Here is a 56,373-nt window from a genome sequence, read left to right as displayed (position 1 = left end):
GGATCAGTAAGCCAATGTATATGCCGTACCGGGAATGTATTCCTGTGAAGGCATATATCCCAGCGACATTGCATCCAACCTGGATGCGGCAAGCAAGGAGACGGTATGGGCACACATCTGCCTTCCACCGAGTTCGACGGAACAGCTGTTGACGATCAGCGCGAAGCTGATGCGGAAGCCGTGCTGGGTGCACCCCCCGCGCACATGGTCCAGCTGCTGGGCCCCGACGGAACGCTCGGGTCGGACCCGGTGTTCAGCAAGTACGCGGCAAAACTGACGCCGGACGTGCTCCGCGGCCTGTACGCCGACATGGCGGCCATCCGGCGCTTTGATGTCGAGGCCACCGCCCTGCAGCGGCAGGGCCAGCTGGCCCTGTGGGTGCCGCTCACCGGCCAGGAAGCTGCGCAGATCGGCTCGGGCCGGGCCAGCCAGCCCCAGGATTACATCTTCCCCACCTACCGTGAACACGGTGTGGCACTGACCCGTAACGTTGATCTGGCTGAGCTCCTGCGCCAGTTCCGCGGCGTCTCCAATGGCGGCTGGAACCCCAAGGACACCAACTTCCACCTCTACACCCTGGTCCTGGCGGCGCAGACCCCGCACGCCGTGGGGTACGCCATGGGCATCCAGCGGGACCAGAAGCTTGCGGCAGCCGCCGGGAACGCGGCCGCGCTGCCCAAGGCGGCTGTGATGGCCTACTTCGGGGACGGCGCCAGCTCCGAGGGCGATGTGCACGAATCGATGGTCTTCGCCTCCTCGTACAACGCCCCCGTGGTGTTCTTCTGCCAGAACAACCACTGGGCCATCTCCGTGCCCAGCAACGTCCAGACCCGGGTGCCGCTCTCAAACCGCGCCAAGGGCTACGGATTCCCGGGCATCCGGGTGGACGGGAACGATGTCATCGCCGTGCACGCCGTGACGGAATGGGCGCTCGAACACGCCCGCCAGGGCCACGGACCCGTCCTGATCGAAGCGTTCACCTACCGTGTTGGCGCCCACACCACCGCCGATGACCCCACAAAGTACCGGCCGTCGTCGGAGGAAGACGCCTGGCGCGCCAAGGATCCCCTGGCCCGCCTGGAAATCCACCTGCGCGCCGAGGGCATGGCGGACGACGACTTCTTCGCCAAGGTCAAGGCCGACGGCGACGACCTCGCCGCCTACGTCCGGCGCACCACCCACGACCTGGAAACGCCGGACATCCGAACCGCCTTCGCCAACACCTATGTCGAGGCGCACCCGCTGGTGGCCGAGGAGCTGGCCTGGTTCGAGGAATACAGTGCAGGGTTCGCGGGCCCGGACGAATCCGGCAGCCCGGCAGCAGCAAAGGCAGGCCACTGATGACCACCATGACCATCGCCAAGGCCATCAACGAAGGCCTCCGCGCCACTTTGGGTGCGAACCCCAAATCTCTGCTGATGGGCGAGGACATCGGACCCCTGGGCGGTGTCTACCGGGTCACTGACGGCCTGATCGGCGAGTTCGGCCCGGACCGGGTGGTGGACACACCCCTGGCGGAATCCGGCATCATCGGCACCGCCATCGGGCTGGCCTTGAGCGGGTACCGGCCCGTCTGCGAAATCCAGTTTGACGGCTTTGTGTTCCCCGGCTTCAACCAGATCACCACGCAGCTGGCCAAGATGCACTCGCGCAGCAACGGGAACCTAACGGTCCCCGTGGTGATCCGCATCCCCTACGGCGGTGGCATCGGCTCCATCGAGCACCATTCAGAGTCGCCGGAAGCGTTGTTTGCCCACACGGCCGGCCTGCGGATCATCACCCCGTCCAACCCGCACGACGCCTACTGGATGATCCAGCAGGCAGTGGACTGCCAGGACCCGGTGATTGTCTTCGAACCGAAGCGCCGCTATTGGCTCAAGGGTGAGGTGGACACAACGTCTCCCGGCGCCTCCGCTGATCCGTTCAAGGCACATGTCCTCCGTGAGGGTACGGACGCCACGGTGGTGGTGTATGGCCCGCTGGTCCCGGTGGCACTCGCAGCTGCCAACGCGGCGGCAGAGGACGGCCACAGCGTCGAAGTGATCGACCTCCGCTCCATCTCCCCGATCGACTTCGACACTGTCACCGCATCGGTCAAAAAGACCGGCCGGCTCATTGTGGCCCACGAGGCACCTACCTTCGGCGGGATCGGCGGCGAAATCGCGGCCCGCATCAGTGAACGGGCCTTCCATTCGCTGGAAGCCCCGGTCATCAGGGTGGGCGGCTTCCACATGCCTTACCCGGTGGCCAAGGTGGAGGAAGACTACCTGCCGGACATCGACCGCATCCTGGAGGCGCTGGACCGCGCCCTCTCCTACTGAGGACACCATGACTTTAAACAAGTTCAACCTGCCCGACGTCGGCGAGGGGCTCACGGAGGCGGAAATCGTCGCCTGGAAGGTTAAGCCCGGCGACACCGTGGCCGTCAACGACGTCATCTGCGAGATCGAAACCGCCAAGTCGATCGTGGAGCTGCCGTCCCCGTTCGCCGGGACCGTCAGGGAACTGCTGGTGCCCGAAGGCGTCACCATCGATGTTGGCACCGCCATCATCAGTGTGAGCGATGACGTTGCAGGCGACCCCACCCCCGCCGATGTCCGTGCGCCCGAGGCTCCTGCCCAATTGATGTACGGCACCTTGCCCGCGGATGCCGGCGATGACGCGGCAGCAGCGGACGACGCCGGAACACCGGGAGCGCGGCCGGCCGGCGGTCCGCTGGTGGGTTCGGGCCCCAAGGCCGACGCCGTGAAGCGCCGCCCCCGCAAGACAGCGGCGGCGCCTGCGCAGGCCGCACGCCCCGCTGCCACGCCCGCGCCCGCCACTGCGCCGGCGCCGGCCAGCGTGCCCGCGGCCGGCCCGGTGGCGGTGCCTGCCGCCCCCGCCGGAGCCGAGGACACCAGGCCCACCCTTGGTGGCACCATCACCGGCCTGGTCAACCGTGTCCTCGCCAAGCCCCCGGTTCGCAAGATCGCCCGCGACCTCGGTATTGACCTCGCGGACGTTGTGGCCACCGGGCTGCGTGGTGAGGTCACCAGGGAGGACCTGGTGAGCTACCAGTCGCAGCGCGATGCCGAGCTGGACAAGGCAGACGGCTTCTGGGGCAAGGCCGGCAAGCCGCAGGACCAGCGTGTGGAAACCATCCCCGTCAAGGGTGTCCGCAAGGCCACGGCCCGGGCCATGGTGGAGTCGGCGTTCTCGGCCCCGCACGTGAGTATCTTCGTGGATGTGGACGCCAGCCGGACCATGGAGTTCGTCAAGCGGCTCAAGGCATCCAGGGACTTCGAGGGCGTCAGGGTTTCTCCGCTCCTGATCCTTGCCAAGGCTGTCATCTGGGCCGCCGCCAGGAACCCCAGCGTCAACGCCACCTGGGTGGACAACGGCGCGGCAGACACCGCCGAAATCCAGATCAAGCACTACATGAACCTGGGAATCGCCGCCGCCACCCCGCGCGGGCTGATGGTGCCCAACATCAAAAACGCCCAGGACCTTTCCCTGAAGGAACTGGCGCTGGCGTTGAACAACCTTGCCACCACCGCCCGGGCCGGCAAGACCCAACCCGCAGAAATGCAGGGCGGCACCCTGACTGTGACCAACATCGGCGCCCTCGGCATCGACACGGGGACTCCCATCATCAACCCGGGCGAAGTGGCGATCGTAGCCTTCGGCACCATCAAGCAGAAGCCCTGGGTCCTGGACGGCGAGGTCATCCCCCGGTGGATCACCACGCTGGGTGGTTCCTTCGACCACCGCGTTGTGGACGGCGACCTGTCCGCCCGGTTCATGGCGGACGTAGCCGCCATTCTGGAGGAGCCGGCGCTGCTCCTTGACTGAAGCTGCGGTGCCGGCCGCCGGAATCATCAGGGCAAAAAACAGGGCTGCCCGCTGGATCACCGAAATCCTCCAGCCGCCGGTGGTGGTCAGTGCACAGCTTCTGCTGAGCCCGCTGACCACCCCGGGCTTGCCTGGAACACTGGGCTACGGGGCGCTGGCGGCCGTGTTTGTCTGCCTGCTTCCGCTGGGCCTGCTGCTCATCCTGGTCCGGCTGGGACGTGTCAGCGACCACCACATCAGCAACCGCAAGCAACGCGCCCCCGTGCTGGTCCTGACCCTGGTCTCCATTGGGGTGGGGCTGTTGGTGCTGGCCGCAACCAGGGCTCCGCCCAGTGTCACCGCCATGGTCCTGGCCGTGGTGGGCGGCGTGGTGGTCCTGGCGGCAGTGAGCCCCTTCTGGAAAATCAGCGGCCACGCGGCGGCAATTTCCTCGTCCACGGTCATCGCCGTGCTGATGCTGGGACCGGCATGGCTGCCGCTCGTGCTGCTGGTCCCGGCCGTGGGGTGGTCCCGGGTGGTCCTGCGGGCACATACCCTGGCGCAGGTAGTGGCGGGCACCTTGTTCGGCGGTGTGGTGATGGCCGGGATCTGGTGGCTCCTGCAGGGCTGGTTGGTGGGCTAGCTAGCCCCGGCCGGGATCAGTACGCCGGGTAAGCGGCCAGCATCTCCAGCGTCGAAGGATCCAGCGTGGCGCCGATAGCCACCGCCGCCATTGTCATCACCGTTCCCAGGACCGCCGTTGCTGCGCCCCAGGCCGCCAGGAATTTCCAGTCGTCCCGCAGGGTGCTGCCCACCGTTTCGGGAAGCCGCAGGCCGGGGGCGATGGTGTTCGGGGCACTGTCAACGCTGCCGTCGTCGAGCAGCGCCACGACGGTGCCGTTGCTCCGGTCCACCCGCATCGAGCAGATGTGGTTGCCGTGCCGTGCCAGCAGGATGTCGTGGCCTACGAGCTGGCGGCGCTGGAGAGTGATCAAGGATGCCCCTTTGGGTGCTGGTGGTCTGGTCCGCACCATTGGGGCTGCTTCAATTTTATCGTTCGCCCCGGGCGGAAACCGCGATCCGGGCGTGAGAACGGACACCCCCCGCCGCGACAATGGCCACAGCGGGGAGCGTCCGCGGAACGCTGCTAGTCGGCGTCGTAGGTGTTCGCGATGTACACATCGCACGGGGCGTTGTGGGCCACGCTGTTGGCCACACTGCCCAGCACCCGGCCGATCCCCTGCATCCGCCGGTTTCCCACCACGATGATGCGTGCTTCCCGCCGCACAGCTTCCTTAATAAGGGCATCTGCCGGCCTGCCCCGGGCTGCGGAGTAGGTCACGGCGACACTGCTGCCCAGGGAGTCCGCAACGGTCCGCGCCACGTGTTCGGCGGCGTCCGCGTCGGAAACGATCCACTGGTCGCTGCCGCTGCCGAAAACCTCTGTCCGGTCGCTGTCGAAAGCCGACACCACGTGCAGCGAGGCTCCCAGGGCGGCTGCCAGGTCCCGTGCGGACTCTGCGGCCCGCTTGGCCGTGTCGCTGCCGTCGACCCCTACAACGATGATTCCGCTCATGCGCTTTGCTCCTTCGCTTGGTGTGTCAGGGTTTGTGCTGCCTACGCTACAGCGCCGCGATGGCTTCCTGAAGGACCGGCGCCAGCCGGCGTACTCCTTCGGCAATGGCATCGGGGGGAACGGCGCTGAATGCGAGGCGAAGTTTGTTGGACGGTTCATCCGAGGGCGTGAACGCGGCCCCCGGAATAAACACCACACCGGCCTCAATGGCTTTGTAAAGCAGCGGGTAGGTGTCTATGCCCGCCGGCAGGGTGACCCACACGAAGAAGCCCCCGTCGGGCGAGGTCCAGGTGGCACCTGCAGGCAAGTGCTCCTCGAGGGCTTCGATCATGGCGCGGCAGCGTTCGGCATAAAGCCCCCGGTAGGTCTCGATCTGGCCTTTCCAGTCGTAGTCGCGCAGGTAGGCGGACACGAGCATCTGGTTCAAGGCCGGCGGGCACAGGGTCACCGACTCCGCCGCGAGGTAGTACCGGCGCTGCAGGTGGGCGGGCACCAGGGCCCAGCCGATCCGGAGGCCGGGGGCGAAGATCTTCGAAAAGGAGCCCATGTAGATGACGTCGTCCGGGTTAGCGGCCCGCAACGGGGCCAGTGGCCGGCCGTCAAACCGCAGCAGCCCGTAGGGGTTGTCCTCCAGGACCAGAATATTCGCTTTACGGCATATATCGACGATCTGCTGGCGGCGTTCCGCCGCGAGGGTGATGCCCGACGGGTTGTTGAAGTTGGGGATGGTGTACAGGAACTTGATGGTCCTGCCTGCCAGCTGAAGGGCTGCGATGCGCGCCTCCAGGAGATCGGGCACCAGGCCATGCTCATCCATTGGCACGGTTTCCACCTGGACCTGGTAGGCCTCGAAGGTGTTCAGGGCGCCCACGTAGGTGGGGTCCTCAACCAGGACCACGTCCCCCGGGTCACAAAACACCTTGGTGGCCACGTCCTGCGCCGACTGGGAGCCGGCGGTGACCACCACGTTTTCGGGGCGGGCGTCGGTGATGCCTTCGGCGGCCATGACTTCGCAGATCTGGGCCCGGAGTTCGGCAGTGCCCTGGCCTGCACCATACTGCAGCGCGGTGAGGCCCTCTTCGGCGATGATCCGTGCCGCTGTGGCGGCCAGCCGGTCCAGCGGCAGTGACTGCAGGTAGGGGCTGCCCCCCGCCAGCGAGACCAGGCCCTCGCGGAGCGAGATATCAAAAACGTCCCGGACTGCTGACTGCCGGATGTGGGCGGCCCGCTCAGAGAACAGCTCCTGGTGGCGGTGGGCTGATGTTGCGGCCCGTTCGATGGCATCAATGGCTTCGGCCGGAAGCGCACCCGCGGCGGTATCAAGTGTTTCGTGGCTCACATCCTCAGGATACAACCGGGTGTTGCCTGAAAAGCAACAGCTGTTGAATCATGATTCACCCGGTGGCGGCGTTCCGGCGGTTCCGTCCCCTTGGTCCAGGCGGAGCGCCTGCCCCAAGGGCACGCCATTGATGTAGATCTCGGCCCGGACGGCACCCACGGCGGCCACGGCTGTCTGGGTCAGCTGCATTTCCAGCCTGGGCAGGTCGCAGACGCCACCGGGGTTGAGCCCGCCCGCCAGGTACACCGTGACGGTGGTTCCGTCGAAGCGGCCGGACAGGAGCGTCAGGGTGGCACCTGCCAGGGCGTTGTAGGTGCCCGCAGGCAACGCTGCCCCAACATCAGTGGATTCCGCTGGTCCGAGGAGGGGGCCCAGTGCAGCACGCAGCGGCGCCGCGGCAGTGGCGGCCGGCAGCTGCCGGGAAAGGCCCACCAGGCTGTCATTGCAGCCGAAGCGGACGCCGTTCCGGCCGCCGTCGTCCAGCAGCACGTAGTACGTGGTGACGGTACGCAGTCCGGAAGGCGCACTGGTGCCGGAGGCCGGTATGGGACCGGGGACGGGTGCAGCGACGGGGGCCGAAGGGGGCGCCGAGGAGGGGGTGGCGGCGGCACCAGGGGTGGCCGCCGGTGGGGGACTGGACCCGCCAGTGCCGGGCGCAGGAGCCGGGCTGACCGGAGGCGCGGCAGGAGGAGCGCCGGGCGTCGCCGAAGCTGCGGACGGAACAGCCGCCGCCGTGGATGTGGTTGGGGCCTGCGGCCAGGGCGGAGCCTGCGGCCCGGGCGCCGGCGGGCCGGCCGGAACATCAGGGTTGGTGGGGGCAGGCACAACCCCCGGCGCCGGGGCGCAAGCGCCCAGCCAGCAGCAGAGCGCCAGGGCCGCGACGGCCGACTGCCGCGTTCCCCTCCCCTGACCGGCACCCCCGGTTCCTGGCATCCTGCACCGCTTTTCCGTTCCGGCCCGTCCAGCGCGGCGGCTCCGGTTGATTAACGTTACGGCCGGCGGCAGGACCGGGGATCTCCGGGTGGTACCGGTTGGGACAAGAGTTGGTTACAGCAGGGCTGCCGCCTCGAGGTACTAGGCGGCAGGTGCTGCGACTGCGGCGTCAAGGGCATCGAAGACGCCCTTGATCTGCTCCACGACCTCTGCGTCGTCCTTGGGGTGCAGTTCGGCGAACCGGACCAGCGAGCCGGGAACAGCCAGCTTGGCGTCCGCCAGGACGTTTGCGCCCGCGATGCCGGCAGCCTTGCGGGCCTCATCCTGGGCCCAAACCCCGCCGAACTGGCCAAAAGCGGTTCCGACGACGGCGGTGGGTTTGCCGGTCAGGGCGCCGGCGCCGAACGGGCGGGACAGCCAGTCGATGGCGTTCTTGAGCGGGGCCGGGATGGTGCCGTTGTACTCGGGGGTCACCAGCAGCACGGCGCCGGCTTCTGCGGCAGCGGCACGCAGCGCGGCGGCGGCGGCTGGAACGGAACCTTCTACATCGATGTCCTCGTTGTAGAACGGGATGTTGCCCAGGCTGTCGTGGATAACAACAGCGACGTGCTCCGGGGCGTTGAGTTGGATTGCTTCGGCCAGCATCTGGTTGGTGGACTCGGCGCGGAGGCTGCCGACGAGCGTCAGGACGGTGTTCTTGGACATGGGGACTCCTTGGGTTCGGGCCGCGGGGGTTGCGGCGCAGCACAGCTGGGGCGTCGGAACGCCTTCATCCAGAGTAAACGGACCACAGTCCGTTTAATATTCCCGGGGACTAGACTGAACCTGTGAGTTCCATCCCAATGCGGCCGGGAGTGGCCCCGGTCACCGCTGCCGAGCGCAGTGACGCCGCCCGGAACCGGGAGCGCCTCCTAAGGGCTGCCCGCGAACTCATTGAGGAGGGCGGGGTGGCCGGCCTAACCATGGACCGGCTGGCGGAGCACGCCGGCGTGGGCAAGGGCACCGTGTTCCGGCGGTTCGGCAGCCGTGCCGGGCTGATGGTGACGCTGCTCAACGACTCAGAAACCGACTTTCAGTCGCGGTTTATGTTCGGGCCGCCGCCCCTGGGTCCGGGCGCGCCCGGCCTTGAGCGGCTGATCGCCTGCGGCATCGGGCGGATCCAGTATGTACTGGATTTCGGGGACCTGGTTCTCGCTGCGGAAATGGCGTCGCGGGGCCGTTTTGAAGTTCCCGCCGCAGCCCTGTGGAACCGGCATATTGAGATGCTGCTGCGGCAGGAAGGCTATGCCCCCGAGCCTGGCCTGATGGCCGGCTCCCTTGCTGCCACCCTGGATCCTGAGCGGCTCCTGAACCTGGTCCGGGTCCACGGCGTTGCGCCGGAACGGCTGATGGCTTCCTGGCAGGACCTTGTCACACGCGTCGTACGCGGGGCGTAGGCTACGTCAGCTCCGGACCCTCGGTCCAGTCACATGAGCTTTACAGGAATGTTCATAACAATCTGATACGGGCCAGTAGCTTTCGGGCCGTCCCGGCGCAATCCGGGCCGCGGGCTGTGATAGTTTCCTCTGGAATGTGACCCGCAACATAGTCCACCAGGACCGGCCCCAAAGGCTGCGGGACGCCAGCCACCCGCTGGCACAGAACCCGGTGAGGCGGAGCAAACCCCCGCTCATCCGGGGATGACGGAAGGATCCAGCACGTGATTGTTGTTTTGCCCCGTATCCCGGCACTCCAGCTGCCACCCGCGCAGTGTCCTTCCGTCCAACGGCCGGCGGCGAAACAGAAGTAGCGCCCCATGCTCCGCTACCTTGCCAAACGCGGCTTCACTTACCTGGTCATGATCTTCCTGACCACCTCCGCCGGATATTTCCTGGCCGTCAGCTCCCTCAAACCGGCGCTGCTGGAACAGGAACGCATCCCCCGCCCCACCCCGGAGCAGGTCGCCAACTCCATGCGCCTCAAGGGCCTGGACCCGGACCTCAACCCGTGGGAGCGGTACGTTGACTGGCTCACCGGCATCGTGACCCGCTGGGACTGGGGCCGCAGCCCGAATGGCGCTTTCATCAACGCCGAATTTGGGGACCGCGTGTGGATCTCCACCCGGCTTTTCCTCGCCTCGATTGTGCTGACCCTGATCATCGGCGTCGCGCTGGGTGTGTACTCCGCCGCCCGCCAGTACAAGTTCCAGGACCGGGTCATCACGTCATACAGCTACCTGGCCTACATCGTGCCGGCCCCCATCGCCTACTTCCTGGTGCAGTTGGGCGCCATCAACATCAACGAAACCGTTGGCAACCGCATCTTCTTCGTCACCGGCATCTCAACCCCCGGCATGGAGCCCGGGTGGGCGCAGTTTGTGGACATGGTGGGCCACTACGCAGTACCAACGGTGGCCATCACCCTGGTGGGCTGGGGCTCTTACCAGATCGCCCAGCGCCAGTACCTTCTGGACAACGTCAACGCCGACTTTGTCCGAACGGCGCGCGCCAAGGGGCTGACCCGCAACCAGGCCATCAGCCGGCACGCCCTGCGCGTGTCCTTTATCCCCGTGGCCCAAAGCATCGCCTTCACCATCCCGGCCATCTTCGCCGGCGGCTTCTTCGCCGAAAAGATCTTCGCCTGGCCGGGCGTCGGATCCTGGAGCATTGACGCCATCTCGCTGCAGGACGTCAACGCGGCCACCGCCACCCTTGCGTACGGCTCCGTGATCTTCGCCCTGGGCGCCATCCTGGCGGACTTCGCCACCACGCTTGTAGACCCGAGAGTGCGGGTGCAGTAGCCATGACCAACCTTAACGCCGTAGACCCTGCAGCAGTTGCCGAGGAAGCACACCTGGAAAACGCCGATGTTGTCATCGGCAAATCCACCATCATCTTCCGCCGCTTTATGCGCAACAAAACGGCCGTGGCCGGGCTGGTGATCTTCCTGGCCTTGGTGGTGTTCTCCTTTGTGGGCAACTTCTTCACCACCTGGGACAAGGAGACCATCGACCCCTTCAACATCGGCATGCCGCCTTCTGCGGAGCATTACCTCGGCACTTCGCAGGCCGGCATCGACCTTTACGCCATGACCGTGGAGGGGACCCGGATCTCCATCCTGATCGGCTTGATCGTTGGCCTGGTCTCGGTGCTGATCGCCGCCGTGTACGGCTGCACCATGGCCTACTTTGGCGGCAAGGTGGACAAGGTGATGCTCTTTGTCCTGGAGGCGCTCATCATGATGCCCGCGCTGCTGGTGGTGGCCGTGGCCACCAGCGGCGGCGGTGCCAACTTCAAGCAGAACCTGCCGTCGTGGCTGCTGCTGATCATCGTCCTGCTGATCTTCAGCTGGATGGGAACGGCCCGGCTCATCCGGTCCCTGTCCATGTCCCTGATGCAGCGCGATTTCGTCAAGGCCGCCCAGTACATGGGAGTCCCGCCAGGGCGGATCGTGTGGCGGCACCTGGTGCCGAACATCGGCTCGCTGCTGGTCCTCGACGTCACCCGCGGCGTCACCGGCGCCATCCTCGCCGAGGTGGCCTTCTCCTTCATCGGCATCGGCATCAAGGTCCCGGACGTCAGCCTCGGTGTGCTGATCGGCGCGGCCACCTCACAGGTCCAGACCTTCCCCTGGATGTTCTGGGTGCCCCTGGCAGTGATGTTCCTCCTCACCGGGTCGCTGGCCATGATGAACGACGGGCTGCGGGACGCGTTTGATCCCAGCTCCAGTTCCGTGGGCAAGGCCCGGAAGACCACTGCCAGGAAGAACCGCGCGGAGATGAAGACCCCATGAGCAGCGAAACCACCACCGGAGCCTTCGAGCCCACCCCGTCCGCTGTGGAGCGCCTGCATGTGGCCGGCCTCCACGCCCCCACCGACGCTGTCCTGTCCGTCCGGGACCTGAATGTCCGGTTCAACTCCGAGAACGGTGTGGTCCATGCGGTCCGCGGCGTGGACTTCGACCTGCTGCCGGGCAAGACCCTGGGCATTGTGGGCGAGTCCGGTTCGGGTAAATCGGTCACGTCCCTGGCCATCATGGGCCTCCTGCCGCCCACCGCCGAGGTGTCGGGTTCCGTCCGGCTCCACGGCAGCGAACTGCTGGGACTCAGCGACAAGGCCATGTGCGCATACCGCGGCAACGACCTCGCCATGGTGTTCCAGGACCCGCTCTCCTCCCTGACCCCGGTATACACGGTGGGCGCCCAGATCATCGAGGCGCTGACCATCCACAACCCCGCCATGAGCAAGCAGGCCAAGGAGGCCCGCGCCGTCGAGCTCCTGGCCATGGTGGGCATCCCCAGCCCCAGGGACCGGCTGCGGGCCTTCCCGCACGAGTTCTCCGGCGGCATGCGCCAGCGCGTCATGATCGCGATCGCGATCGCGAACAACCCGCGCGTGCTGATCGCCGACGAACCCACTACCGCCCTGGACGTCACCATCCAGGCCCAGGTCCTCGAAGTGCTCCACAAAGCCCAGGAGGAAACGGGCGCGGCGGTGGTGATGATCACCCACGACCTCGGGGTGGTGGCCGGCATGGCGGACGACATCATGGTGATGTACGCCGGCAAGCCGGTGGAGACCGGCGTGGTGGACGAGATCTACTACAACCCGCGGATGCCCTACACCCTGGGCCTGCTGGGGGCCGTGCCCCGCGTGGACGTCTCGGAGAAATCATCCCTGATCCCCATCGAGGGCATCCCGCCGAACCTCATCCACGCCCCCACCGGCTGCTCCTTCGCGCCCCGCTGCCCGCTGGCCACCGACGCCTGCCTCGAGGGCGAACCGGCGCTGCTGCCCGTGGCCGGCAGCGGCCCGCACAGCGCCGCCTGCATCAAGTCGGACTCCCTTGGCCAGGACGTGGACGGGCACGAAGTGTTCTCCGCCCCGCCCGTTCCCGTTTCCCGTTTCGACGCGATTCCCCGCAACGAACGCGCCACGGTGCTCCAGCTCAACGATGTCCGCAAGCACTTCCCGCTGACCAAGGGCGCACTGCTGAAGAAGCGGATCGGCACCGTCAAAGCGGTTGACGGCCTGAGCTTCGACATCCGCGAGGGCGAATGCTTCTCCATCGTGGGGGAGTCCGGCTCCGGCAAAACCACCACGCTCCTGGAAATCATGGAGTTCCACAAGGACCAGGACGGCGAGGTGGTGATCGGCGGCATCAGCAACAAAAAAGCCACTGATGCCCGGACCAAGAGCGCCATGCGCCGGGAACTGCAGATGGTGTTCCAGGACCCCACCGGCGCCCTTGACCCCCGGTTCACCGTCTACGAGGTCCTCGCCGAACCCCTCCAGAACGCGGGAATGGACAAGCCCGCGATCCGGAAGCGGATCATGGAGCTGATGAAGCTCGTGGGCCTGCAGCCGGACCACGTGAACCGCTTCCCCAACCAGTTCTCCGGGGGCCAGCGCCAGCGCATCGGCATCGCCCGGGCCCTGGCAGTCAACCCCAAACTGGTGGTCCTGGACGAACCGGTCTCCGCCCTGGACGTCTCCGTCCAGGCCGGCGTCATCAACCTGCTGGACAAGCTTCGGGCCGAACTGGGGCTGAGCTACCTGCTGGTAGCCCACGACCTCTCGGTGGTCCGGCACATCTCCAACCGGGTTGCCGTGATGTACCTGGGCAAGATCGTGGAAGTGGGCGAGGTGGACCGCGTGTTCGATAACCCACGCCACCCCTACACCAGGGCCCTCCTGTCCGCCATCCCGGTACCGGACCCGCACCTGGAACGCACCAGGGAACGCATCATCCTCAAGGGCGACCTTCCCTCTCCCCTGGATGCCCCCAAGGGCTGCAACTTCGCCACCCGCTGCCCGGTTTTTGCCGCGTTGCCGGCGGCGAAGCAGGAAAAGTGCCTCACGCTGGAGCCGCCCCTGGAAGCCGCCGGGCCGTCGTCGGCCGTCCAGGTCCTGGAAGCCGGCTCCGCGGAACCCCTCGACCAGCGCTTCGCCTGCTTCTTCCCCGACGGGGAACTGGACGAGGAAATGCTTGCGGTCCACGATTCGGCGGAACACAATGCACCCTAGATTTTTCCGACCCATCACCAGCATCACCACCCGCACCAACGAAGGGAACACCATGAGGAATCTGACGAAGATCGGCGGAGCAGCAGCCATCGCTGCGGCTCTAACGCTGACGGCATGCGGCAACGGCGGCGGGTCCACCGGCCCCGAAACCGCCAAGGGGCAGGAGTCGGGCAGCGACCTCTCAAAGCTCATCAGCGTCAACGAGAAGCCGGCAGCAGACCTGGAGCAGGGCGGCAAGGTCACCCTTCCGCTGGGCAACATCGGCCCGGACTTCAACGGTTTCTCCAACAACGGCAACAGCGCGGACAACTCCGCCCTGCAGATCCCGATGAACCCGGTGGCCATGAACAGCGGCGGCATCGGCGGCTGCTGGAAGGTCGACTTCCTGGGCAAGGTCACGCCCAACACCGACTTCTGCGAGACCGTGGACAGCGAGGTGAAGGACGGCAAGCAGACCATCACCATCAAGGTCAACGACAAGGCCACCTACAACGACGGCACCCCCATCGACGTCAAGGCGTTCCAGAACACCTGGAACATCCTTAAGAGCCCCGACGCCGGCTACGACATCGTCAGCTCCGGCGCGTACGAGTTCGTCGAGTCCGTCGAGGCCGGCAGCAGCGACAAGGAAGTCATCGTCAAGACGACCCAGCCTGTCTACCCCGTGGATTCGCTCTTCTTCGGCCTGATCCACCCGGCCGTGAATACCCCGGAAATCTTCAACGAAGGCTTCAACGGCGACATGCACGCCGAGTGGATGGCCGGCCCGTTCAAGCTGGACCAGTACGACACCGCGGCCAAGACCGTGACCCTGCTCCCCAACGAGAAATGGTGGGGCGCCAAGCCGGTCCTGGCCAACGTCACCTTCCGCCAGCTGGAAAGCAGCGCAGCCATTGCCGCTTTCAAGAACGGCGAAATCGACGCCGTCTCCGCCAACACCATCACGCCGTACAAGCAGCTTGAGGGCACCAAGGACGCGGACATCCGCCGCGGCCAGCGCCTCTTCGCCGGCGGCATGAACATGAACGCCCAGCGGATCACCGACGTTGCCGTCCGCAAGGCCGTCTTCGCCGCCGTCGACCGCGAGGCACTGCGCAAGGTCCGCTTCAACGGCCTGAACTGGGAGGAGCCCAGCTCCGGTTCCATGATGGTGCTGCCGTTCTCCGAGTACTACCAGGACAACTACCCCGTCAAGGAAACCGGCGCTGACGCAGCCAAGAAGGTGCTCACCGACGCAGGCTACGCCCCCAACGCCAACGGCATCATGGAGAAGGACGGCAAGCCCGCCGCCTTCAAGATCAGCAACTTCGGCGACGATCCCACCACGCTTGCCTTCACCCAGACCCTGCAGAAGCAGCTCCAGGCCGGTGGCATGGACGTTGGCATCGACCAGCGCGCCTCCGCCGACTTTGGCAAGGTCATTGGCGGCCGCGAGTTCGACATGAGCGTCTCCGGCTACACCGTGGGTCCTGACGCAACGGACGCCGTCAAGCAGTACTACGACTCCAAGACCAACGAAAACGAACTGGGCGACGCCGAGCTGGACAAGAAGATCGCCGATCTCGCATCCATCGAGGACAACGCCGAGCGCAACAAGGCGGCAATGGAAGTTGAGAAGGAGCACATGGCGAAGTACTTCTCCATGGGCGTGGTTATGAACGGCCCGCAGATCTCCTTCGTCCGCACGGGCCTGGCCAACTACGGCCCGTCCCTGTTCCAGAGCCTCTCGCAGGTTCCGGACTGGACCACCCTGGGCTGGGAAAAGAAGTAATCCCCACCTGATCCGGGTTTTTCCGCGACGCTCCCCCACCTCGCAGCCTTTACGGGCCGGAAGTGGGGGAGCGTCTGCGTTTAAGCCCGGAACGTGGGGGAGTAGCGTGGAGGCCATGACCGGCATCCCCGAAGACCGCCCCATCCGCACGGCCATTGTGGGCTACGGCCTCTCCGGGAGCGTTTTTCACGCCCCGCTGATCGCCGCAGACCCCCGGTACGCCCTGGATCTTGTGGCCACGTCGGACCCGGGACGGCAGGCCGCGGCCCGACAGCTCCAGGGCGCGGAGGTGGTGGCCGACGGCGGCGCGGTCCTTGAGCGTGCGGCCCACCTGGACCTGGTGGTCCTGGCCACCCCGCCGGCCACCCATTTCCCGCTCGCGAAGGCTGCGCTGGAGGCCGGGCTGGACGTGGTGGTGGATAAGCCTTTCGCGGTCACCAGCGCGGAAGGCCGGGAGCTGGTGGACCTGGCACGCAGCCTGGGCCGGGTCCTCACGGTCTTCCAGAACCGGCGCTGGGACGGTGACTTCCTGACTGTCCGGAAGCTCCTGGCAGCCGAGGCGCTGGGTCCCGTGACCCGCTTCGAATCCCGTTTCGAACGGTGGCAGCCCGTCATTTCGAAGGCCTGGAAGGCCACTGCCACTGCGGTCGATGGCGGCGGCACGCTCTTTGACCTTGGCAGCCACCTGATCGACCAGGCGCTGGTGCTCTTCGGCCCGGCCCGGGTGGTCCACGCCGAGCTGCTGGCGCGCCGTTCGGACGAGCGCGTCGACGACGACGCTTTCCTGGTACTCCGGCACCGCTCGGGAGTCACCAGCCACCTCAGCATGAACATGCTTTGCGCCCAGCAGGGCCCGCGGTTCCGGATCCTGGGCTCGGTGGGTGGCTTCACCAAACACGGCGTGGACCCGCAGGAACCATATATCGCCGCAGGCGGCAGCCCGCTGGACGCCGGATACGGCGTGGAAGCCCCGGAATGGGCCGGGCTGCTGGGCCGGGACGGACACCTGGCCGCGCTGCCCACCGAACGGGGTGCGTACCCCGAGTTCTACCGGCTCCTCGCGGACCGGCTGGCTGGCGGTGGCACAGCTTCGACGGCGCCTTTGCCGGTGGACCCGGAAGACGCCGTCGAAACCTTGAAAATTATTGAAGCGGCCAGGGAGCTGGCCGGTTCGGCAGGCTAGGCGGAAACCAGTTCGTGCCAATCAGCCGTAAGCGGCAGGCCGTGGGCCTCGGACACGGAGTGGTGTGCCACGTGGCCTGCAGCGATGTTCAGGCCTGCAGCGAGGGCGGGGTCACGGTCAAACGCGGCCTTGACGCCCAGGTTGGCCAGCGACACGGCGTACCGGAGCGTGACGTTGGTCAGGGCGTAGGTGGACGTGTTGGGGACCGCGCCGGGCATGTTGGCCACGCAGTAGAAGATGGTGTTGTGGACCCGGTACGTGGGTTCCTGGTGCGTGGTGGGGCGGGTATCTTCGAAGCAGCCGCCCTGGTCCACCGCGATGTCCACCAGGACGGAGCCCGGCTTCATGCGGGCCACGAGGTCGTTGGTGACAAGCTTGGGTGCCTTGGCGCCGGGGATCAGCACGGAGCCGATCACCAGGTCCGCGTCGATGACGGACTTCTCGATTTCGTACTTGTTGGACGCCACGGTCTTGAGCCGGCCCTGGTACTGGGCGTCCAGTTCGCGCAGGCGGTTGATGTTGATGTCCATGATGGTGACGTCTGCACCCAGGCCCAGGGCCATGGCGGCGGCGTTGGTGCCCGCGACGCCGGCTCCGAGGACCACAACCTTGGCGGGGCGGACGCCCGGGACGCCGCCCAGGAGGACGCCCTTGCCGCCGGCGGGTGCCATCAGGGACGCGGCGCCCACCTGGACGGAGAGCCGGCCTGCGACCTCGGACATCGGGGCCAGCAGCGGCAGGGCCCGGCCGTCCTGGACGGTTTCGTACGCGATGGCGGTGACGCCGGCATTGATCAGTTCGCGGGTCAGTTCCGGCTCCGCGGCGAGGTGCAGATAGGTGAAAAGCACCAGGCCCTTACGGAACCGGTGGTACTCCGCGGCGATGGGTTCCTTGACCTTCATGACCATGTCCGCACGGCCCCACACATCATCCGCGTCGGTGACGATCTCGGCGCCCGCAATGGCGTATTCCTCGTCGGTGATCCCGGAACCGAGGCCCGCGCCGCGCTCCACCAGGACGGTGTGGCCGTGGCTTTGGAATTCGTGGACACCGGCGGCCGTAATGGCTACGCGGAACTCGTTGTTCTTGATTTCTTTGGGGACGCCGATGATCACGGGAAGCTCCAGGTTCTCGGCGGGATTCGCCGGAAAGTACTGATATTTGATGTACTTCCACGATAAATCCGGTTGTGAGCCAGCCGACATTGACCATCAGTGCCCGATGCCATGGTTCCCCGCCATTCCGGGACTTTCGATGGCCTGTGCTCGACACATGTCGAGGTCCGGGGCGGCAAGTGTCGCCTCATGTCCGTTCGTTGCGGCGGCCCGGCAGGCAGTACTGTGGGCCCATGCAGCAGCAGGGTGTGGAACAGCTCGTGGAACAGGTGGCGCAGAAACTGGGCCGCGGCCTCTCCCTGGAGGACCTCGACGGTTTGCTGCTCGCCTACAGCTCCAACCAGTCCCACGCCGACCGTGTCCGGGTCAACTTCCTGCTCAGCAAAAAAGTGCCGGCGGACGTCAGCGCCTGGCAGCTCTCCCACGGCATCGCCACCGCGGTGCGTCCGGTGGTGGTCCCTGCCAACCGCGCGCTGGGCATGCTGGGCCGCATCTGCGTCCCGCTGATGGTCCGCGGCTTCCGGGTGGGGTACCTCTGGGTCCAGCAGGACTCAGTGGAGGAAAGCCCGACGGCGATCCTCACCCAGTTGCCGGCCGTCAACCATGAGCTGGAGTCGCTGTCCGGGCTGCTGCTCGAATCCAACACCGCCGAATCGGAATTCCGCCGCGGCCGGGAACGCGAATTCCTGGCCGCCTGCGCGGGGGAGCCCAACGCCGTCGCTGCCGTGGCGGGCTGGAAGGAAGTCCAGGGCCGCGGACCCTGGCAGGTGGTGACCGTCCTGGACGCTGACGGCTGGGCCGGCGGTCCGGATTCTTTGGCCTCCACCCTGATCCACCGCTCCACAGCACTGCAGGCAACAGTGGGGGTGGACGCCGCGCTGTTCAGCGCCGGCACCGAGACGCATTCGGTGCTGCTGTTCCGCGAGTCAACGGGCCGGGCCAACCATGCGCAGGTGCTGGTGCACTACCAGCTGGAGCTGGCCAAGCGTTCGGGCCGGCCGGTCCACCGCATCATCTTAGGCATCAGCGAGGGCTTCGGCAGGACCCGGGGGCTGGCCGAGGCCTACCGCCAGTCGCGGCTGGCGGCGCAGGCCGCTGCGGTTGATCCGCAGCTGGGGGAACTGGTGGACTGCCGCTCCACCGGGGTGTACCAGCTCCTGGCCTCCGCCGGCGGTGGTGTGGGCGCCTGGGCGGACTCCGGTTCCGTGTACTTCCGGATGCTTGAGGACCACGACCGGAACGGCGAATTGATCCCGGTGCTGGAGCTGCTTTATGACAACGACGGCTCCGTGCAGGATGTGGCGGCCAGGCTGCACCTGCACCGCAGCAGCATCTACAACCGGCTGGGCCGGATCCGCCGGCTGCTGGGTGTTGATCCGCTCAAGGGGATGCCCCGGCTGGAACTCTCGGCGGCGCTGAAGATGCGGCGCTGGGCGGGCCGGCCCCGGATCTAGGCGGCCGGGCCCGCGGCGGCATCCCGCTTCTGCTGGTCCACCCAGGCCAGGATCGCCGCCAGCGGGATCCTGCGGTGGGTGCCGCGGTACTCCACCGGAATCTCGCCGCGGTCCGTCATGTTCCGCAGGTACGTGTGCGAGATGCCGGCAAGTTCGGCCGCCTTGGAGGTGGTGAGCATCTCCTCGACGCTGCTGACAGTCACCGCCTCGCTCCTGCCAAAACGCCGGAGCAGGTCCACTACCGCGTCGGCCGCCAATGGCGGAAGCCGATGGACGGTGCCGTCCACAAAGACGGTGATGTCCTCGCTTCCCTCCAGCGCACGGGCCAGGCGCTCGGCATCGTCACGGGGCAGGGCGCCGGTCATCCTGGGAGCTATCAGTGCCATGGGATCAGCCTACCGGCGTCCTTCCGGGCCCGGCGGTATGCTCGGCCGATGACGTTAAGTGGCGGCCGGGCCGTGGAATCCGGCGGACTGCACGGCACCCTGTACGCAACGGCCGGCCCGCAGGCCGGCGGTGGGCAACGGCCTGCCTACGTGTTGCTGCACGGTATTGGGGTTTCGCACCGGTACCTGTCCCGGCTGCACCGCGAACTGGCCCGGGACGCGGACGTCTACTCGTTCGACCTGCCGGGCTTCGGCGGGACTCCGCGACCGCCGCGGCAGCTGCAGGCGGCGGACTACGCCGCTTTTGTGCTCGGAGCCATGGCCGCCGAAAGGCCCGGCACCTTTGTGGTGGTGGGCCATTCCATGGGCAGCCAGTTCGCCGTTGAGGCGGCGCTGCAGGCACCCGACCGCGTTACGGCGGTGGTGCTGATGGGGCCGGTGGTGGACGCGGCCCGGCGGAGTGTGCCCCGGCAGGCCGCCGCGCTGACCAGGGACGCCATGTTCAGTGAATCCCCCGGCGCCAACAGCATCGTGTTCACCGATTACTTCCGGGCCGGGCCACGCTGGTACCTCACCGAGCTGCCGGTCATGATGGCCTATGCGATGGAGGACCGGCTGGCCGGCGTGGCCCAGCCGGTCCTGGTGCTCCGCGGCGCCAGGGATCCGGTGGCCCGGCTGCCGTGGTGCCGGCGGCTGGCTGCGGCGGCACGGAACGGCGCCGTGGCCGAAGTCGCCGGGCAGGGGCACGTCTTCCAGCACACGGCGGCCGGCGTGGCCGCGGCAGCCATCAGCAGCTGGGTGCGGGCCCCGGACGGCTTCGGCGTTACCGCCTGACCCGCAGCACCCGGTGGCTTAGAGGCCCAGCTCAGCCAGGACCGGCAGCTTCTCCCGGACCCAGTTCCGCGCCTCGGTGGCGCTCGGCGCCGACAGGGCCAGCTTGGCCAGTTCCTGCGCTTCGGCCAGGGTCACGGTCTTGAGCACTGCCGCAACAGCGGCCAGCGAACGGGCCGTCATGGACAGGGTGGTCACGCCGAGTCCGGTGAGGACGACGGCGAGGGCCGGGTCGGCAGCGGCCTCGCCGCAGACGCCAACAGGCTTGGCGTTTCCCTCGGCCCGGGAGCCTTCAACCGTGAGTCCCACCAGCCGCAGGACGGCGGGCTGCCAGGGGGTGTTGAGGTTGGCCAGCGGCCCGAGCTGCCGGTCCGCGGCCATGGCGTACTGGGTGAGGTCGTTGGTGCCCAGGCTGGCGAAGCCCACCTCGCGCAGGATCGCCTCGGCGGTCAGGGCGGCGGAGGGGACCTCCACCATAACGCCGGGCGTTTTGATGCCTGCGTCGGAGCACATGGAAGCGAACCGGGCCGCTTCCTCCGCCGTCGAAATCATCGGGGCCATAACCCACACGTCCGCCTCGGACTGCTTTTCGGCCAGGGCGATGGCTTCGAGCTGCCGGTCCAGGACCCCGGGTGTGGTGAAGTCGGTGCGGTACCCGCGGACGCCCAGGGCCGGGTTGGGCTCGGTGGAGTCGGTCAGGAACGGCAGCGGCTTGTCGGCGCCGGCATCCAGCGTCCGCAGGACCACCTTTTTGCCCGGGAAAGCGTCGAAAACGCTCTTGTAGGCCGCGGCCTGCTCCTCAACGGACGGCTCGGAGTCCCGTTCCAGGAAGCAGAACTCGGTGCGGAACAGGCCAACACCCTGCGCGCCCAGCTTGGCCGCCGCCTCAGCGTCCTTGCCGCCGCCAACATTCGCCAGCAGGGGCACCAGGTGCCCGTCCGCGGTGATGCCCGTGCCGCTGAATTCAGCCAGCAGGGACGCCGTGGCGGCCCAGGCCGTGGCAGCCTCGCGCAGGGAATCATCGGGAGCGGCAGTGATGGTTCCGGCGGCGCCATCCACGTAGACCTCGGTGCCATCCTGGAGTTCGTCCACGCCCACGGCGGCCACAACGGCCGGCAGGCCAAGGGAACGCGCAATGATGGCCGTGTGGGACTGCGGACCGCCGCCGGCAGTCACCAGGGCCAGGACCTTGTTGGGGTCCAGGGTTGCGGTGTCAGCGGGCGCCAGGTCCTCGGCCACCAGCACAAACGGCGTGGCGGACGTGGGGATGCCGGGTGCCGGGACGCCGCGGAGTTCGGCCACAATCCGGGCCCGGACATCCAGGACGTCCGTGGCGCGCTCCGCCATGTAGCCGCCCAGGTTGTGGAGCATCTCCGAGACCGAGGAGCCGGATTCCCAGATGGCCCGCTCGCTGGAGATGCCCCTGGCCACCAGTTTGGCTGCACCCTTGATCAACATGGTGTCCTTGGCCATCAGTGCCGTGGCTTCCAGGACGGCCTTGCCGTCCCCGATGGCATGGGCTGCCCGGGCCTTAAGCTCGTCGTGGACCGACTGCGAGGCTGCTTTCAGCGCTGCAGTGGCTTCCTCCGCCGTGGTTCCTTCGGCCAGCTGTTCCCCCGCGGGCGGTTCGCTGATCGGTTTGGGCATCTGGCGGATGGTGCCGATGATGCGGCCGGGGCTGACGCCTACTCCTGGGAAGTTCTGCACTGAAGGTCCTATTCTCTGCCGGTAGCCAGGCCCGTCAAGATCTCCGGCGCCCTGCCGGTGCCGCCGGCGGACTGCTACGTCCGGAGGCGGAAAACGTGCCTGAAAAAATTGTATGTGATTCAGTTCATATAGCGATGCTATAGGTGCTAGGGTAGCGGTTATGAGTTTGGATGGCCAGCTTCCCCCGAAAATGCGGCTGCTCCGTGCTGCCGCGGAGCTGTTGGCCAAGTCTGCCGGCGCGCCCGTTTCCACCCGCCAGATCACGCAGCTGGCAGGGGTCACGGCGCCCACGCTTTACCACCACTTCGGTGACAAGGAAGGTCTGTTCGACGCCGTTGTCGCCGCAGGGTTTGAAGAGTACGTCGCGGGTGAAAGGGATTTTGCCCCCTCCGGAAAGCCTCTTGAGGACATCCGGAGAATGTGGGACAACCATGTCCAGTTTGGCCTTAACCAGCCGGAACTGTACCTGGTGATGTTCGGCAACATCCGCCCGGAAAACCGCCCCGCCATCGTCGCCGATGCCGAGGCGCTGATGGAGGAGATGCTGAACAAGGCAGCGGCGGCGGGCCAGCTGAACGTCCAGCCCCGGGAGGCGGCCAGGTCCATCCTGGCGGCCAACGTGGGTGTGACGCTCATGCTGATTGCGGAGCCCGCCACCGAACGCAACCTCGAACTGTCCACCATGACCCGGGACGCCATGATCTTTGCGGTGTCCGCCGAGCCCGCCAGCGGCTCGGCGGCGGGGGATTCCGGGAGATCCTCGGTGGTGGTGGCAGCGATAGCCCTGAATGCCGCGCTTCAGGCCTCGCACTCGGACCAGCTTTCGAGCTCGGAACTCAAGCTGTTCCTCGAATGGCTTCACCGCATCTCAGCCAGCCCGGCCTAGCCGCGGCACGGCAGGCGCACCCGTTCCATCAGCAGCACGTCGTCGGAAATCATCGGACCATCCTGCGGAGCAGCAGGAATGACGGTTAGGAAATCACATGGCAACAGAGACAGTTGCAAAACCACGCACCAGCGCGCGGGTCCACGTCCAAAAGTTCGGGACCTTCCTGTCCGGCATGATCATGCCCAACATCGGCGCGTTCATCGCCTGGGGCCTCATCACGGCCCTGTTCATTGAAAAGGGCTACATCCCGATCCCCGAACTGGGCGGTTTCGGAACCAACGCCGACGGCGATCCCAACGTGGGCATCGTCGGGCCCATGATCACCTACCTGCTGCCCCTCCTGATCGGCTACACCGGCGGCCGCATGGTCCACGATGTCCGCGGCGGCGTGGTGGGGGCCATCGGCACCATGGGCGTCATTGTGGGCGCCGGCATCCCCATGTTCATCGGCGCCATGATCATGGGGCCCCTGGGCGGCTGGACCATGAAAAAGCTCGATGCGTTGTGGGATGGCAAGATCCGGCCCGGCTTCGAGATGCTGGTCAACAACTTCTCCGCCGGCATCTGGGGCGCCATCCTGGCCCTGATCGGGTTCTTCGCCATCTCCCCCCTGGTTGCGGCCTTCACGGACGCGGCCGGCAAGGTGGTGGAGTTCCTGGTGAACAACGGCCTGCTGCCGCTGACGAGCATCTTCATTGAACCTGCCAAGGTCCTCTTCCTGAACAACGCCATCAACCATGGCGTGCTGACACCCCTGGGCATCCAACAGGCGCAGGTGGACGGCAAATCGATCCTGTTCCTCCTCGAAGCCAACCCCGGCCCGGGCCTGGGCATCCTGCTGGCCTTTATGCTGTTCGGCCGTGGCGCCGCCAAGGCCTCCGCCCCCGGCGCAGCAATCATCCACTTCTTCGGCGGCATCCACGAGATCTACTTCCCGTACGTCCTGATGAAGCCGGCCCTGATCCTCGCCGCCATCGCCGGCGGCATGACCGGCATCGCCACCCTGTCCCTGACCGGCGCTGGTTTCCGGGCCCCGGTGGCCCCGGGCTCCATCATCGCCGTCTACGCGCAGGCCGCCAGTGACAGCTACATTGGCGTCACCCTCGCTGTTGTGCTGGCCACCGCGGCATCCTTCCTGGTGGCAGCGGTCATCCTCCGGGCGTCCAAGGACAAGGGCGAGGGCGACCTCAGCGCCGCCACCTCCAGGATGGAGGGCATGAAGGGCAAAAAGAGCTCTGTCTCCAGTCACCTGGGCGGCGGTTCCGGCAACGTTGCAGTGCTCGCCGGTCCGGTCCGCTCCGTGGTTTTCGCGTGCGACGCCGGTATGGGCTCCAGCGCCATGGGCGCCTCGGTGCTTCGGAACAAGATCAAGGCGGCAGGCTTCCCTGACGTCAAGGTCACCAATTCGGCCATCGCCAACCTGAGCGACACCTACGACATCGTGGTGACGCACCAGGACCTGACCGAACGGGCCATGCCGGCCACCGCCAGCGCCACCCATTACTCGGTGGACAACTTCATGAACAGCCCCAAGTACGACGAGATCGTTGAGCTGGTCCGGCAAAGCAACTCCGACGCCGGTACGGCAGCACACGCCTCCGAGGCCGCAGCGCCCGCCCCGGCGGCTGCGGCGGAACCCGCCGCAACCGCCCCCGGCGCAGACATCCTGGCCCGCGAAAGCGTGGTGCTGACCGGATCGGCCACCACCCGTGACGCGGCCATCGACGAAGCCGGCCGGCTGCTCCTGGCCCGCGGCGCCGTGGACCAGGGCTACGTTGACGCCATGCACGAACGCGAGGAATCGGTGTCCACCTACATGGGCAGCTTCCTGGCCATCCCGCACGGCACCAACGCCGCCAAGGACCACATCATCAAGTCCGCCGTCTCGGTGATTCGCTACCCGCAGGGCATCGACTGGAACGGCAAGCAGGTCAAGTTTGTGGTGGGCGTGGCCGGCGTCAACAACGAACACCTGCACATCCTGTCCTCCATCGCCAAGGTCTTCACGGACAAGGCCCAGGTGGCCCGCCTCGAGGAAGCCACCACCGTGGAGGAAGTCCTGGAGCTCTTCGGAAAGGTCAACTCATAGTGAAGTCAGTACATTTCGGCGCCGGCAATATCGGCCGCGGCTTCGTGGGGCTGCTGCTCCACGAGGCCGGCTACGAGGTGGTGTTTGCAGACGTTGCGGAAGGTTTGATCGACCAGCTGTCAGCGGCTTCCAGCTACCGGGTCCACGCGGTGGGGGAGGAGCCCACGGTGCATTCCGTGGACAACTTCCGGGCGCTGAACTCCGGCAGCCAGGAAGCCGACCTGGTCGCGGAGATCGCCACGGCAGACGTGGTGACCACCGCCGTCGGACCCCACATCCTGAAGTTCGTGGCACCCGTGATCGCCAAGGGCCTCGCGGCGAGGTCCGCGGACCTCGCGCCACTGCAGGTGATGGCCTGCGAAAACGCCATCAACGCCACGGACATCCTGGCCGCCGAAGTGGGTGCCAGTCCGGAAGCCGGCCAGGGTGCGCTGGCCGGCCGCGCGGTGTTCGCCAACACCGCCGTGGACCGGATCGTCCCCAACCAGGAACCCGGCCAGGGCCTGGACGTCACGGTGGAGACGTTTTACGAGTGGGTCATCGACCGGACACCGTTCGCCGGGAACGCCCCGGAAATCCCCGGCGCCACATTTGTGGACGACCTCGCGCCGTACATTGAACGGAAGCTCTTCACCGTCAACACGGGGCACGCCTCGGCCGCCTATTTCGGGTTTGAGGCCGGGCTGGAGAAGATCTCGGACGCCATGGCGGACCAGGACGTGGCCGAGGACGTACGCGCCGTGCTGGCGGAGACCAAGCAGCTGCTGGTCTCCAAGCACGGCTTCAACGCCGATGAGCAGGAAGCCTACGTCCAGAAGATCCTGGTCCGGTTCTCCAACCCGCACCTCCCGGACACCGTGAACCGGGTGGGCCGGGCGCCCCTGCGCAAACTCAGCCGGAACGAACGGTTTGTGGGTCCCGCCGCGCAGCTGGCGGAACAGGGCATCGTCCCGGAGGCGCTCCTGGGGGCCATGGCGGCGGCCCTGCGCTTCAACGACCCCGCCGATGCCGAAGCCACTGAACTGGCGCAGATCCTGGCGTCCGCCAGCGCCGCGGATGCCACGGCCAGGATCACCGGGCTGGAGCCGGGCCACCCACTGTTCCAGGCGGTGGCAACCCTGGTGGAAGAGCGCCAGGCCGAGGTGGCCGGTACTCCCGCCTGAGCCGCAGCCCGGCCCGCCGGGTGCTTGACCACTGCCCGCGACGCCGGCACCCACCTGGGTGCCGGCGTCGTTGAGTGTGATCCGCCGCACAATATGCACCGCATGACGTTTTTCGTTTTGAAGTTAGCCTTTCCTTACTTATAGGCTTCCCGGTATTAGGCAACAGAGTTGTGACGTATTACCGGAAACTGGAGAATGACGTGAAGAAGAGACTGTCGAGCTACCTGGGGGCGCTTGCGACGGGGGCGGCCCTCCTGGCCGTGACCGCATGCGGCGGGAGCGCAACAGCAACGTCAGTTGAAGGGGAAGCCAGGACGATCACCGTGGAGCACGCCCAGGGCAGCACCGCAGGAGTTCCGGTCAACCCGGAGAAGGTCTTCACGTTTGACCTTGGCATCCTCGACACCATGGATGCCCTCGGCGTGGACCCGGCCGGTGTCCCCGAGGCCAGCTACCCCGCATCCCTGGAAAAGTACGCCGACGCCAAGTACACCAAGATCGGCTCCCTGAAGGAACCCGATTTTGAAGCCGTCAGCGCCGGCGACCCGGACCTCATCATCATCACCGGCCGCACCGCCGGCGCGTACGCCGAGCTGAGCAAGATCGCCCCCACGATCGACCTGTCCATCGACGCCAAAGACCCGATGGCCAGCTTCAAGTCCCAGAGCGAAAAGCTGGGGGCCATCTTCGACAAGTCGGCAGCAGTTGAAGAGCAGCTCGCGGCCGTGGACGCCACCGTGACTGAAACCAAGGCCAAGGCCGCCGGCGCCGGCAAGGGCCTGATCGTGCTGACCTCCGGCGGCGAAGTCACGGCCTACGGCGCAGGCTCGCGCTTCGGCATCATCCACGACGTCCTGGGCGTGCCCACCGCCGCGGAGGTCAAGAGCGAGGGCAGCCACGGCGAAGCCGTCTCCTTCGAGTACATCAAGGCGACCAACCCGGACATCCTCTACGTCATCAACCGCGACACCGCGATCGGCACCGAAGGTTCCACCGTCAACCCCATCCTGGACAACGAGCTGGTCAAGTCCACCAACGCCGCCAAAAACGGCAGGATCGTCAACCTGGACCCCGCCGGCTGGTACATCGTGGGCTACGGCCTGAACAACGTCAAGGCCATGGTTGATGCCGTGGCCGGCTCCGTAGCCTGAGCCCAGCCCGGGTTGCCGCAGCCATGACCGTCACCGCCGTGCGCCCGGCCGCGCCGGCACCCCCCAGCCAGGCCCGCAGGACGGCGGGCCTGGCTGCGGCCGTTGCCGGCGTGCTGGCCCTGGCTGCGGCCAGCATGTTCATCGGCGTCAGCGACGTCTCCCTCCCCGCCCTGCTGTCCGGTGACCAGGCAACGGCCGAGGTCTTCTGGATTTCCCGGGTGCCGCGGACCCTGGCCGTGGTCCTCGCCGGGATGGCCGTGGCCGTGGCCGGGCTCATCATGCAGCTCATGGCCCGGAACCGGTTTGTGGAACCCTCCACCGTGGGCACCGTTGAAGCCGCCACCCTTGGCATCCTGGTGGTCACCGCCTTCGCCCCCGCCGCGCCCATGCTGGTCAAAATGCTGGTTGCCAGCGGGTTCGCCCTGCTGGGAACGGCGCTTTTCCTGGCCATCCTCCGCCGCCTGCCCGTCCGCAACACGCTCCTCATTCCACTGGTGGGCATCATGCTGGGCGGCGTCATCGCCGCCGTCACCACCTTCTTCGCCTACCGCTTCGACCTCCTGCAGACGCTCAGCAACTGGATGATCGGCGACTTCTCCGGCGTGCTGCGGGGCCGCTACGAACTGCTCTGGATCGTGGCGGTCCTGATGCTGGTGGGCCTCCTGGCGGCGGACCGTTTCACCGTAGCCGGCATGGGACAGGACTTCACCACCAACCTGGGCCTCAACTACGCCCGCACCATGCGGCTGGGATTGGTGATTGTCTCGCTGATCTCCGCCGTGGTGGTCACCACCGTGGGCGCGGTCCCGTTCCTGGGGCTGGTGGTGCCCAACATCGTCTCCCTGGTCTTCGGTGACAACCTCCGCCGGTCCGTCCCCTGGACCGCCCTGATGGGGGCCACCTTTGTGCTGGCCTGCGACATCATCGGCCGCACCATCCGCTACCCCTACGAGGTCCCGGTGGGCATGGTGATGTCCGTGGTGGGCGCCATCGTGTTCCTCATCCTGATCCTGAAGAAGCGCAATGCCTGAAACAGCCCCCGCCCCTGCCCGCCCCGGTGTGCCCGCTGGCCCCCGGGTGCCGCATGGTCCGGCCCGGACCGGAGCCGGCCGCCGCCTCAAAGCCGCCATCCGCAACGCCCCGCCGCACCTGGTGGCGGCCGTGCTGCTGGTCCTGGCGGCCGCCGTCGTCTGCTTGTTCCTGTTCTTCGACCTCAAGGGGAACGTGGGCTACATCCTGCCCCGCCGCGCCATCAAGGTGGCCGCCATGCTGCTGGTAGCGGTGGCTGTGGGCGTGTCCACCCTGCTGTTCCAGACCGTCACCGCCAACCGCATCCTGACGCCCTCCATTATGGGCTTCGACTCGCTGTACATCCTGATCCAGACGGCCCTGACGTTCACGCTGGGCGCCGCCACCGTCGTGGCCGCACCGCCCACCCTGCAGTTCGGCCTCGAGGTGCTGCTGATGGTGGCCTTCAGTGCGCTGCTGTACCGCTGGATGTTCACCGGCGCCGCCCGGTCCCTGCACCTGCTCCTGCTGGTGGGCGTGATCCTGGGCAGCCTGTTCCGGGGCTTCTCCTCCCTGCTGCAGCGGCTGATGGAACCCAGCGAATTCATCATCCTGCAGGACCTCTTTTTCGCCTCCTTCAACAACGTGGACCCCGCCCTGCTGGGAGTCTCCGCGCTGATCATCCTGGCCGTCTGCGCCGCCGTGTGGCGTTCCCGGCACACCCTGGATGTCCTGGCGCTGGGCCGCGAAGTGGCCATCAACGTGGGGGTGGACCACCGGCGGGTGGTCATGCTGGTACTGCTGGGCTGCTCGCTGATGGTGGCCGTCTCCACGGCGCTGGTAGGACCCGTGACCTTCTTCGGCCTGCTGGTGGTCAGCCTGGGCTACCAGCTGTGCCGCGGGTTCAGCCACGCCTGGCTGCTGCCCATCGTCGTGCTGATCGGCGCCGTGGCCCTGGTGGGCGGCCAGCTGGTCCTGGAAAAGGTCTTCGGCTTCGGCACCGCCCTGAGCGTTGTCATCGAATTCACCGGCGGCATCCTGTTCCTCTACCTGCTCCTGAAAGGCTCGCTCAAATGATCCGCCCCACCCCCCGCTCCGGCTTCGGGGCCCGGCCATGATCGAAGTCCGCAACGTCTCCAAGAGCTACGGCGGCGTGGCCGTCCTGGACGACGTCACCTGCACCATCCCCCAGGGCGGCATCACCTCCATCATCGGGCCCAACGGCGCCGGGAAATCCACCCTGCTGGCCCTGATCAGCAGGCTGCAGCCGCTGGAATCCGGCGCCGTCTCGGTGGCGGGGCTGGACGTCGCCGGCACCGACAGCCGCGAGCTGGCACGGACCATGGCCATCCTGCGGCAGGAAAACCACCTCACCATGCGGCTCACCGTGCGCGACCTGGTGGCTTTTGGCCGGTTCCCGCACTCCGGCGGCCGCCCCACGGTGGCGGACAAGGCCAAGATCGAGGAAGCCATTGGCCACCTCGACCTGACGCCCATGGCGGACAAGTTCGTTGATGAGCTCTCCGGCGGCCAGCGCCAACGCGCCTTTATCGCCATGGTGCTGGCCCAGGACACCTCCTACCTCCTGCTGGACGAGCCGCTCAACAACCTGGACATGAAGCACTCCGTGGAGATGATGCGGCTGCTCCGCCGCCTGGCCGACGACCTCGGCAAAACGGTGGTGCTGGTGGTCCACGACATCAACTTCGCGTCCTGCTACTCGGACACCATCCTGGCCATGAAGGACGGCCGGCTGGTCCACCAGGGCAGCCCCCGGCAGATCATGCAGCAGGCCATGCTGCGCGACGTCTACGACATCGACATCCGGATCGAGGAAATCGACGGGAACCGGATCGGGGTCTACTTCTCCTGAACTCGCCCGACGCCGGGGCGCACGGGTAGCGTGGGGCGCATGACGACGCCCCCCGCAGCGCTCCTGTCCACCGATGTTGCCGGCGGCACGTTCCTCCTGCGTGAGGCCACCAGCGCGGACCTTCCGGACATCCTGCGGCTCCTCGCCGATGACCGGCTGGGCGCCGGCCGCGAGGACCAGGCAGACCTCGCACCGTACCTGGCAGCGTTCACCGCGATCGACGCCGACCCCGCCCACCAACTGGTGGTGGGCCGGTTCCTTGGCCAGGACGGCAGCGAAACCATGGCTGCAACCTGCCAGCTGAGCATGCTCCCCGGCCTTTCCCGGCAGGGCTCATGGCGCGCGCAGATCGAAGCGGTCCGCGTGGCGGCGGAGCTGCGGAGCCACGGCCTAGGCGGAATCATGATCCGGTGGGCCATTGCGGAGTCCCGGCGCCGCGGTTGCGCCATGGTGCAGCTGACCACCGACAAGTCCCGGACCGACGCGCAGCGCTTCTACTCCCGGCTGGGTTTCACGGGCAGCCACCTGGGCATGAAGCTGGTCTTCTGATGCAGGGCCGCTTGACCATTAGGCACCCTAACTATTAGGATACCTAAGTATGAGTATCCCGCCGATCACCGATCCCCAGTTACTGGCCCTGGCCCAGGATTTCCGCGAAAACCTGCGCCTGAGCGTCTACCTGGCCCGGCGGCTCGATTCCGAAGGGGAGCTCAGCTCGGTCCAGATCAGCACACTCAAGATGCTGTTCGACGGCGGCGTCCGGGTGGGGGACATTGCCCGCAACCTCGGCGTCAAGGTTCCCAGCGCCACGGAACAGATCATCAAGCTCGAGAAAGCCGGCCTGGCCAGCCGGGGCCCGGATCCGCACGACTCCCGCGCCGTCCTGGTGGACATCACGCCGGCGGGGCGCAGCGCCGTCGACGCCGCCAACCGCAAACGCAACGCGGCCGTGGCCGCCATCCTCGAATCCCTCGATGACAACGACCGGGCCGCCCTGGCGGCGGCGCTGCCCGTCATCGCGAAGATCAACGCCGCAGGCTGACCACCCCGCCGGGATGCCCGGCCACCACGCGCCGCCCGCACGTCCGGCGCGCACACCGCCGTCGACCCCAAAAGTCGACGCAAACCCGTGAATCAGGAGATTTTTCCCATGAAGGGCACGCTCGCAGGAGCACAGCCGGCAGCAGCACTGCCGGACGCAGAAGACACCCTCAAGGCCGAAAAGGCATCGTTCCTCAAACAGCCCAAGGCTGTGTGGGCCACCGCGATCGCCGCCGTGTTTGCGTTTATGGGCATCGGGTTGGTTGACCCCATCCTCCCCGCCATCGCCAAGAACCTGGACGCCAGCCCCAGTGAAGTATCACTGCTGTTCACCAGCTACTTCCTGGTCACCGCCATCGCCATGCTGGTGACCGGCTGGGTGTCGTCACGGATCGGCGGCAAGCGGACCCTCTTGATCGGCCTGGGCATCATCGTGGTGTTTGCCTCGCTCAGCGGCACCGCCACCAGCGTCAACGAACTGGTCGGCTTCCGCGCCGGCTGGGGCCTGGGCAACGCCCTCTTTGTAGCCACCGCGCTGGCGGTCATCGTCGGCGTGGCCAGCGGCGGCGCCGGAACAGCCATCATCCTCTATGAGGCAGCCCTCGGCCTGGGCATCTCGCTCGGCCCCCTCCTGGGTGCCCTGCTGGGCGGCTGGCAGTGGCGGGCTCCGTTCTTCGGCACCGGTGTGCTGATGGCCATCGCCTTCATCGCCCTCCTGGCGCTGCTGCCCAAAACCCCCAAGCCCCAGGCCAAGGTCCGGCTCCGCGACCCGCTCCTGGCCCTGGGCCACAAGGGCCTGCGCACCACCGCCGCCAGCGGCCTCTTCTACAACTACGGCTTCTTCACCATCCTGGCCTTCACCCCCTTCATCCTGGGCATGGACGCCTACGGCATCGGTGGCGTGTTCTTTGGCTGGGGCGTGGCAGTTGCAGTGTTCAGCGTGTTTGTGGCCCCCGTCCTGCAGAACAGGTTCGGCGCCGTCAAGGTCCTCACCGGCACCCTCACGCTGCTGCTGCTGGACCTGGTGGGCATCGGCCTGGCCGCCGGAAACTCGGTGCCCGCAGTAGTGGTCCTGGTCATCGTGGCCGGCGCGCTGCTGGGCGTCAACAACACCGTGTACACGGAACTGGCCATGGGCGTCTCCGACTCACCCCGGCCCGTCGCGTCCGCCGGCTACAACTTCGTCCGCTGGATGGGCGGCGCCCTGGCACCCTTCCTGGCGGCCCAGCTGGGTGAGCATTTCGGCCCGCAGGTGCCGTTCTTCGCCGGAGCCGTGGCCATGGCCGTGGCCATCCTGGTGGCGTACAGCGGCCGCAAGTACCTGACGGCGCACGAACCGCACCTGGTCTGAGCTACCGCCCGGCGCCGGGCCGCGCGGGACCGGACAGCAGGACGAGCAGCACCGCCGCCCCGCTCACCACCGCCTGGGCCGCCAGCAGTGCCGGGAAGGCCTGGCCCAGGTACAGGGCCAGGCCCGTGGGCAGCAGGCACAGGATGGTGGCATCCAGTCCGCGCAGCAAGGAAGCCAGTTGGGTCCGGGGAACCGGGCCCATCGGCGTATCCACCGGCGGCAGGGTCCAGTCGGCCGCGGGCCGGGTGGCGCCCCGGACCGTCCCGGCGCCCATTCCCAGGCCGGCCAGCGCGCCCATCAGCACCAGCAACGGCCCGCCGGCCCCCAGCAGCACCAGCGTTCCCGTCAGCACCGTCATCCACAGGGCAAGGGCGGCGGCCGGCATCAGCATCCTGCTGGCGCGGACCTGGGCAGGGGACAGCGGCAGGAGGGCGTCCAGTTCGGGCAGCAGGGCCGTCCGACGGGCCACCGTCCCCATTCCGCTGGCCACGGCGCACCCGGCCACAGCCACAAAGGCCAGCTGCATCGGCGCCGGAAGGCCGGCGTCGGAAATCATCAGCGCCAGGCAGGCGGCCAGCCACAGCCCGGGAGCGGTAAACCCTGGCTGCAAGCGGAGGAATGCGGCAATGTCCGCCCTGACCAGTCCGGCCAACGGACCCCGCGTGGGCCGCCGGTACAGCTCAGCGGCGCGTCCGGCCGCCGCGGGCCGGGGTTCGCCGGCAAGGGAGCGGAGCAGCTCGTTTGCATCCAGGAAAAACACCGACGCCCCGGCGTGGCCGGACACGGCGCCGCCCCGGATCAGTTCGGTGCTGCCGACGGTTCCCGCGCGCCGGAGGGCAACCGTCAAAACGACGACGGCGGCAGCCACCGCCAGCGCCACCGCTCCCAGCCCCGGCATCCCCGGCGGCCAGCCGGTGCCCGCGACCCGCGGCAGGAGGGCCAGCAGGGCAAGGACCAGCGCAATGACGGCAGCCCCGGCCCGGCGGCCGGTACGCGCACCCTGCGGCCCGAGCTGCAGGATGGCGGCGGCGCCCAGGACGGTCAGGGCGGCTGCGCCGAAGGTTGCCGCGGCCGCGGCATGCGCGCCAACCGACAGGTCCAGGCCAGTCAACAGGCTGAACGGCAGGTAGCCCACGGCGCTGCCCAGCCCCACCCACATGATCCGGCGCCGGAAGGTGGGCAGCACCATCGGGCCCCTGTCCACAGGCAACGGCAGCCACCAGGCGCCCTGCGCGCCGGTGACAGCCACCGGACCAAGGCGGCGGGCCACGGTGAGGATGCCCGCGAGGGCCGCGTACGTCATGAGGAACCACAGGACGGCGGCCGGCAGCTGCAGCGGACTTCCCGTAACCAGGCCGCTTCGCCCGGGATCGTTGCCTTCGATCCCGTCCCGGAGGGCAAACACGAAGGAGACCGCCATCGCGGCCGCGCAGCCGAACGCCAGGACGGACGTGTAGATGTCCGCAAAGGCATCTCCCAGGCTTGTCAGGGAGCGGTTGTAGGTTCGCGACTGCGCCCTGGTGAAGGCCACTGCTTCCCGGGCCAGCCGGCGTTCCGGCCCGGGCGTGACCAGACCGGGAGCCTTAGAGGCCTGCAATGAATGCCGCCCCTTCGTCAGCCGGGACCGTGGCCACCTCCGCCTTGATCACCAGGCAGGAAGTGGCTGTCCGGACCAGGAGCGTGGGATCGTGCGTCACCAGCAGGACAGCCCCGCCGGCGGCAGCGTGCTCCCGGATCCGGCCGGCCAGGGCGTCACGCATCACGGGGTCCAGCCGCTGTTCCGGTTCATCGAGGATCAGCAGCGAGGCCGGCCGGATAAACCCCGCGGCCAGCAGCAGCCGCCGCCGCTGCCCTGATGAGAGGGCGTCCGGAACCGCTGTGGCCCGGTCAGTGAGGCCAAAAAAGTCCAGTTCGGCGGCCACGCATTCCTCCGCGTTGGCCAGCGAATGGCCACGGGCCACCAGGAGCAGGTGCTCGGCCACGCTGAGGGACGGAAAGAAGAGGTCGTCGTCGAACACTGCTGCGACCTGCCGGCGGAAGTTCACCGCGTCCCGGTCCACCAGCAGGCCTTGGATCCGGACGTCGCCGGAGAGCGCCGGCTGGCGCCCGGCAAGGGTCTGCGCCACGGTGGACTTGCCGGCCCCGTTGACTCCCACCACGCCCAGGATCTCGCCGGCCCTTACCGCCAGGGCGACTTCGCCGCACACCGGCACGCCGCCGTACCCCACCAGCAGCTGCCCGGCCTCAAGTACCGCCCCCGATTCCGTCATCCTCCAAACCTATCGGGATGGTTCAACCGGGGACGCCGCCGGAAGGATGACGCCGGGAGGATGAGGGCCGGGGGATCAGCCCTTTTTGGAGCCCTTGGCCACAAACAGGGTTTCCGCCTGCTCCAGCGACATGCCGTTGGTCTCCGGGACCTTGAACATCACAAAGAAGAAGGACGCCGCCGCGAACAGTGCGTACATGGCGTAGGTCAGCGGCAGCGAGCCGGCTGCCATGACCGGGAAGCTGAGGGTGATGGCGAAGTTTGCCACCCACTGCGCTGCTGCCGCCACACCCAAGGCGCGGGCCCGGATCCGGGACGGGAAGATCTCGCCCAGCAGCACCCACACCAGCGGTCCCCAGGAGGCGCCGAAGCTGACCACAAAGATGTTGGCGGCCACCAGTGCCACCGGCCCCCAGGCGCCGGGCAGGGTGATGTCCTCACCAGAACCGGTGGCCGAGGAGAACGCTAGGGCCATGGTACCCAGGGAGACCGCCATGCCGATGGAACCGGTCAGCAGAATGGGGCGGCGGCCGATCCGGTCCACCAGGGCAATGGCAACCAGGGTCACCAGGATGTTGGTGACAGCCGTAGCCACGGAGATGGTGAGGGAGTCCTCCTCGCGGAAGCCCACCGCCTTCCAGAGCGTGGTGGAGTAGTAGAAGATCACGTTGATGCCCACGAACTGCTGCAGCACGGACAGGGTAATACCCACCCAGACCACTGCCTGCAGGCCGAAGGTCTTTCCGCGCAGCGAGCCCTTCTGGCCGGCCAGCTTGTCCTCTTCGATGGCATCCCGGATTTCCCGGATCTGCCGGTCGGTATCCTCGGCGGGGGCAATGGTGCCGAACACCTTGCGGGCCTCGTCCTCCTTGCCCAGGAACACCAGGAAGCGCGGTGACTCGGGAAGCGTGAAGGCCACCCAGCCGTACACAACGGCCGGAACGGCTGCGGCCAGGAACATCCACCGCCAGGCTTCGATTCCCAGCCAGAAGGGCTGGTCGGCGCCGCCGGCGGTGTTGGCGAAGAGTGCGTCGGAAAGCAGTGCGGCAAAGATGCCGGTGGTGATGGCCAGCTGCTGCAGCGAGGCCAGCCGGCCGCGGACCTTGCGGGGGGAGATCTCGGAGATATACGCCGGCGCGATCACTGACGCCAGGCCGATGCCCAGGCCGCCCACCAGGCGCCAGAAGACCAGGTCCCAGACACTGAAGGCGAACCCGGTGCCGATGGCGCTGACCAGGAAGAGCAGTGCGCCCAGCTTCATGGCGGGGATGCGGCCGTAGCGGTCCGCCACCTTACCGGCAAGGTAGGCGCCCACGGCGCAGCCCAGGAGGGCGATGGCCACGGCGAACCCGGTGACGGCCTCGGAGAGCGCGAATTCATCCTTCATTGCGTCCACGGCACCGTTGACCACGGACGAGTCGAAGCCGAACAGGAATCCGCCCACTGCGCCTGCGAGCGCCAGCCAGATCACCCGCCGCGGGATTTTGGCGTTTGACTGCTCCTGGTCAGTGGGCATGGTGCTCCCTGGGTTGTTGGGATGGAGGTGTGTGGCGCGGACGTCGTCGGCTGCGGGTGCGGCGGTCAGGGCCGGAGCACAGGGAACAGTGTTCCACGCCCCGGCCCCCTGTTCCACTCCGGACCCGTTTGCCGGGGTCCGCGGGCACCCTGCTCCCCGCCCCGGCCCGGCTGCTGCGCTAGTGCGCTGCTGCCGATTCGCGGGCCGCCTTGGGATCCGTCAGTTTCTTGTTGGGCAGGGCGAAGCTGATGAGGAACGCAATGCCGGTCAGGACGGCCGCGGTCAGCATCACGGCGTCGATCGCGTAGGCGAAACCTTCGGTGATGGGGCGGGTGAGGACGCTGTTGGCGGTGTGCAGCCAGCTGGTGTCGTTCAGGGAGTCGTTGGAGGCGCCGTTCTGGAAGAACTCGTAGAGTTTGGCGTTGGCGGGGTCCGCGGCCACCGCCGGGTCCTTCAGGACTGCCTGGTAGTCGGCGCTGCCCATGGCGGACTTCATGCCGTCCGCGATCCGGCCGGCCGCCACGCTGAACAGCATGGAGATGAACACTGCAGTGCCCACTGCGCCGCCCATGGACCGGAAGAACGCAGCGGAAGACGTTCCCACGCCCATGTCCCTGGCCGGGACGGAAACCTGCATGGCAAGAGTCAGCGGCTGCATGCAGAAGCCCAGGCCCATGCCGAAGAACACAGCGATCAGGCCGGGCACCCAGAGGCCGGTGTCCACGCCCAGGACCGTTCCCATCACCAAGGCGGACGCCGTGAGGATGGCCGTGCCCAGGATGGGGAAGATCCGGTATGTGCCCGACGCCGAGATGGTCCGTCCGGCGGTGATGGAACCGGTTAGGATGCCCACGGTGAACGTGATCATCATCAGGCCGGCTTCGGTGGGGGTGAGGCCCTTGACCAGCTGCAGGTACATGGGGAGCATGGCGATGGCGCCGAACATGCCGATGCCGATGATGAAGTTCAGCAGCGAGGAGAGGCCGAATGTGGCGTTCCGGAACAGCCGCAGCGGGATCAGTGCGTAGTCGCCGGCCCGCTTTTCGGCCAGGATGAACCACACGATCCCGGCAACCCCCAGCCCGTAGCAAAGGAACGAATTGGCGGACGCCCAGCCCCAGCTGCGGCCCTGCTCGGCCACCAGCAGGAGCGGGACGATGGCCAGCGTGATGGCGGCTGCGCCCCAGTAGTCGATCTTCTGCTTGACGTGCTTGGCGGGCAGGTGGAGGAACAGGAACACCACGGTGAGCGCGGCCAGGCCGATGGGCAGGTTGATGAAGAACACCCAGCGCCAGCCGTCAAAGCCCAGGATGTTGGCCGAGCCGGCAAACGCGCCACCCACCACGGGACCCAGCACCGAGGAGATGCCGAAGACGGACATAAAGTAGCCCTGGTACTTGGCCCGGTCCTTGAGGGAAACGATGTCGCCGATGATGGTCAGCGCCAGTGCCAGCAGGCCGCCGGCGCCCAGTCCCTGGACGCCGCGGGCGATCGCCAGTTCGGTCATCGAGTGCACCGAACCCGCGTAGAGGGAGCCCACCAGGAAGATCACGATCGCTGCCAGGTACAGCGGCCGGCGGCCGAAAATGTCGCTCAGCTTGCCGTAGAGGGGGGTGGTGACGGTGGAGGTGATCAGGTACGCGGTGGTGGCCCACGCCTGGAGGGAGAGCCCGTCCAGGTCGTTGGCGATGGTGTAAATGGACGTGGACACGATGGTCTGGTCCAGGGATGCCAGGAACATGCCCAGCATCAATCCCACCATCACGGTGACAATCTGGCGCTGGGTCAGCGCTTCGCCGGCAGGGCGCGCCGTGGTGGCTTTGGACATGGGGTCTCCAGGAAGTAAAAGGGGGATGCAGCATTGATAGTTGCTTTCAGTAACTATCTTACTCCCGCATTTCTTCCCGTGACGGAAAAAAACTTTCCGGACCTCCGCGTCAGGGGGCGACGAGGATGCCGTCCGGATCGCACCATACAGTGGCACCCGGCCGGAACGTCACGCCGTCGATGACCACTTCAACATCCACTTCACCCGCGCCGGCCTTGGCACTTTTTTTCGGGTTGCTGCCCAGTGCCTTGACGCCCAGGTCCAGTTCCGAGATTGCCGCGCGGTCACGGATCGCCCCGTTGATCACGACGCCGGCCCAACCGTTGGCAACAGCGCTTTCGGCAATCATGTCCCCCATCAGCGCCGTGCCCAGCGAGCCGCCGCCGTCCACTACCAGCACCGCGCCGTTGCCCGGGGTGGCCAGGGTGGACTTGACCAGGGCGTTGTCCTGGAAACACCGGACAGTCCGCACGGGACCGCTGAAGTGGGTGCGGCCGCCCAGGGACTGGAACTGCAGCGCCACGGACGCCAGTTCGTCGCCGCGCTCGTCGTAAAGATCCGCGGTGTTGACGCCGGTACCCGCTCCTGGCGTGGCTGCTTCGCTCATGGTGTTCTCCTCGATGCCTGGCTTGTCGCTGAAATTCCAGGCCGTATGACAAACGGCCCGCTACCGCCCACGATAGTCTGATTTTCCGACCCGCCGCCCCTGTCAGGAGAGCACCATCATGAGCCCGTCCGACCCTTCCGCGCCGCCGGATCCTGCCGCGGCTGATGCTACGGCGCTGCCTTCTGCAGCGGCAGCGCTGTCGGAGCCCACGCAGAAGGTCACTGCCCGGTGGGTGACGGGCCTGGTCCTGGTGAATGTGGGCATCAATGCCGCGTTCTTTGGCCCCATCAACATCTTCATCGGCCAGCAGGCCATCGCCATTGACGCGCCCAGCAAGGAAGCCATCCTTTCACTGGTCACTGGCTGCGGCGCAGCCGTGTCCCTGGTGGCCAACCCGCTGTTCGGCGCCTTCTCGGACCGCACCACGTCACGCTTTGGCCGCCGCGCCCCGTGGGTGCTGGCCGGTGCCATCCTGGCCACCGCGGCGTTGCTGGCCATGTCAGGTGCCGTCACCGTGGCCATGATGGTGCTTTTCTGGTGCCTGGTCCAGCTTGGCGCCAATGCCGCGTACGCGGCCATCACCGCCGCCGTCCCGGACAGGGTGCCGCTCAAGCAGCGCGGTGGTGTGGGCGGGCTTGCCGCCATGGGCCAGACCCTGGGAATCCTGACCGGCGCTGTCTTCGGCGCTGTGGTCACCGGAAACTACATGGTGGGGTACTGGCTGTGCGCGGCCGCCTTGCTGCTCTCGGTGCTGCCCTACATCTTCCACCGGAACGATCCCCCCCTGCCCGCGGCAGGGCTCCGGGCCTTCCGGCCGCGCACCTTCATCAAGGGCTTCTATATCAGCCCTTTTGTGTACCCCGACTTTGCCTGGGCCTGGCTCACCCGCTTCCTGGTCAATGTGGGCAACCAGTTGACCATCGTGTACCTCCTGTTTTTCCTCCGCGACGTCATTGGCCACCAGGATCCCGCCACCGGCGTCCTGGTCCTGACGGGCATTTACGCGGTGATGGTCATGATCACCGCAGTCATCGCCGGACCCTGGAGCGACCGGGTGGGCAGGCGGAAGCCGTTCGTCATCGGATCATCCATCATCATCGCGATGGCGGGCGCCATCATGGCGTTTTTCCCGGTCTGGCCCGGCGCGCTCGCCGGTGCCGCCGTCCTGGGGATCGGGTTCGGGGCCTATTTGGCCGTGGACTTTGCCCTGTTGACCCAGGTCCTGCCCTTCGCCGTGGACCGGGGCAAGGACATGGGCGTTATTAATATTGCCAACTCGCTGCCCCAGATGGTGGCGCCGCTCGTTGCCTATCTTTCGGTGCGTCAATTCGGCGGCTACGTCACGCTGTTCAGCACGGCGGCTGTGATCGGCCTGCTGGGTGCCGTGTTTGTCCTCAAAATCAAAAACGTGGACTGAGCCGCATCAACACCGTGGACTGAACCCGGAAAGTTACCCTGCCGTATAGTTGAAGCGGATCGCAGGCGGCACGTGATGGGGACGCTCCGTGCTGCTGCACCGCCACACACAACCCCGGAATATTGATGCCTGAGACCACTCCAGACCATCCGCCCATGGCTGAAATGCCTTCTGCCCCGCGGCAACGCCTGCGGTACCTGCGCATCCTCGATGCTGCTGCCGGCCCCGCGCGCAAAGGCCTGGACGCCGTGGACCTTCCTGAGGTGGCGGAAAGGTCGGACGTTCCGCTGGGCACCGTGTGCCGCTATTTTCCCACCCCCACCCACCTGATGCTCGCCCTTTACCGGCACCAGCTGGGGGAGCTGCGGGCCGCCGCGCCCAAGCCATCGGCACGCCGGGGCGGCCGGATGCTGACCGGTGCGGTGATGGAAGTCTTCCACCTGCGCGTGATGCAGCCCGCCGTGGAGCAGTGCCTGGTCCGTGGCGTCTACCTTCCGGAGCTGGACACCACCGCCCTGCTGCAGGACACGGACTCGCTCGCAGGGAAACTCATTATTGATGCCGGCGGGGATGCCACCACCGCCCGGCTGCTGCTCCCCGCCATCACCGGTCTGGTCCAGTCCGTGCGGAACCGCCGGCTGTCCCTCTTCGAGGCGGAGGAAGACCTGAAGAAGGCCTGCGCGCGCCTGGCTCCGGCCGTCGACACCGGCCTCACCCTGCCTCGGACGGCGTAACCGGTCTAGACCAATCCGGAAATAAATCATCCATAATGCCGTGATAACCGTCACTTAAGTCCCAAATGTGGCCCCCGAGGTGTGTTTGGCAGCGCGGAAGAACATTCAGCGTCCTCCCGTTGCCTAGCATGGAGTAACGGAGCGGCCGGGAGGATCCATCCCTTGCCGTTCCGGGTTCTGCAGACTTCCGGACCCGCACCCCAGGGCCCGCCGCACCCATCACCTGCGCCCCGCCCGCCCGGGCCGGAGCCCCCATGCCGTGCGCCCACGGCAGACCAGGAGACAACGACGTGTCCATTGACGCAGCCACAGCCATCGACAATTCCGCAGCCACAGACCTGACCGAGGCCGAGATCTTCGACGCCCACCGGGGTGGCAAGCTCTCTATCACCAGCACGGTGCCGCTGACCAACAAGCGGGACCTGTCCATCGCCTACACCCCCGGCGTGGCCGAGGTCAGCCGGGCCATCCACAGGAATCCGGAACTGGCCCGCACCCTCACCTGGGCCGAGCGGCTGGTGGTTGTGGTCAGCGACGGGACCGCCGTCCTGGGCCTGGGCAACATCGGCCCCAGCGCCTCGCTCCCCGTGATGGAGGGCAAATCCGCCCTGTTCAAGACCTTCGGCGACCTCGACTCCATCCCGCTGGTGCTGAACACCACCGATGTTGACGAGATCGTGGAGACCCTGGTCCGGCTACGCCCCAGCTTTGGTGCCGTGAACCTCGAGGACGTCGCGGCGCCCCGGTGCTTCGAGCTTGAGGAGAAGCTCATCGAAGCCCTGGACTGCCCTGTGATGCATGATGACCAGCACGGCACAGCAGTGGTGGCCCTGGCCGCACTGACCAATGCCGCCAAAGTCACCGGCCGCGAACTTGGTCAACTGCGCGTTGTGGTGTCCGGCGCCGGGGCGGCCGGCATCGCCGTCGCCGAAATCCTGCTCTCCGCAGGCGTCACCGATGTGGTCCTGCTGGACTCCCGCGGCGTTATCAACAGCGCCCGGCCGGACCTTGCCGGAGCCGCGGGCAAGAAGGCGGAGATCGCCGGCCGCAGCAACCCCCGCGGGGTGGAAGGCGGCCCGGCCGAAGCCCTCGCCGGCGCGGATGTCTTCATCGGCGTTTCCTCCTCCAAGCTGGACGAAACCCACCTGGCCCTGATGAACCGGGACTCCATCGTGTTTGCCCTTTCCAACCCGGACCCGGAAGTCCTCCCCGAAGTCGCCGTGAAGTACGCAGCCGTGGTGGCCACCGGGCGCAGTGACTTCCCCAACCAGATCAACAACGTCCTGGCGTTCCCGGGGATCTTCCGCGGTGCGCTGGATGCCGGCGCCCGCCGGATCACGCCGGCCATGAAGCTGGCCGCGGCCCGGGCCATCGCCGACCTGGCCGCGGCGGACCTGGCTGCAGACTACATCGTTCCGAGCCCGCTGGATCCCCGGGTTGCCCCGGCCGTGACAGCCGCCGTCGCCGCCGCGGTGGAAGCGGGCTAGTTTCCCGGCCATAAACTGGGGGCATGAGCCCGGAAACCCTCGTGACCATCCTGTGCGGCCTGGCCATTGCGGTAGGCGTTGCAGGCACCATCATCCCGGTCCTGCCGGGCAGCATCCTGATTGGCGCCAGCCTCCTGGCCTGGGCCGTCTGGGGCGGCGCCGGCACGGCCGGGTGGGTGGTTTTTGCGGTAGGCATGCTGTTTGTGGTGGCCGGCATGGCGGCCAGCGCCGTCCTGACCGGGCGCAAGCTCAGGCAGCACGCCATTCCCGGCCGCAGCATCGTGGCCGGCCTGGCGGCAGCGGTGGTGGGCATGTTCGTCATTCCGGTGGTGGGCCTGTTTGTTGGTTTCGCCGCCGGGCTGTTGGTCAGCGAACTGTTCAGGACCCGGCACTTCCGGACCGCCGCGGCCGGCAGCTGGGCTGCCCTGAAAGCCACCGGCCTGGGCATGCTGGTGGAGTTCGGCCTGGCCGCGCTCGCAGCCAGCACCTGGGTGATCGGCGTATGGGTGGCCGCAGTCAACGGCTAGGCACTTGCCGGGCCGCGGCGCCCGGCGTAGAACGGATGGATGACGGAAAGCACGATGGCCGCCGGACACATCGCGGCGTGGATGGAGCGTTACCAGGCGGCGTGGGCCAGCAACCGGCCTGAAGACATCGGCGGCCTTTTCACCGGGGACGCGGTCTACGAGACGCGCCCCCACGATCCGGACCCGTGGCGGGGGCGGCAGGAGATCACCGACAGGTGGCTCGCCGCCAGGGACGAGCCCGGGGCCTGGTCCTTCACCTGGGAGCTGCTGGGTACGGACGGCGCCACTGCCTTCGTCCAAGGGGTCACCGTTTACGTGGAGGGTCCCAGTTACGAGAACCTCTGGGTGGTACGGATGGACGGATCCGGCCGTGCAGCGGCGTTCACCGAGTGGTTCATGGAACGGTCCAAGGGCCCCGCCCCGGGCACCCAGCTCCTTGGATAGCATGGAACCATGACCGTTGGGGATGCCAAACCGATCTATCAGGACACCCGCGACCTCACGCCGTTCGGCACAGCCCAGTTATGGACGCCCGTCCGCGGACTGACGGACAGCGTGGGCGGACTGCTCTCGGGCATGCTGGGCGTCCGCGACTCCGCCCCCCTGGCCGTCGAAGGGGACATCCCGCGGTTGGGCCGGCGCGAATCCCGGACCGCTAAAACCTTCCACCAGGCCGTCTACGCCTCAGGGCGGCCGGACCGGCTCCTTGCCCTGGCCCGGGACCATCCCGGCTGGGCCGGCCTGAGCCATTTGATGGCGGGCCTCCAGTCCTACCGGAATGCCGGCTACCGGCGCGCCTCGGAACTGCTGCGCCGCGGATTCGACCTTCGGAACGACGACGACGCCAACCGCTACGCCGTTACGTACCTTTCGCGGGTGGTCACCCGCGTCGAGGTGGCGGAAAAAGTCGAGGTGCCGGTCCTGTTCAGCGAGGAATCGGTGCTGCTGGCCCTCTCGCATGCGCTGCGGGAGACCGGGCGCCTGGAGGATGCGCTGCATGCTGTCAGCTGGCTTCCGCCGTCGCTTCCCTCGGCACTGGCCCGCAGTTCCCTGGCCCTGACGCTGGGCCGGACCGGCGCGGTCATCGCCTGGACGGAAGGCCTGCTGAACGAGGACGACCTGTCTGCTGCCCTGCTGCTGGTGCGGGCCCGGGCCCTGCGCCGGGAGGGCTGGCTGGACGAGGCCCAGGACGCCATCTCCGAAGTCCTGCGGCGGCGGGGCACGGCCATGGTCCTTCGCAACGATGCCATGGCGGACCGCGCAGCGCTGGTCATCGAAATCAGCCGCCGCGGGATGTCCCCCAGGGAATGGTTGCGGAAACCCTCCGAAACGCCAGGCCGGCGGGACATCGACGAGCAGGAACGGATCCGGCGCGACCAGGATTCCCGCCGGATCTGGAAGCAGGAATGGGAACGGCTGGGCGGCGATACGGGGGACTAAAGTCCTGCGGCCAGCGGCAGGACCTGTTCGGCCACGAGTACCGAACCCAGCACCAGCATGATGATCCCGCTGGTCAGGGTCACCACCCTGGCGGCCCCGGGCCTGCTGTGCAGCAGCGTTCGCGAGAGCAGCGCCACCGCCGTGTACACCAGTCCGGCCAGGAGGACAAAGGTCATGCCCAGCACCCCGGACTGCACCGGGACGGGCAAGGCGGCGTCTGCGCTGACAAACTGCGGCACCAGTGCCACGTAGAAGAGCAGTCCCTTGGGGTTGATGCCGCTGGTGCCCATGCCCTGCAGGAAGGTCCGCAGCCTGGTACCGCCGCCGGCGTCCGCCGCTGCGAAGCTCGCGCCGCGCCAGGACCTGATGGTGCCGGCACCCAGCCAGATCAGGTAGCCGGCGCCGGCCAGGGTCAGCCAGGCCAGCACACCGGGCATGCCGGTCAGCACCACCGCGAGGCCGGCCACCAGCAGGACGGTGTGCAGGACATATCCGCTGCACAGCCCGGCCACCGCGGGGACAAAGCTGCGCTGCCGCAGGCCGGCCGTGATGGAGTAGGCCCAGTCCACGCCGGGGGTGCAGGCCAGGGCAGCAGCCACCAGCACAAACGCAAGAAACAGTTGGGGGTTCACAGGAGAAACTTTAGGAAAGATCGCGCCATAAGTGCTGTCCGGTTTTAGCCCTGATGGACGCCGCGACAGTACGCTTATTGCGTGATTGACCATATTGACAGGAATATTTTGCGCCACCTGCAGGAGGATGGCCGGATGACGGCCACGGCGCTGGCCGCGAAGGTGGGCCTGACCGTGGCGCCGTGCCACCGCCGGCTCCGTGACCTGGAGCGCTCAGGTGTGATCCGCGGTTACAAGGCGGACGTGGACCCGGCCGCTGTGGGCCTGGGGTTCGAAGCGATCGTGTTTGTCACCCTCCGCCAAGTGGACCGGGCCACCATGGAGATCTTCGAGAGCCGGGTGGCAGCAAACCCCAACGTGGTGGAGGCCCAGCGGCTCTTTGGTTCGCCGGACTACCTGTTGAAGGTCATCGCGGCCGACCTGCCGGCATACCAGCGGTTCTACGATGCTGAACTGACGTCCCTGCCGGGCGTGGAGCGGCTGACTTCCACGCTGGTGATGAAGAACCTCAAGTCCAACGCCGGGCCGCCGGTCTAGGCAGCTGCCGGGACGGGCTCAGCCTGCCGGCAGGACGTGGACGATGATCACCCTGGTGCCTGCGCCGCCGTCGTACCTGAGGTCGTAGGTGATTTCCAGCCCCGTGGCGTTTCCGGATGTCAGGGAGAAGTCGCTTTTGGCATCCGGGGCAGCCTCGGCGCTGCTGATCCACCGCTCCGCCGAGCCGCTGTCGATGCCGTAGCGCCGGACCCCATCGCGGACCAGGCTGAAGTAGTCGGCTGCCGAGTCCGCCGTGAGGAAGTAGGTGACCTCGCTGAAGTCGGGGCGGCTGCCGGTGGTGTTGAAGCGGATCCGGTCCGTTTCGCCGGAGACCTCCCCGTTGGGCGCCGTGATGGACAGGCTGATTTTCCCGGCGTCGCGGGTGTTGATCTCCGGGCCGTAACTGTCGTCCGTGACGTTGACGGCCGATTTTTCCAGCCGGCCGGAGCTCATGTCCAGCCGCGCGGCCTTCGACTCGCGGATGGTGGCCACGCCGGCGGCGTCGAGGGTGGAGAATTCTGAGGTTTTCACGGTGCTCCCCTGTGAGGTCGGGTCGGTGGAGGTGGGTGGAGCGGCCTGGCAGCCGCCCAGCGTCAGGCCAAGTGCCAGTACGGGCAGGAGCAGGCGGACGACGGCGGTGCCTCGCCGGTGCGGCCGGGCTCCGGTTGTGCGGGTGGCCGTCATTGGTGGACCTCCGCCCCGAAGCCGTCCACAAACCGGTCCATGATGCCTGGGATGTTGTTGATGGGCCGGTACTGCTCCACCCGGTCATCGAAGTCCGAGCCGATGATCTGCGCGGCCCGGTCCGGATCCGTGGCCAGCAGGTCCTGGTAGGCGGGGAGGGTGTCCTGGCGGATCAGCTCCCAGCGCTGGTCGGCGTTGGCAATGTTGCCGTCCGGGAAGCCCGTGGTGAAGTCGGTGCGGAACTGGGTGGGGTTGTCCCAGTTGGTGAAGGGGATGTTCTGCGTTCCAGGGCTCTCCACGCTGAAGGTGTACGGGAAGACCTCGGGATAGCTCCGGGCGCCGGGGATGGACGGTTCGCCGGCCAGGGTCACCAGGTAGGTCACGGCTTCCCCACCGGGATGGTTGCTCATGGCGTCGTAGTCATCGGCGATGATCTCGTTTTGCTCGCGGTAGAGCAGGGAGGTGTTTCCTTCCTGGACGCGGCCTGGATCGCCGGAATCGATGTCGGCCCAGGCTGCGGCGGTGCCGGAATCGATGGCGCCGGAATCGCGGAGCCGGTTGATCTCGGCCAGTCCGCCGTCCAGGTAGGCCTGGTGCTGCCGGGCCTGGTCCAGGAAGATTTCCTTGTTCATGTCCAGCATGCTGGTTTCATAAAAGCGGATCTCCTCGTCGGTCATCCCCGCGAGGTCCTCGATCTGGTCCAGGACCGGCAAGGGGATGTCCGAGACCGGGTTGTCCGCGATCTGTTGGGCCAGGTCGCGCAGCATCGCCATGTCCCGGAAGCCGCCGGCGAAGGAAGGGCCGATCATGTTGGCCATTCCCGCCCATTGAAGGTCCGGGTTGGCCAGGTAGGCCTGCCCGTAGAAGTCGTAGACGCTCCTGATGGTGTCCCAGTTCGGTTCGGTGCCCAGGGCGGTGTCCCAGCTGGCAGGGTCGATGCCCATGTCCAGCATTGCCTGGTGGTTCCAGTAGTCGCTGAGGAACGCGGCGTACTCCGGCGAGTTTTTGGAGATCAGGCCCGAATCGGCGGCAGCATCCATGGCAGCTTTCGCTGCAGCGGGGTTGGCCAAGGCCCAGTCCCGGAATTCCTGGCTCTGCAGGTAGGCCTGCCGTTCGGCGGGCGTCATGGCCGTCAGGGTGTTGGTCAGCTCCTGCGCCTTGGCGTCGGCTGGGCCGGTTCCCTGCGGGCCGCCGGATCCGCCGTTCCCGCCGGTGCTGGCCTTCTCCTGCTCATCGGCGTTGGCCAGGACGGCCTTGGCCGCTGCTTCCAGGCCGGCCGTGGCGGAGCGCAGCAGCTTTACATGCGTTCCCGTCCAGTCGCTGCGGAAGCGGTCGCCGTCGCGGCCTTTCCAGGCGCCGGTGCCCACAGTGGTGCTGAGCTGCCGGCACAGGGCCTCGAGCCGGGTCGCTCCACCCGCGAGGTCCCTGGCGAGTCGCCGGAGCTGCGCCACGTCGCCGCCGTAGAAAGTGCCCGTCATGCCTACCCCCGATTGGATGTTCCGTGCAAGCTTAACCGGGATGGGGGCAGGCGGCGATGGGGAGATGTCCCCGTCCCCGCGCTCAGTCCGCCAGCAGCCCGGTGGTGCGGTAGGGAATGACTTCGCGCAGGAACATGCTGGTGGAGGTGCGCACAATGCCCGGGCACAGTCGGATTTCCTCCGATACCCGGTAGAGATCGTCAGGGCTGGTGGCCACCACACGGATCAGCAGGTCTGTGTCCCCGGCGGGCGCGTGGCATTCCAGGACCTCCGGGATCCTGCGCAGGGCGTCGATGGCTTCGTTCAGGTGGCTCTGGTCCAGCTCTGCGCTCACGGCGGCCGCCACCCCGCGCCCCAGCGCCCCCGGAAGGACGCGGCTGCTGTTGGGCCGCAGCGCGCCGGAAGCGCCCATGCGCTCCAGCCGGGACTGCACCGTGCCGCGCGCCAGGCCCAGTTTCTGTGCCAGCACCATGATGGGAACCCGCGGGTCAGCATCCAGGGCCCGGAGGATCCGCCGGTCCGTTGCATCAAGTTCCTGCAATCTGTTCAACTCCTGCCGGTCGACTGTGTGCTTATTGGTCAATCTGATCAAGGATAAGCCAGCCTCTTGCACCAACTGTAGGTCTCTTGCTGAAATAGTGGCAACAGGGCAGCGGCTACCGCCAAACCCGCAGGCTGACGGCCTTCCGGCACACACCACCCGGACGCGCTGGATCCGCTTCCCGCAAGGAGGCCGCCCGCTGATTGACTCTTGTTCACGCATCGTCTCTCCGCGCCGCCCACGGCAAGGGCCCCTGAGCCACCGACGTCCGGTCACCGGAGCATCGGTAGCTGAGGGGCCCTTGTGCTGTGCGGTCGAGGTGCGGCTGTGCGGTCGAGATGGGGCTATGCAGCGGGAACGCGGCTGCGCAGCCTGTGCGGACCGGCGATGCCCTTCCGCATAGGCTTGAACCATGGATTCCGCCGGCCGCTTTGCTCCCAGCCCTTCGGGTGACCTGCATGTGGGCAACCTGCGCACGGCAGTCCTGGCCTGGCTTTTCGCCAGGTCCACGGGCCGGAAGTTCCTGCTGCGCGTGGAGGACCTGGACCGGGCCCGGGCGGGGTCCGAAGCGGCGCAGTTGAGGGATCTGGCTGCCGTGGGACTGACCTGGGACGGCGCTGCAGTCCGGCAAACGGACCGCGGAGCGCTCTATGCTGCTGCCCTGGATGGACTTGAGGCGGCTGGACTGACGTATGAGTGTTTTTGCACCCGGCGGGAAATCCAGGAGGCGCCGTCTGCGCCGCACGCGCCGCAGGGCGCCTATCCGGGCACCTGTCGGAACCTTATGGGCCCTGAGCGGGCCGAAAAGCGCGCCATGCGCCCGGCTGCCATCAGGTTGCGCGCCGGAGTTTCGGCCATCATGGTCCACGACCGGCTGCACGGGGACTTTACCGGCGTCGTGGACGACTTTGTCCTGCGCCGCAATGACGGCGTCACCGCCTATAACCTGGCAGTGGTTGTGGACGATGCCGAGCAGGGGATCGACCAAGTGGTCCGCGGCGACGACCTGCTCCCATCAACTCCGCGCCAGGCCTACCTCGCGTCCCTCTTGAATATTCCCGTGCCGGAATATGTCCATGTTCCCTTGGTGCTCAATGGCCAGGGAGCGCGGCTGGCCAAGCGCGACGGCGCCGTGACCCTGACGGACCTGGCGGCCGGCGGCGTACCCGCGGATTCCGTGCGGGACTCCATCCTGTCCTCCCTGGAGCTGCCACCGGGGCCGCTGGGCAACGCCCTGGGGGCCTTTGATCCGGACCGCCTGTCCCGGCAGCCGTGGATCTGGCGGCCACAGGGTCCGCCCTCCGTCAACCTTGGTTGACGATGCCGCGTCCGTCAACTAATGTTGACGGCATGGAGGTGGACCGGATGAAGACATTGGTCGGATCAATGGACGGGATGGGGCCGGCGGCGGCGTTGAACGCCGTGGCCGAGTTGCAGAAGGAAGTCAACAGGACGGAGTCATCGCTGGTCCGGAACGCTCGGCAGGCGGGCCTGTCCTGGGAGGCGATTGCCGTGTGCCTGGGTGTGAGCAAGCAGGCTGTGCACCGCAAGTACGGCAAGCAGTAGCCCCGTCCCATAGGCTGGTTCCATGCAAGACCAACAGCCCGAAGAGTCCATGCCCCGCTTTACCGTCGACACCGCCAGGGTTCTGGCGGAGGTGGCGCACAACCGGCAGAAGGACAAGCTCAAGCGGCCCTACCGTGAGCACGTCCTGGCGGTGGGGGACGCCTTGGCGGATTTCGACGACGACATCCGGATCGCGGGGTACCTGCACGACATTGCCGAGGACACCCCCGTCACCCGTCAGGCGCTGCTGGAAATGGGGGTACCGGAACGGGCCGTCAACATCGTCGAACGCGTCACCACGCGGCTGCACGACGACCCGGACGACTACGCCGCGGTCATCCGCGTCATCGCCGATGATCCCGACGCCGCATTGGTCAAGATCGCCGACAACGCCCACAACTCGTTGCCGGAACGGGTCAAGGCGCTTGCCGACAAGTGGCCGGACAAGCCCCCGGTCACCAAGTACCGGGATGCCCGGCCCGTCCTGTACGCGGCTGTGCCGACCGAAGACATCCGCCTGATCCTGGCCCGCGTCAACCCGTGGCTTCTTGAAGAGCTGGACGACCGCCTGGATGAGGAAGACGCCACGGACTACGAAAACCTGTCCTACGACCAGGCGGGCCCGCACCTGGACGCGGACGGACGTCCTATCGCGGACGGGGAGCGGTAGCCTCCGCCTCCAGCTTTTCCAGGGCGGCGTGGATGCGGCCTGAAGCCCGCAACTCATCAACTGCCACGGAACCGGCGAGGGCCAGGACAATCAGCAGCAGGCACAGGGTGACCGGTACTCCCGCTGCAGCCATGCCAATGCTGGCGGCGAGCAACACCAGCACGCCCGCGGTCACGGCCAGGATGGTTTTGTCGGCGCTTTTCATCATGACGCTGTAGAGCCACGTCAGGGCAGTCTTGAACACGGCAACCGGGATGGCAATGCTGGCAATGACCACCGCGGCATCAACGTGTGCCTCGTGGTTGATGTAGTAGGCAGCCACGTGGAGGCCTGCGCCGGCCGCGGCGATGGCGGCGAAGATGGGGATGTGGCCGTAGCCGAAGAGGTAGGAGCGGTGCCTGCGGACGTGCAGGGCGCGGCCGGCCGGAAGCATAAAGTAGACCCACCACATTCCGAAGGCCAGTGCTGTGCTGCCGAAGCCCACCAGGGCGGCGTCCATGCTCCAGCCGTTGGTTGCCACAATGGCCCGGAGCGTTTCGATGGCGCCGATCATGCATTCGCCCAGCGCAATGATGGCCAGCAGGCCGTAGCGTTCAGCGATGTGGTGGGCGTGCCAGGGTGTCCGGCTTTTCCGTTCCGCCGCGTACGGGGTGGCCATTTCCAGCACAACCAGCGGGATGGTCAGCATAAAGGTGGTGGCCACGTCCGTCTCCACCAGCAATAGGGCGATCCACCCCACCTGAACTATTGCCAGGTACTTCGCGTAGCGCAGGCACGTTTCCCGGCGGGCAGGGTCCTGCCGGGCGGCCCGGAGCCACTGGGCCACCAGCGCCAGCCGCATCAGCACGTATCCGGCCACCATCACGCGGTTCTCCACATGCTCGCCTTCCACCAGCGAGTGGAACATCGGCTCGATGCCCATGGTCAGGATGAGGACACCCACGATCTGCACCATGGTCACCACCCGGAAGATCCAGTCGTCGGTGTCGTAGGCGCTGGCGAACCAGGTGAAGTTGATCCACGCCCAGATCACCGCAAACATGGCGAAGGAAAACCCCAGCAGGCCGGGTACGAATTTGCCCTCCGCCACCTCATGGGCCAGCTGGCTTCCGGCCACCCCGAAAGCGATGACGAAGGTCAGGTCAAAGAAGAGTTCCAGGGGTGTGGCGGCCCGGTGCTGCTCGTGCGGATCACGGCCACCCATGCGGGAAAGGGCGTGCCGGAGGGGGTTTGAAGACATGGTTCAAAGATAGCCGGGTCAGACCCGTCCCAAAGCGTTGATGTCGACCAGAAAGTCCTCGTGTACCTCGGCGCTGACGGTGGTGCGGGTGTCCCCGATGGCGTCCAGGTAATCCTGGGTGGCTGGACCACGGCGTACTGCCGCCCGGGCGGCCGCGCCGCCACCGGTTGCCAGCCCGCCGTCGTCGTACACTGCTTTTTCCAGTGCCCGCTGGGAGGCGCTGCGGGCAGCGTATTCGATGTCCGCCGGTGAGAAGCCCTCCGTGCGTTCCACCAGCAGCTCCACGTCCACGGTGTCCACCACTGCGGCCGGGATGAAGCGCTGCCACATGGCAGTGCGCGCCTGCCGGTCGGGCAGCCCGATGGGGATGACGTAGTCGAACCGCCCATGCCGCAGGAACGCCGTGTCCAGGGCCCGGATGAAGTTGGTGGCGCACACCAGCAGCCGGCCGGGCTGTTCGCGGAAGGCCGGGATGATCTTCAGGAGCTCGTTGGTGACGCCCTGCAGGGGCGAGGGGGGCTCGCCGGAACGCTGCGAGGCGATCTCCTCCACCTCGTCGATGAACACCACGGCGTGTTCCAGCTCCGCGATTTCGAGGAAAGTCTCCCGCAGGGCGCCAGCCAGGCCCTGGGGATCGGCGGCCAGCCGGGACGGGAAGACCTCCACAAACGGCCACTCCAGCCGGGACGCGATGGCCTTGGCAAACGTGGTTTTGCCCGTGCCGGGCGGGCCGAAGAGGACCACTGCGCGCGGCGGCACCACACCGAACTCGTCCGCCAGGTCAGCCTCGGCCAACGGCAGCACCAGCCTGCGTTCGAGCAGTTCCTTTTCCTTGCGCATGCCGGCGACGTTCTCCCAGAGGTCCCGGGCCAGGATGCGGCCGCCCAGCTGGCCCAGGGCGCCAAGTTCCTGCCGCTGCACCGGAATGGTCCGCTCGAAATAGCGCAGGTTCTTCTTTAATGCGAAGCCGCGGCTCAGGAATGCTTCCACGCGGGTTTCGGATTCGGGCATCAACGCCGACAGCTTGTTGAGCCCGTGGGGCGCCATCCGGTTCTCGACGGCGGCAAGCAGGGAGGTGCCGATGCCCCGCCCGCGGTATTCGGGCAGGGTGGCCAGGAAAACGATCCAGCCCTGGTCGTGCGCAGCGCGGCCCACCGCGGCACCCACCACCTGTTCGCCCTGTACCGCCACCACGGCATGGTCCTTTTCGCAGGAGGCCAGGACCTCGGACAGGGCGTACACCGGCTCCACGTTGTGGGCCTTGAGGGTCTCCCACAGGTGCAGGATGCCGTCCAGGTCAGCAGAGTGGAAATCCCTGATCCGCCAGTTGGTCATGCTGTGCCTCCGGGAGGTTCGTCGTTGAACTGAACGTGGCGCGGGAGTAAGGTGTGGCGCACCTCACCCACCCCGTTAGGAGCAACCATGCCACATCCGGGACGCCGGGCCGCAGCCATTACGGCTGTGCTGGCAATGAGCGTAACCACAGGTGCCATCATGACGCCGGCCGCTGCCGATCCCCGGCAAACGGACCGGAGCGCCACCGCCACCGGATCCGGCGGTGCCGTCAGCACCGTAGATCCCGAAGCGTCCGCGGCGGCCATCGAGGTCCTCCGCAAAGGGGGCAACGCGGCCGACGCTGCGGTTGCGGCAGCAGCGACGCTGGGCGTCACGGAGCCGTACAGCGCCGGTGTTGGCGGCGGCGGCTACTTTGTGTTTTATGACGCGGCCACCGGGAAGGTGGGCACCATCGACGGCCGGGAGACTGCGCCCGCGGGGATCCGCAGTGACGCGTTCATCAATCCGGCCACCGGCGGGCCCTACACCTTCAGCCCGGACCTTGTGACCAGCGGCGTCTCGGTGGGGGTTCCCGGAACGCCTGCCACCTGGGAACGTGCGCTGGAGCGCTGGGGCACCGTCAGCCTGGCCGAGGCCCTGAAGCCCGCCATCAAGGTGGCCACCCGGGGCTTCGTCGTCGACGGCACCTTCCGCAAGCAGACCGAGGACAACCAGGCCCGCTTTGAAGCGTTCCCTGCCACTGCAGAGCTGTTCCTTCCGGGCGGACAGCTTCCGGTGGTGGGGTCGGTGTTCAGGAACAAGGACCTCGCGGAGACGTACCGGCTGCTGTCCCGGCAGGGAACCGGCGCCTTCTACACCGGCCCGCTCGCCGGGGAGATTGCGGCCACGGTCCAGGCCCCACCCAAAGCTGCCGACACGGAGCTGCCGGTTCCGCCGGGCTCCATGACGGTGGCGGACCTGGCCAACTACCGGGCAATTGACCAGGCAGCCACCAAGGTGAGCTACCGCGGCTATGACGTCCACGGCATGGCACCCTCCAGCAGCGGCGGCACCACGGTGGGTGAGGCGCTGAACATCCTGTCCGGCTTCGATTTGCCGGCCACTGCACAAGCCCGGCCGTCAGTCCTGCACCATTACCTGGAGGCAAGCGCGCTCGCGTTTGCGGACCGCGCCGAGTATGTGGGCGATCCCGCCTTTGTGCCGGTTCCCACCGCAGCGCTCCTCAACCCGGTCTTCGGCAAGGAACGCGCCTGCCAGCTCAATCCGCTCCAGGCCGCCGTCAAACCCGTGCAACCGGGCAATGTTTTGTCCTACGACGGCGCCTGCACCACACCGCCGGTCCCGTTGGCCAATGACACTGATACGGAGAACATCTCCACCACCAACCTCACGGTGTCCGACAAGTGGGGCAACGTGGTGGAGTACACCCTGACCATTGAGCAGACCGGCGGGTCCGGGATTGTGGTTCCGGGCCGGGGCTTCCTGTTGAACAACGAACTCACCGACTTCTCCACCGTCTTTGATGAGGATGATCCCAACCGGATCCAGCCGGGCAAGCGTCCGCGGTCGTCCATGTCGCCCACCATCGTGCTCAGGGATGGCAAGCCGTTCCTGGCCCTTGGCTCACCGGGCGGTTCCACCATCATCACCACTGTCCTGCAGACCCTGATCAACAGGATCGATCTCAAGATGGGCCTCCTCGACGCCGTGGCCGCACCCCGTGCCGCCCAGCGGAACACGGCGTCGGTGAGCGCGGAACAGGGCTTTATCGACAGGTACGGCCCGGGCCTGGCCCCGTTCGGCCATAAGTTCACGGCTGCCGGCCCGCCAGGCAGTTCGGCGGCGGAGATCGGCGCCGCCACCGCCATTGAGTTCCTGCCATCAGGCGGTGTGCTGGCCGTGGCCGAGCCTGCCAGGCGGGGCGGCGGCTCGGCGATGGTGGTGAAGCCAGCCAAGTGAGCCGCGGCAGGCGTTAAACCACGACGGCGGCACCTGGGTTCGGATCATTCCGGAACCCGGGTGCCGCCGTCGTACGCCCTGCCGGCTATCTCTTGAAGGTGTCTGCCGCCGGGTTGGCGATGACGGGGGCGGTGCCGGTGTAGCCCTTGCGGGTTTCGGCGATTTCGCGGATGCGTTTGCGGCAGGCGAACCAGCCCACCACCATCAAGGCGGAGGCGATGCCCGTGACGAGCATGGTCAGGGGCGAATCGATGAACACCATCACCAGCACTCCTACGAGGAAGAGCAGGGAGAGGTAGCCGGTGTAGGGGGCGCCGAACATCCGGAAGCTGGGGCGTTCGAGCCAGCCTTTGTCGGCCCAGCGTTTGAGTTGGAGCTGGCAGAGGACGATGGTGGCCCAGGTCATGATGATGCCTACGGAGGCGACGTTGAGGACGATTTCGAAGGCGTCGGCCGGGACGAGGTAGTTCAGCGGGACCCCGAGCAGGGACACAGCGGCGGTGATGGCGATGCCGCCGTAGGGGACGCCTGCTTTGTTCATGCGGGAGGCGAACTTGGGGGCGGAGCCGTTCACGGACATGGAGCGCAGGATCCGGCCGGTGGAGTAGAGCCCGGCGTTCAGGGAGGACAGGGCTGCGGTGAGGACCACGAGGTTCATGATGACGTCCACGCCTTCGATGCCGATGGAGCCGAAGAACGTCACGAACGGGCTGACCCCTGCCTGGTAGGAGGTGTAGGGCAGGAGCAGGGCCAGCAGGATGACGGAGCCGACGTAGAACACGGCGATGCGGAAGACCACGGAGTTGATGGCCTTGGGCATGATTTTGTGCGGGTTTTCGGTTTCGCCGGCGGCGGTGCCCACCAGTTCAATGGAGGCGTAGGCGAACAGGACGCCCTGCATGAGGATGATCATGGGCAGCAGCCCGTTGGGGAAGATCCCGCCGTTGTCCGTGATCAGGCTCAGGCCCACTTCCTGACCGTCCACGGGGGTGCCGAAGATGACGAAGTAGGTGCCCACCAGCAGGAACGCCACCAGCGCTGCGACCTTGATCAGCGCGAACCAGAATTCCATCTCGCCAAAGACCTTCACCGAGACCAGGTTCAGGGCCAGGACCACCACCAGGGCGATCAGGGCCCAGGCCCACTGCGGGACCGCACCCATCCAGGGGACGTAGTTGCCGAAGAAGTTCATGTAGATCGCGGCGGCGGTGATGTCCACGATGGTGGTGGTGGCCCAGTTGATCCAGTAGAACCAGCCGGAAACAAACGC

At 67.2% G+C, this 56,373-nt stretch carries 54 protein-coding genes; 34 read left to right on the top strand and 20 right to left on the bottom strand.

Translation table 11 applies throughout. The features are described from left to right. Positions 1–105 precede the first annotated feature (105 nt). The 4 genes from ACU18_RS00785 to ACU18_RS00770 are packed head-to-tail and all read left to right on the top strand — an operon-like array spanning position 106 to position 4,453. Positions 106–1,341 (top strand): thiamine pyrophosphate-dependent dehydrogenase E1 component subunit alpha, encoded by a 1,236-nt coding sequence (locus ACU18_RS00785; protein WP_050683615.1) that lies wholly within the window; start codon positions 106–108, stop codon positions 1,339–1,341. Next, positions 1,341–2,321: an alpha-ketoacid dehydrogenase subunit beta gene (locus ACU18_RS00780; protein WP_050683614.1), complete on the top strand. Its 981-nt coding sequence runs from the start codon at positions 1,341–1,343 to the stop codon at positions 2,319–2,321. The genes ACU18_RS00785 and ACU18_RS00780 overlap by 1 nt, the downstream gene beginning before the upstream one ends. A 7-nt stretch (positions 2,322–2,328) precedes the next feature. Beyond that, entirely contained in the window at positions 2,329–3,831 is a 1,503-nt protein-coding gene (locus ACU18_RS00775; protein ID WP_050683613.1) for a dihydrolipoamide acetyltransferase family protein, read from the top strand. After that, positions 3,824–4,453, top strand: coding sequence for a phosphatase PAP2 family protein (locus tag ACU18_RS00770; protein WP_231685972.1), 630 nt, complete (start codon positions 3,824–3,826; stop codon positions 4,451–4,453). Before ACU18_RS00775 ends, ACU18_RS00770 begins: the two co-directional genes overlap by 8 nt. Positions 4,454–4,469: 16 nt before the next feature. On the opposite strand, the gene ACU18_RS00765 is transcribed toward ACU18_RS00770, so the two are convergent. The 4 genes from ACU18_RS00765 to ACU18_RS00750 form a co-directional block, all read right to left on the bottom strand. Further along, positions 4,470–4,805: a hypothetical protein gene (locus tag ACU18_RS00765; protein WP_082178098.1), complete on the bottom strand. Its 336-nt coding sequence runs from the start codon at positions 4,803–4,805 to the stop codon at positions 4,470–4,472. A gap of 152 nt (positions 4,806–4,957) precedes the next feature. After that, the gene (locus tag ACU18_RS00760; protein ID WP_050683612.1) at positions 4,958–5,386 is read right to left on the bottom strand and encodes a universal stress protein; all 429 of its coding nucleotides are present in this window, start codon (positions 5,384–5,386) and stop codon (positions 4,958–4,960) included. 46 nt (positions 5,387–5,432) lie between these two features. Continuing rightward, complete coding sequence (locus tag ACU18_RS00755; protein WP_050683611.1) at positions 5,433–6,725, bottom strand: aminotransferase-like domain-containing protein; 1,293 nt, start codon at positions 6,723–6,725, stop codon at positions 5,433–5,435. 48 nt (positions 6,726–6,773) lie between these two features. After that, on the bottom strand, positions 6,774–7,214 hold the full coding sequence (locus tag ACU18_RS00750; RefSeq protein WP_231685971.1) for a hypothetical protein: 441 nt from the start codon (positions 7,212–7,214) through the stop codon (positions 6,774–6,776). 10 nt (positions 7,215–7,224) lie between these two features. Here ACU18_RS00750 and ACU18_RS19820 point away from each other — a divergent pair, with 10 nt between their 5' ends. Then, the gene (locus ACU18_RS19820; protein ID WP_197273487.1) at positions 7,225–7,635 is read left to right on the top strand and encodes a BatC protein; all 411 of its coding nucleotides are present in this window, start codon (positions 7,225–7,227) and stop codon (positions 7,633–7,635) included. 164 nt (positions 7,636–7,799) lie between these two features. Here the strand turns inward: ACU18_RS19820 and ACU18_RS00745 are convergent, their stop codons facing one another. Next, positions 7,800–8,363 (bottom strand): NAD(P)H-dependent oxidoreductase, encoded by a 564-nt coding sequence (locus tag ACU18_RS00745; RefSeq protein WP_050683610.1) that lies wholly within the window; start codon positions 8,361–8,363, stop codon positions 7,800–7,802. 122 nt (positions 8,364–8,485) lie between these two features. Here ACU18_RS00745 and ACU18_RS00740 point away from each other — a divergent pair, with 122 nt between their 5' ends. The 6 genes from ACU18_RS00740 (at position 8,486) to ACU18_RS00715 (ending at position 16,617) form a co-directional block, all read left to right on the top strand. Then, on the top strand, positions 8,486–9,094 hold the full coding sequence (locus tag ACU18_RS00740) for a TetR/AcrR family transcriptional regulator (protein ID WP_231685970.1): 609 nt from the start codon (positions 8,486–8,488) through the stop codon (positions 9,092–9,094). A 359-nt stretch (positions 9,095–9,453) separates the two neighbouring features. Beyond that, on the top strand, positions 9,454–10,437 hold the full coding sequence (locus ACU18_RS00735; protein ID WP_050683608.1) for an ABC transporter permease: 984 nt from the start codon (positions 9,454–9,456) through the stop codon (positions 10,435–10,437). Positions 10,438–10,439: 2 nt separating this feature from the next. Then, positions 10,440–11,429, top strand: a complete 990-nt coding sequence (locus tag ACU18_RS00730; RefSeq protein WP_050683607.1) for an ABC transporter permease — start codon at positions 10,440–10,442, stop codon at positions 11,427–11,429. Further along, the gene (locus tag ACU18_RS00725) at positions 11,426–13,663 is read left to right on the top strand and encodes an ABC transporter ATP-binding protein (RefSeq protein WP_050683606.1); all 2,238 of its coding nucleotides are present in this window, start codon (positions 11,426–11,428) and stop codon (positions 13,661–13,663) included. The genes ACU18_RS00730 and ACU18_RS00725 overlap by 4 nt, the downstream gene beginning before the upstream one ends. Positions 13,664–13,715: 52 nt before the next feature. Continuing rightward, positions 13,716–15,434, top strand: a complete 1,719-nt coding sequence (locus ACU18_RS00720; RefSeq protein WP_050683635.1) for an ABC transporter family substrate-binding protein — start codon at positions 13,716–13,718, stop codon at positions 15,432–15,434. A 115-nt stretch (positions 15,435–15,549) separates the two neighbouring features. Then, the gene (locus ACU18_RS00715) at positions 15,550–16,617 is read left to right on the top strand and encodes a Gfo/Idh/MocA family protein (RefSeq protein ID WP_050683605.1); all 1,068 of its coding nucleotides are present in this window, start codon (positions 15,550–15,552) and stop codon (positions 16,615–16,617) included. Here ACU18_RS00715 and ald read toward each other — a convergent pair. Then, on the bottom strand, positions 16,614–17,732 hold the full coding sequence (gene ald, locus ACU18_RS00710) for an alanine dehydrogenase (RefSeq protein ID WP_050683604.1): 1,119 nt from the start codon (positions 17,730–17,732) through the stop codon (positions 16,614–16,616). The genes ACU18_RS00715 and ald overlap by 4 nt on opposite strands. A gap of 233 nt (positions 17,733–17,965) precedes the next feature. Between ald and ACU18_RS00705 the strand changes: the two genes are divergently transcribed. Beyond that, a complete protein-coding gene (locus ACU18_RS00705; protein ID WP_050683603.1) occupies positions 17,966–19,186 on the top strand; it encodes a PucR family transcriptional regulator in 1,221 nt (406 codons plus the stop codon). Here ACU18_RS00705 and ACU18_RS00700 read toward each other — a convergent pair. Beyond that, a complete protein-coding gene (locus ACU18_RS00700) occupies positions 19,183–19,572 on the bottom strand; it encodes a helix-turn-helix domain-containing protein (RefSeq protein ID WP_050683602.1) in 390 nt (129 codons plus the stop codon). The genes ACU18_RS00705 and ACU18_RS00700 overlap by 4 nt on opposite strands. 48 nt (positions 19,573–19,620) lie before the next feature. Between ACU18_RS00700 and ACU18_RS00695 the strand changes: the two genes are divergently transcribed. Beyond that, on the top strand, positions 19,621–20,406 hold the full coding sequence (locus ACU18_RS00695; RefSeq protein WP_050683601.1) for an alpha/beta fold hydrolase: 786 nt from the start codon (positions 19,621–19,623) through the stop codon (positions 20,404–20,406). A gap of 18 nt (positions 20,407–20,424) precedes the next feature. On the opposite strand, the gene ptsP is transcribed toward ACU18_RS00695, so the two are convergent. After that, positions 20,425–22,110, bottom strand: a complete 1,686-nt coding sequence (gene ptsP / locus ACU18_RS00690; RefSeq protein ID WP_050683600.1) for a phosphoenolpyruvate--protein phosphotransferase — start codon at positions 22,108–22,110, stop codon at positions 20,425–20,427. Positions 22,111–22,270: 160 nt separating this feature from the next. Here ptsP and ACU18_RS00685 point away from each other — a divergent pair, with 160 nt between their 5' ends. From ACU18_RS00685 to ACU18_RS00640, 10 genes are all read left to right on the top strand, one after another. After that, positions 22,271–22,996, top strand: coding sequence for a TetR/AcrR family transcriptional regulator (locus tag ACU18_RS00685; RefSeq protein WP_050683599.1), 726 nt, complete (start codon positions 22,271–22,273; stop codon positions 22,994–22,996). A gap of 97 nt (positions 22,997–23,093) precedes the next feature. Beyond that, a complete protein-coding gene (locus tag ACU18_RS00680; RefSeq protein ID WP_050683598.1) occupies positions 23,094–25,088 on the top strand; it encodes a PTS mannitol transporter subunit IICBA in 1,995 nt (664 codons plus the stop codon). Further along, a complete protein-coding gene (locus ACU18_RS00675) occupies positions 25,088–26,251 on the top strand; it encodes a mannitol-1-phosphate 5-dehydrogenase (RefSeq protein WP_050683597.1) in 1,164 nt (387 codons plus the stop codon). Before ACU18_RS00680 ends, ACU18_RS00675 begins: the two co-directional genes overlap by 1 nt. Before the next feature lie 200 nt (positions 26,252–26,451). Then, positions 26,452–27,402: a siderophore ABC transporter substrate-binding protein gene (locus tag ACU18_RS00670; protein WP_050683634.1), complete on the top strand. Its 951-nt coding sequence runs from the start codon at positions 26,452–26,454 to the stop codon at positions 27,400–27,402. A gap of 23 nt (positions 27,403–27,425) precedes the next feature. Next, on the top strand, positions 27,426–28,433 hold the full coding sequence (locus tag ACU18_RS00665; RefSeq protein WP_082178097.1) for an ABC transporter permease: 1,008 nt from the start codon (positions 27,426–27,428) through the stop codon (positions 28,431–28,433). Then, positions 28,426–29,487 (top strand): iron chelate uptake ABC transporter family permease subunit, encoded by a 1,062-nt coding sequence (locus ACU18_RS00660; protein ID WP_050683596.1) that lies wholly within the window; start codon positions 28,426–28,428, stop codon positions 29,485–29,487. Before ACU18_RS00665 ends, ACU18_RS00660 begins: the two co-directional genes overlap by 8 nt. A 37-nt stretch (positions 29,488–29,524) precedes the next feature. Next, a complete protein-coding gene (locus tag ACU18_RS00655; protein WP_050683595.1) occupies positions 29,525–30,283 on the top strand; it encodes an iron ABC transporter ATP-binding protein in 759 nt (252 codons plus the stop codon). Between the two features lie 39 nt (positions 30,284–30,322). Then, positions 30,323–30,832, top strand: a complete 510-nt coding sequence (locus tag ACU18_RS00650; RefSeq protein ID WP_050683594.1) for a GNAT family N-acetyltransferase — start codon at positions 30,323–30,325, stop codon at positions 30,830–30,832. A gap of 49 nt (positions 30,833–30,881) precedes the next feature. After that, positions 30,882–31,325 (top strand): MarR family winged helix-turn-helix transcriptional regulator, encoded by a 444-nt coding sequence (locus ACU18_RS00645; RefSeq protein ID WP_050683593.1) that lies wholly within the window; start codon positions 30,882–30,884, stop codon positions 31,323–31,325. Positions 31,326–31,433: 108 nt separating this feature from the next. After that, the gene (locus ACU18_RS00640) at positions 31,434–32,675 is read left to right on the top strand and encodes an MFS transporter (RefSeq protein ID WP_050683592.1); all 1,242 of its coding nucleotides are present in this window, start codon (positions 31,434–31,436) and stop codon (positions 32,673–32,675) included. A 1-nt stretch (position 32,676) separates the two neighbouring features. Here ACU18_RS00640 and ACU18_RS19480 read toward each other — a convergent pair whose 3' ends face one another. The 5 genes from ACU18_RS19480 to rraA form a co-directional block, all read right to left on the bottom strand. Further along, positions 32,677–34,272, bottom strand: coding sequence for a DUF6297 family protein (locus ACU18_RS19480; RefSeq protein ID WP_231685969.1), 1,596 nt, complete (start codon positions 34,270–34,272; stop codon positions 32,677–32,679). Continuing rightward, positions 34,259–34,945: an ABC transporter ATP-binding protein gene (locus tag ACU18_RS00630; RefSeq protein WP_050683591.1), complete on the bottom strand. Its 687-nt coding sequence runs from the start codon at positions 34,943–34,945 to the stop codon at positions 34,259–34,261. Before ACU18_RS00630 ends, ACU18_RS19480 begins: the two co-directional genes overlap by 14 nt. A gap of 75 nt (positions 34,946–35,020) precedes the next feature. Continuing rightward, positions 35,021–36,460 (bottom strand): sugar porter family MFS transporter, encoded by a 1,440-nt coding sequence (locus ACU18_RS00625; protein ID WP_050683631.1) that lies wholly within the window; start codon positions 36,458–36,460, stop codon positions 35,021–35,023. A 178-nt stretch (positions 36,461–36,638) separates the two neighbouring features. After that, positions 36,639–38,288 (bottom strand): MDR family MFS transporter, encoded by a 1,650-nt coding sequence (locus ACU18_RS00620; RefSeq protein ID WP_050683590.1) that lies wholly within the window; start codon positions 38,286–38,288, stop codon positions 36,639–36,641. 109 nt (positions 38,289–38,397) lie between these two features. Beyond that, the gene (gene rraA, locus ACU18_RS00615) at positions 38,398–38,895 is read right to left on the bottom strand and encodes a ribonuclease E activity regulator RraA (protein WP_050683589.1); all 498 of its coding nucleotides are present in this window, start codon (positions 38,893–38,895) and stop codon (positions 38,398–38,400) included. 118 nt (positions 38,896–39,013) lie between these two features. Between rraA and ACU18_RS00610 the strand changes: the two genes are divergently transcribed. The 6 genes from ACU18_RS00610 (at position 39,014) to ACU18_RS00585 (ending at position 44,500) form a co-directional block, all read left to right on the top strand. Continuing rightward, positions 39,014–40,312, top strand: coding sequence for an MFS transporter (locus ACU18_RS00610; protein ID WP_050683588.1), 1,299 nt, complete (start codon positions 39,014–39,016; stop codon positions 40,310–40,312). Positions 40,313–40,437: 125 nt separating this feature from the next. Then, the gene (locus ACU18_RS00605; protein ID WP_050683587.1) at positions 40,438–41,046 is read left to right on the top strand and encodes a TetR/AcrR family transcriptional regulator; all 609 of its coding nucleotides are present in this window, start codon (positions 40,438–40,440) and stop codon (positions 41,044–41,046) included. Positions 41,047–41,336: 290 nt separating this feature from the next. Continuing rightward, positions 41,337–42,533, top strand: a complete 1,197-nt coding sequence (locus ACU18_RS00600) for an NAD(P)-dependent malic enzyme (protein WP_050683586.1) — start codon at positions 41,337–41,339, stop codon at positions 42,531–42,533. Between the two features lie 23 nt (positions 42,534–42,556). Next, entirely contained in the window at positions 42,557–43,060 is a 504-nt protein-coding gene (locus tag ACU18_RS00595) for a DUF456 domain-containing protein (protein WP_050683585.1), read from the top strand. Positions 43,061–43,099: 39 nt separating this feature from the next. Next, positions 43,100–43,504 (top strand): nuclear transport factor 2 family protein, encoded by a 405-nt coding sequence (locus ACU18_RS00590; protein ID WP_050683584.1) that lies wholly within the window; start codon positions 43,100–43,102, stop codon positions 43,502–43,504. Positions 43,505–43,513: 9 nt separating this feature from the next. After that, entirely contained in the window at positions 43,514–44,500 is a 987-nt protein-coding gene (locus tag ACU18_RS00585) for a hypothetical protein (protein ID WP_050683583.1), read from the top strand. Here ACU18_RS00585 and ACU18_RS00580 read toward each other — a convergent pair. Then, entirely contained in the window at positions 44,497–45,132 is a 636-nt protein-coding gene (locus ACU18_RS00580; RefSeq protein ID WP_050683582.1) for a LysE family translocator, read from the bottom strand. The genes ACU18_RS00585 and ACU18_RS00580 overlap by 4 nt on opposite strands. A gap of 81 nt (positions 45,133–45,213) precedes the next feature. Between ACU18_RS00580 and ACU18_RS00575 the strand changes: the two genes are divergently transcribed. After that, positions 45,214–45,669: an Lrp/AsnC family transcriptional regulator gene (locus tag ACU18_RS00575; protein WP_082178095.1), complete on the top strand. Its 456-nt coding sequence runs from the start codon at positions 45,214–45,216 to the stop codon at positions 45,667–45,669. 18 nt (positions 45,670–45,687) lie between these two features. Here the strand turns inward: ACU18_RS00575 and ACU18_RS00570 are convergent, their stop codons facing one another. The 3 genes from ACU18_RS00570 to ACU18_RS00560 form a co-directional block, all read right to left on the bottom strand. Further along, on the bottom strand, positions 45,688–46,353 hold the full coding sequence (locus ACU18_RS00570) for a hypothetical protein (protein WP_050683581.1): 666 nt from the start codon (positions 46,351–46,353) through the stop codon (positions 45,688–45,690). Then, a complete protein-coding gene (locus ACU18_RS00565; protein WP_050683580.1) occupies positions 46,350–47,831 on the bottom strand; it encodes a hypothetical protein in 1,482 nt (493 codons plus the stop codon). The genes ACU18_RS00570 and ACU18_RS00565 overlap by 4 nt, the downstream gene beginning before the upstream one ends. Positions 47,832–47,913: 82 nt before the next feature. Next, positions 47,914–48,372, bottom strand: coding sequence for an Lrp/AsnC family transcriptional regulator (locus ACU18_RS00560; RefSeq protein WP_050683579.1), 459 nt, complete (start codon positions 48,370–48,372; stop codon positions 47,914–47,916). 412 nt (positions 48,373–48,784) lie between these two features. On the opposite strand from ACU18_RS00560, the gene gluQRS reads away from it, so the two are divergent. From gluQRS to ACU18_RS00545, 3 genes are read left to right on the top strand one after another with little or no spacing between them, the layout of a single operon-like run. Beyond that, complete coding sequence (gene gluQRS / locus ACU18_RS00555; protein ID WP_050683578.1) at positions 48,785–49,690, top strand: tRNA glutamyl-Q(34) synthetase GluQRS; 906 nt, start codon at positions 48,785–48,787, stop codon at positions 49,688–49,690. A 47-nt stretch (positions 49,691–49,737) separates the two neighbouring features. Then, entirely contained in the window at positions 49,738–49,938 is a 201-nt protein-coding gene (locus tag ACU18_RS00550) for an AsnC family protein (protein ID WP_231685968.1), read from the top strand. A gap of 22 nt (positions 49,939–49,960) precedes the next feature. Next, positions 49,961–50,608: an HD domain-containing protein gene (locus ACU18_RS00545; protein ID WP_050683577.1), complete on the top strand. Its 648-nt coding sequence runs from the start codon at positions 49,961–49,963 to the stop codon at positions 50,606–50,608. On the opposite strand, the gene ACU18_RS00540 is transcribed toward ACU18_RS00545, so the two are convergent. Together ACU18_RS00540 and ACU18_RS00535 are read right to left on the bottom strand one after the other, a co-directional pair. Then, positions 50,586–51,848 (bottom strand): low temperature requirement protein A, encoded by a 1,263-nt coding sequence (locus ACU18_RS00540; RefSeq protein ID WP_050683576.1) that lies wholly within the window; start codon positions 51,846–51,848, stop codon positions 50,586–50,588. The two genes, ACU18_RS00545 and ACU18_RS00540, sit on opposite strands and share 23 nt — an antisense overlap. Positions 51,849–51,866: 18 nt before the next feature. Then, on the bottom strand, positions 51,867–53,183 hold the full coding sequence (locus ACU18_RS00535) for an ATP-binding protein (protein WP_050683575.1): 1,317 nt from the start codon (positions 53,181–53,183) through the stop codon (positions 51,867–51,869). 87 nt (positions 53,184–53,270) lie between these two features. Here ACU18_RS00535 and ggt point away from each other — a divergent pair, with 87 nt between their 5' ends. Continuing rightward, positions 53,271–55,103, top strand: coding sequence for a gamma-glutamyltransferase (ggt, locus tag ACU18_RS00530; protein WP_050683574.1), 1,833 nt, complete (start codon positions 53,271–53,273; stop codon positions 55,101–55,103). Positions 55,104–55,188: 85 nt separating this feature from the next. Here the strand turns inward: ggt and ACU18_RS00525 are convergent. After that, positions 55,189–56,373, bottom strand: a 1,185-nt coding sequence (locus ACU18_RS00525) for an amino acid permease (protein WP_050683573.1), incomplete at its 5' end; no start/stop codon positions are given.

The organism is Arthrobacter sp. ZBG10, from assembly GCF_001238605.1.
Lineage (GTDB): Bacteria > Actinomycetota > Actinomycetes > Actinomycetales > Micrococcaceae > Arthrobacter.
Note: the sequence above shows the minus strand (reverse complement) of the source record. Positions and strands in the feature narration are given on the sequence as shown.

What these genes read in the sequence shown, in the direction of transcription:
- ACU18_RS00785 (WP_050683615.1), top strand. Translation starts at nt 106, where the DNA reads ATGGGCACACATCTGCCTTCCACCGAGTTCGACGGAACAGCTGTTGAC.
- ACU18_RS00780 (WP_050683614.1), top strand. Translation starts at nt 1,341, where the DNA reads ATGACCACCATGACCATCGCCAAGGCCATCAACGAAGGCCTCCGCGCC.
- ACU18_RS00775 (WP_050683613.1), top strand. Translation starts at nt 2,329, where the DNA reads ATGACTTTAAACAAGTTCAACCTGCCCGACGTCGGCGAGGGGCTCACG.
- ACU18_RS00760 (WP_050683612.1), bottom strand. Translation starts at nt 5,386, where the DNA reads ATGAGCGGAATCATCGTTGTAGGGGTCGACGGCAGCGACACGGCCAAG.
- ACU18_RS00745 (WP_050683610.1), bottom strand. Translation starts at nt 8,363, where the DNA reads ATGTCCAAGAACACCGTCCTGACGCTCGTCGGCAGCCTCCGCGCCGAG.
- ACU18_RS00735 (WP_050683608.1), top strand. Translation starts at nt 9,454, where the DNA reads ATGCTCCGCTACCTTGCCAAACGCGGCTTCACTTACCTGGTCATGATC.
- ACU18_RS00730 (WP_050683607.1), top strand. Translation starts at nt 10,440, where the DNA reads ATGACCAACCTTAACGCCGTAGACCCTGCAGCAGTTGCCGAGGAAGCA.
- ACU18_RS00725 (WP_050683606.1), top strand. Translation starts at nt 11,426, where the DNA reads ATGAGCAGCGAAACCACCACCGGAGCCTTCGAGCCCACCCCGTCCGCT.
- ACU18_RS00720 (WP_050683635.1), top strand. Translation starts at nt 13,716, where the DNA reads ATGAGGAATCTGACGAAGATCGGCGGAGCAGCAGCCATCGCTGCGGCT.
- ACU18_RS00715 (WP_050683605.1), top strand. Translation starts at nt 15,550, where the DNA reads ATGACCGGCATCCCCGAAGACCGCCCCATCCGCACGGCCATTGTGGGC.
- ACU18_RS00705 (WP_050683603.1), top strand. Translation starts at nt 17,966, where the DNA reads ATGCAGCAGCAGGGTGTGGAACAGCTCGTGGAACAGGTGGCGCAGAAA.
- ACU18_RS00700 (WP_050683602.1), bottom strand. Translation starts at nt 19,572, where the DNA reads ATGGCACTGATAGCTCCCAGGATGACCGGCGCCCTGCCCCGTGACGAT.
- ACU18_RS00695 (WP_050683601.1), top strand. Translation starts at nt 19,621, where the DNA reads ATGACGTTAAGTGGCGGCCGGGCCGTGGAATCCGGCGGACTGCACGGC.
- ACU18_RS00685 (WP_050683599.1), top strand. Translation starts at nt 22,271, where the DNA reads ATGAGTTTGGATGGCCAGCTTCCCCCGAAAATGCGGCTGCTCCGTGCT.
- ACU18_RS00680 (WP_050683598.1), top strand. Translation starts at nt 23,094, where the DNA reads ATGGCAACAGAGACAGTTGCAAAACCACGCACCAGCGCGCGGGTCCAC.
- ACU18_RS00665 (WP_082178097.1), top strand. Translation starts at nt 27,426, where the DNA reads ATGACCGTCACCGCCGTGCGCCCGGCCGCGCCGGCACCCCCCAGCCAG.
- ACU18_RS00660 (WP_050683596.1), top strand. Translation starts at nt 28,426, where the DNA reads ATGCCTGAAACAGCCCCCGCCCCTGCCCGCCCCGGTGTGCCCGCTGGC.
- ACU18_RS00655 (WP_050683595.1), top strand. Translation starts at nt 29,525, where the DNA reads ATGATCGAAGTCCGCAACGTCTCCAAGAGCTACGGCGGCGTGGCCGTC.
- ACU18_RS00650 (WP_050683594.1), top strand. Translation starts at nt 30,323, where the DNA reads ATGACGACGCCCCCCGCAGCGCTCCTGTCCACCGATGTTGCCGGCGGC.
- ACU18_RS00645 (WP_050683593.1), top strand. Translation starts at nt 30,882, where the DNA reads ATGAGTATCCCGCCGATCACCGATCCCCAGTTACTGGCCCTGGCCCAG.
- ACU18_RS00640 (WP_050683592.1), top strand. Translation starts at nt 31,434, where the DNA reads ATGAAGGGCACGCTCGCAGGAGCACAGCCGGCAGCAGCACTGCCGGAC.
- ACU18_RS00630 (WP_050683591.1), bottom strand. Translation starts at nt 34,945, where the DNA reads ATGACGGAATCGGGGGCGGTACTTGAGGCCGGGCAGCTGCTGGTGGGG.
- ACU18_RS00625 (WP_050683631.1), bottom strand. Translation starts at nt 36,460, where the DNA reads ATGCCCACTGACCAGGAGCAGTCAAACGCCAAAATCCCGCGGCGGGTG.
- ACU18_RS00620 (WP_050683590.1), bottom strand. Translation starts at nt 38,288, where the DNA reads ATGTCCAAAGCCACCACGGCGCGCCCTGCCGGCGAAGCGCTGACCCAG.
- rraA (WP_050683589.1), bottom strand. Translation starts at nt 38,895, where the DNA reads ATGAGCGAAGCAGCCACGCCAGGAGCGGGTACCGGCGTCAACACCGCG.
- ACU18_RS00610 (WP_050683588.1), top strand. Translation starts at nt 39,014, where the DNA reads ATGAGCCCGTCCGACCCTTCCGCGCCGCCGGATCCTGCCGCGGCTGAT.
- ACU18_RS00605 (WP_050683587.1), top strand. Translation starts at nt 40,438, where the DNA reads ATGCCTGAGACCACTCCAGACCATCCGCCCATGGCTGAAATGCCTTCT.
- ACU18_RS00595 (WP_050683585.1), top strand. Translation starts at nt 42,557, where the DNA reads ATGAGCCCGGAAACCCTCGTGACCATCCTGTGCGGCCTGGCCATTGCG.
- ACU18_RS00590 (WP_050683584.1), top strand. Translation starts at nt 43,100, where the DNA reads ATGACGGAAAGCACGATGGCCGCCGGACACATCGCGGCGTGGATGGAG.
- ACU18_RS00585 (WP_050683583.1), top strand. Translation starts at nt 43,514, where the DNA reads ATGACCGTTGGGGATGCCAAACCGATCTATCAGGACACCCGCGACCTC.
- ACU18_RS00570 (WP_050683581.1), bottom strand. Translation starts at nt 46,353, where the DNA reads ATGACGGCCACCCGCACAACCGGAGCCCGGCCGCACCGGCGAGGCACC.
- ACU18_RS00565 (WP_050683580.1), bottom strand. Translation starts at nt 47,831, where the DNA reads ATGACGGGCACTTTCTACGGCGGCGACGTGGCGCAGCTCCGGCGACTC.
- gluQRS (WP_050683578.1), top strand. Translation starts at nt 48,785, where the DNA reads ATGGATTCCGCCGGCCGCTTTGCTCCCAGCCCTTCGGGTGACCTGCAT.
- ACU18_RS00550 (WP_231685968.1), top strand. Translation starts at nt 49,738, where the DNA reads ATGAAGACATTGGTCGGATCAATGGACGGGATGGGGCCGGCGGCGGCG.
- ACU18_RS00545 (WP_050683577.1), top strand. Translation starts at nt 49,961, where the DNA reads ATGCAAGACCAACAGCCCGAAGAGTCCATGCCCCGCTTTACCGTCGAC.
- ACU18_RS00540 (WP_050683576.1), bottom strand. Translation starts at nt 51,848, where the DNA reads ATGTCTTCAAACCCCCTCCGGCACGCCCTTTCCCGCATGGGTGGCCGT.
- ACU18_RS00535 (WP_050683575.1), bottom strand. Translation starts at nt 53,183, where the DNA reads ATGACCAACTGGCGGATCAGGGATTTCCACTCTGCTGACCTGGACGGC.
- ggt (WP_050683574.1), top strand. Translation starts at nt 53,271, where the DNA reads ATGCCACATCCGGGACGCCGGGCCGCAGCCATTACGGCTGTGCTGGCA.